The 57,671-nt window shown below is 44.0% G+C and carries 56 protein-coding genes and 2 pseudogenes; 43 read left to right on the plus strand and 15 right to left on the minus strand.

What is annotated here, in order from left to right; all coding sequences use genetic code 11:
• From ACFQ1X_RS03890 to citZ, 3 genes and pseudogenes are all read right to left on the minus strand, one after another.
• Positions 1–234: pseudogene (locus ACFQ1X_RS03890) on the minus strand (IS3-like element ISErh1 family transposase); the annotation flags it as partial.
• Between the two features lie 8 nt (positions 235–242).
• Positions 243–431 carry a hypothetical protein gene (locus tag ACFQ1X_RS03895; protein ID WP_379081440.1) on the minus strand — a complete coding sequence of 63 codons (189 nt, stop codon included), beginning with the start codon at positions 429–431 and terminating at the stop codon, positions 243–245.
• An 81-nt stretch (positions 432–512) separates the two neighbouring features.
• Positions 513–1,628 (minus strand): citrate synthase, encoded by a 1,116-nt coding sequence (citZ, locus tag ACFQ1X_RS03900; protein ID WP_144840328.1) that lies wholly within the window; start codon positions 1,626–1,628, stop codon positions 513–515.
• A gap of 518 nt (positions 1,629–2,146) precedes the next feature.
• On the opposite strand from citZ, the gene ACFQ1X_RS03905 reads away from it, so the two are divergent.
• Both ACFQ1X_RS03905 and ACFQ1X_RS03910 read left to right on the plus strand, forming a co-directional pair.
• Complete coding sequence (locus tag ACFQ1X_RS03905; RefSeq protein WP_144840327.1) at positions 2,147–3,442, plus strand: L-lactate MFS transporter; 1,296 nt, start codon at positions 2,147–2,149, stop codon at positions 3,440–3,442.
• A gap of 694 nt (positions 3,443–4,136) precedes the next feature.
• On the plus strand, positions 4,137–4,655 hold the full coding sequence (locus ACFQ1X_RS03910) for a DUF421 domain-containing protein (RefSeq protein WP_144840326.1): 519 nt from the start codon (positions 4,137–4,139) through the stop codon (positions 4,653–4,655).
• A 131-nt stretch (positions 4,656–4,786) separates the two neighbouring features.
• Here the strand turns inward: ACFQ1X_RS03910 and ACFQ1X_RS03915 are convergent, their stop codons facing one another.
• Positions 4,787–5,521 carry a Bax inhibitor-1/YccA family protein gene (locus tag ACFQ1X_RS03915; protein ID WP_144840325.1) on the minus strand — a complete coding sequence of 245 codons (735 nt, stop codon included), beginning with the start codon at positions 5,519–5,521 and terminating at the stop codon, positions 4,787–4,789.
• 199 nt (positions 5,522–5,720) lie between these two features.
• On the opposite strand from ACFQ1X_RS03915, the gene ACFQ1X_RS03920 reads away from it, so the two are divergent.
• Positions 5,721–6,920 carry a cation:proton antiporter gene (locus tag ACFQ1X_RS03920; RefSeq protein WP_144840324.1) on the plus strand — a complete coding sequence of 400 codons (1,200 nt, stop codon included), beginning with the start codon at positions 5,721–5,723 and terminating at the stop codon, positions 6,918–6,920.
• A gap of 82 nt (positions 6,921–7,002) precedes the next feature.
• On the opposite strand, the gene ACFQ1X_RS03925 is transcribed toward ACFQ1X_RS03920, so the two are convergent.
• Positions 7,003–7,503 (minus strand): COG4315 family predicted lipoprotein, encoded by a 501-nt coding sequence (locus ACFQ1X_RS03925; protein ID WP_144840323.1) that lies wholly within the window; start codon positions 7,501–7,503, stop codon positions 7,003–7,005.
• A gap of 334 nt (positions 7,504–7,837) precedes the next feature.
• Here ACFQ1X_RS03925 and ACFQ1X_RS03930 point away from each other — a divergent pair, with 334 nt between their 5' ends.
• The 7 genes from ACFQ1X_RS03930 to ACFQ1X_RS03960 all read left to right on the plus strand — a co-directional run bounded on the left by ACFQ1X_RS03930 (position 7,838) and on the right by ACFQ1X_RS03960 (position 13,420).
• A complete protein-coding gene (locus ACFQ1X_RS03930; protein WP_144840322.1) occupies positions 7,838–8,740 on the plus strand; it encodes an HD domain-containing protein in 903 nt (300 codons plus the stop codon).
• A 100-nt stretch (positions 8,741–8,840) separates the two neighbouring features.
• Complete coding sequence (locus ACFQ1X_RS03935; RefSeq protein ID WP_144840321.1) at positions 8,841–9,491, plus strand: vWA domain-containing protein; 651 nt, start codon at positions 8,841–8,843, stop codon at positions 9,489–9,491.
• Positions 9,492–9,632: 141 nt separating this feature from the next.
• The gene (locus ACFQ1X_RS03940; RefSeq protein ID WP_144840320.1) at positions 9,633–10,553 is read left to right on the plus strand and encodes a YsnF/AvaK domain-containing protein; all 921 of its coding nucleotides are present in this window, start codon (positions 9,633–9,635) and stop codon (positions 10,551–10,553) included.
• 120 nt (positions 10,554–10,673) lie between these two features.
• Complete coding sequence (locus ACFQ1X_RS03945; RefSeq protein WP_144840319.1) at positions 10,674–11,561, plus strand: YsnF/AvaK domain-containing protein; 888 nt, start codon at positions 10,674–10,676, stop codon at positions 11,559–11,561.
• 153 nt (positions 11,562–11,714) lie between these two features.
• A complete protein-coding gene (locus ACFQ1X_RS03950) occupies positions 11,715–12,206 on the plus strand; it encodes a DUF1648 domain-containing protein (RefSeq protein WP_144840318.1) in 492 nt (163 codons plus the stop codon).
• Between the two features lie 188 nt (positions 12,207–12,394).
• The gene (locus ACFQ1X_RS03955; protein ID WP_144840317.1) at positions 12,395–12,994 is read left to right on the plus strand and encodes a TetR/AcrR family transcriptional regulator; all 600 of its coding nucleotides are present in this window, start codon (positions 12,395–12,397) and stop codon (positions 12,992–12,994) included.
• 228 nt (positions 12,995–13,222) lie between these two features.
• Positions 13,223–13,420 carry a hypothetical protein gene (locus tag ACFQ1X_RS03960; RefSeq protein WP_144840316.1) on the plus strand — a complete coding sequence of 66 codons (198 nt, stop codon included), beginning with the start codon at positions 13,223–13,225 and terminating at the stop codon, positions 13,418–13,420.
• A gap of 61 nt (positions 13,421–13,481) precedes the next feature.
• On the opposite strand, the gene nadA is transcribed toward ACFQ1X_RS03960, so the two are convergent.
• From nadA to nadB, 3 genes are read right to left on the minus strand one after another with little or no spacing between them, the layout of a single operon-like run.
• Complete coding sequence (gene nadA / locus ACFQ1X_RS03965) at positions 13,482–14,576, minus strand: quinolinate synthase NadA (protein ID WP_144840315.1); 1,095 nt, start codon at positions 14,574–14,576, stop codon at positions 13,482–13,484.
• Positions 14,573–15,427 carry a carboxylating nicotinate-nucleotide diphosphorylase gene (gene nadC, locus ACFQ1X_RS03970; RefSeq protein ID WP_144840314.1) on the minus strand — a complete coding sequence of 285 codons (855 nt, stop codon included), beginning with the start codon at positions 15,425–15,427 and terminating at the stop codon, positions 14,573–14,575. The genes nadA and nadC overlap by 4 nt, the downstream gene beginning before the upstream one ends.
• The gene (nadB, locus tag ACFQ1X_RS03975) at positions 15,427–16,989 is read right to left on the minus strand and encodes an L-aspartate oxidase (protein ID WP_144840313.1); all 1,563 of its coding nucleotides are present in this window, start codon (positions 16,987–16,989) and stop codon (positions 15,427–15,429) included. Before nadB ends, nadC begins: the two co-directional genes overlap by 1 nt.
• A 99-nt stretch (positions 16,990–17,088) precedes the next feature.
• Here nadB and ACFQ1X_RS03980 point away from each other — a divergent pair, with 99 nt between their 5' ends.
• The 5 genes from ACFQ1X_RS03980 to ACFQ1X_RS04000 all read left to right on the plus strand — a co-directional run bounded on the left by ACFQ1X_RS03980 (position 17,089) and on the right by ACFQ1X_RS04000 (position 22,039).
• Positions 17,089–18,222, plus strand: a complete 1,134-nt coding sequence (locus tag ACFQ1X_RS03980) for an IscS subfamily cysteine desulfurase (protein ID WP_144840312.1) — start codon at positions 17,089–17,091, stop codon at positions 18,220–18,222.
• A gap of 61 nt (positions 18,223–18,283) precedes the next feature.
• The gene (locus ACFQ1X_RS03985) at positions 18,284–19,423 is read left to right on the plus strand and encodes a glycerate kinase (protein ID WP_144840311.1); all 1,140 of its coding nucleotides are present in this window, start codon (positions 18,284–18,286) and stop codon (positions 19,421–19,423) included.
• A 327-nt stretch (positions 19,424–19,750) separates the two neighbouring features.
• Positions 19,751–20,320: a hypothetical protein gene (locus ACFQ1X_RS03990; RefSeq protein ID WP_144840310.1), complete on the plus strand. Its 570-nt coding sequence runs from the start codon at positions 19,751–19,753 to the stop codon at positions 20,318–20,320.
• On the plus strand, positions 20,317–21,438 hold the full coding sequence (locus ACFQ1X_RS03995; protein ID WP_144840309.1) for an MGDG synthase family glycosyltransferase: 1,122 nt from the start codon (positions 20,317–20,319) through the stop codon (positions 21,436–21,438). The genes ACFQ1X_RS03990 and ACFQ1X_RS03995 overlap by 4 nt, the downstream gene beginning before the upstream one ends.
• A 4-nt stretch (positions 21,439–21,442) precedes the next feature.
• Positions 21,443–22,039 carry a DedA family protein gene (locus tag ACFQ1X_RS04000; protein ID WP_144840308.1) on the plus strand — a complete coding sequence of 199 codons (597 nt, stop codon included), beginning with the start codon at positions 21,443–21,445 and terminating at the stop codon, positions 22,037–22,039.
• Positions 22,040–22,121: 82 nt separating this feature from the next.
• On the opposite strand, the gene ACFQ1X_RS04005 is transcribed toward ACFQ1X_RS04000, so the two are convergent.
• On the minus strand, positions 22,122–22,889 hold the full coding sequence (locus ACFQ1X_RS04005; protein ID WP_144840307.1) for an arylamine N-acetyltransferase family protein: 768 nt from the start codon (positions 22,887–22,889) through the stop codon (positions 22,122–22,124).
• A 370-nt stretch (positions 22,890–23,259) separates the two neighbouring features.
• On the opposite strand from ACFQ1X_RS04005, the gene ACFQ1X_RS04010 reads away from it, so the two are divergent.
• On the plus strand, positions 23,260–26,772 hold the full coding sequence (locus ACFQ1X_RS04010; protein WP_379081456.1) for a DUF6359 domain-containing protein: 3,513 nt from the start codon (positions 23,260–23,262) through the stop codon (positions 26,770–26,772).
• A gap of 85 nt (positions 26,773–26,857) precedes the next feature.
• On the opposite strand, the gene ACFQ1X_RS04015 is transcribed toward ACFQ1X_RS04010, so the two are convergent.
• Positions 26,858–27,847 (minus strand): two pore domain potassium channel family protein, encoded by a 990-nt coding sequence (locus ACFQ1X_RS04015; RefSeq protein ID WP_144840305.1) that lies wholly within the window; start codon positions 27,845–27,847, stop codon positions 26,858–26,860.
• Between the two features lie 163 nt (positions 27,848–28,010).
• Between ACFQ1X_RS04015 and ACFQ1X_RS04020 the strand changes: the two genes are divergently transcribed.
• The 5 genes from ACFQ1X_RS04020 to asnB all read left to right on the plus strand — a co-directional run bounded on the left by ACFQ1X_RS04020 (position 28,011) and on the right by asnB (position 34,179).
• Positions 28,011–28,706 carry an SGNH/GDSL hydrolase family protein gene (locus ACFQ1X_RS04020; RefSeq protein WP_144840304.1) on the plus strand — a complete coding sequence of 232 codons (696 nt, stop codon included), beginning with the start codon at positions 28,011–28,013 and terminating at the stop codon, positions 28,704–28,706.
• A gap of 615 nt (positions 28,707–29,321) precedes the next feature.
• Complete coding sequence (locus tag ACFQ1X_RS04025) at positions 29,322–29,840, plus strand: divergent PAP2 family protein (protein ID WP_144840303.1); 519 nt, start codon at positions 29,322–29,324, stop codon at positions 29,838–29,840.
• A 108-nt stretch (positions 29,841–29,948) separates the two neighbouring features.
• Entirely contained in the window at positions 29,949–30,929 is a 981-nt protein-coding gene (locus tag ACFQ1X_RS04030) for a LacI family DNA-binding transcriptional regulator (RefSeq protein WP_144840302.1), read from the plus strand.
• Between the two features lie 98 nt (positions 30,930–31,027).
• On the plus strand, positions 31,028–31,972 hold the full coding sequence (locus ACFQ1X_RS04035) for an MBL fold metallo-hydrolase (RefSeq protein ID WP_144840301.1): 945 nt from the start codon (positions 31,028–31,030) through the stop codon (positions 31,970–31,972).
• A 329-nt stretch (positions 31,973–32,301) separates the two neighbouring features.
• Entirely contained in the window at positions 32,302–34,179 is a 1,878-nt protein-coding gene (gene asnB, locus ACFQ1X_RS04040) for an asparagine synthase (glutamine-hydrolyzing) (protein WP_144840300.1), read from the plus strand.
• A 47-nt stretch (positions 34,180–34,226) separates the two neighbouring features.
• Here asnB and ACFQ1X_RS04045 read toward each other — a convergent pair whose 3' ends face one another.
• Positions 34,227–35,066 carry an NAD(P)H-hydrate dehydratase gene (locus tag ACFQ1X_RS04045; protein ID WP_144840299.1) on the minus strand — a complete coding sequence of 280 codons (840 nt, stop codon included), beginning with the start codon at positions 35,064–35,066 and terminating at the stop codon, positions 34,227–34,229.
• 188 nt (positions 35,067–35,254) lie between these two features.
• Between ACFQ1X_RS04045 and ACFQ1X_RS04050 the strand changes: the two genes are divergently transcribed.
• The gene (locus ACFQ1X_RS04050; RefSeq protein WP_379081466.1) at positions 35,255–35,413 is read left to right on the plus strand and encodes a hypothetical protein; all 159 of its coding nucleotides are present in this window, start codon (positions 35,255–35,257) and stop codon (positions 35,411–35,413) included.
• A gap of 243 nt (positions 35,414–35,656) precedes the next feature.
• Positions 35,657–35,935 (plus strand): hypothetical protein, encoded by a 279-nt coding sequence (locus ACFQ1X_RS04055; RefSeq protein WP_379081468.1) that lies wholly within the window; start codon positions 35,657–35,659, stop codon positions 35,933–35,935.
• Between the two features lie 130 nt (positions 35,936–36,065).
• Here ACFQ1X_RS04055 and ptsP read toward each other — a convergent pair whose 3' ends face one another.
• Complete coding sequence (ptsP, locus tag ACFQ1X_RS04060; RefSeq protein ID WP_144840297.1) at positions 36,066–37,784, minus strand: phosphoenolpyruvate--protein phosphotransferase; 1,719 nt, start codon at positions 37,782–37,784, stop codon at positions 36,066–36,068.
• The gene (locus ACFQ1X_RS04065; protein WP_144840296.1) at positions 37,781–38,050 is read right to left on the minus strand and encodes a phosphocarrier protein HPr; all 270 of its coding nucleotides are present in this window, start codon (positions 38,048–38,050) and stop codon (positions 37,781–37,783) included. The genes ptsP and ACFQ1X_RS04065 overlap by 4 nt, the downstream gene beginning before the upstream one ends.
• Before the next feature lie 174 nt (positions 38,051–38,224).
• Between ACFQ1X_RS04065 and ACFQ1X_RS04070 the strand changes: the two genes are divergently transcribed.
• From ACFQ1X_RS04070 to ACFQ1X_RS04085, 4 genes are all read left to right on the plus strand, one after another.
• Complete coding sequence (locus tag ACFQ1X_RS04070) at positions 38,225–38,977, plus strand: DeoR/GlpR family DNA-binding transcription regulator (RefSeq protein WP_144840295.1); 753 nt, start codon at positions 38,225–38,227, stop codon at positions 38,975–38,977.
• Positions 38,974–39,906 carry a 1-phosphofructokinase gene (pfkB, locus tag ACFQ1X_RS04075; protein ID WP_144840294.1) on the plus strand — a complete coding sequence of 311 codons (933 nt, stop codon included), beginning with the start codon at positions 38,974–38,976 and terminating at the stop codon, positions 39,904–39,906. Before ACFQ1X_RS04070 ends, pfkB begins: the two co-directional genes overlap by 4 nt.
• Positions 39,903–41,819: a PTS fructose transporter subunit IIABC gene (locus tag ACFQ1X_RS04080; RefSeq protein WP_144840293.1), complete on the plus strand. Its 1,917-nt coding sequence runs from the start codon at positions 39,903–39,905 to the stop codon at positions 41,817–41,819. Before pfkB ends, ACFQ1X_RS04080 begins: the two co-directional genes overlap by 4 nt.
• 399 nt (positions 41,820–42,218) lie before the next feature.
• On the plus strand, positions 42,219–42,878 hold the full coding sequence (locus ACFQ1X_RS04085; protein WP_144840292.1) for a tubby C-terminal domain-like protein: 660 nt from the start codon (positions 42,219–42,221) through the stop codon (positions 42,876–42,878).
• A 135-nt stretch (positions 42,879–43,013) separates the two neighbouring features.
• Here the strand turns inward: ACFQ1X_RS04085 and ACFQ1X_RS04090 are convergent, their stop codons facing one another.
• Both ACFQ1X_RS04090 and ACFQ1X_RS04095 read right to left on the minus strand, forming a co-directional pair.
• A complete protein-coding gene (locus ACFQ1X_RS04090) occupies positions 43,014–43,613 on the minus strand; it encodes a DUF1129 family protein (RefSeq protein ID WP_379081473.1) in 600 nt (199 codons plus the stop codon).
• The gene (locus ACFQ1X_RS04095) at positions 43,588–43,956 is read right to left on the minus strand and encodes a PadR family transcriptional regulator (protein ID WP_379081476.1); all 369 of its coding nucleotides are present in this window, start codon (positions 43,954–43,956) and stop codon (positions 43,588–43,590) included. The genes ACFQ1X_RS04090 and ACFQ1X_RS04095 overlap by 26 nt, the downstream gene beginning before the upstream one ends.
• A gap of 525 nt (positions 43,957–44,481) precedes the next feature.
• On the opposite strand from ACFQ1X_RS04095, the gene ACFQ1X_RS04100 reads away from it, so the two are divergent.
• The 16 genes and pseudogenes from ACFQ1X_RS04100 to ACFQ1X_RS04175 all read left to right on the plus strand — a co-directional run bounded on the left by ACFQ1X_RS04100 (position 44,482) and on the right by ACFQ1X_RS04175 (position 57,383).
• Positions 44,482–45,033, plus strand: coding sequence for a sigma-70 family RNA polymerase sigma factor (locus ACFQ1X_RS04100; protein ID WP_144840289.1), 552 nt, complete (start codon positions 44,482–44,484; stop codon positions 45,031–45,033).
• Positions 45,023–45,838, plus strand: a complete 816-nt coding sequence (locus tag ACFQ1X_RS04105) for a hypothetical protein (RefSeq protein ID WP_144840288.1) — start codon at positions 45,023–45,025, stop codon at positions 45,836–45,838. Before ACFQ1X_RS04100 ends, ACFQ1X_RS04105 begins: the two co-directional genes overlap by 11 nt.
• 5 nt (positions 45,839–45,843) lie before the next feature.
• The gene (locus ACFQ1X_RS04110; RefSeq protein WP_144840287.1) at positions 45,844–46,167 is read left to right on the plus strand and encodes a hypothetical protein; all 324 of its coding nucleotides are present in this window, start codon (positions 45,844–45,846) and stop codon (positions 46,165–46,167) included.
• Positions 46,168–47,290: 1,123 nt separating this feature from the next.
• Positions 47,291–47,509 carry a hypothetical protein gene (locus ACFQ1X_RS04115; RefSeq protein WP_144840286.1) on the plus strand — a complete coding sequence of 73 codons (219 nt, stop codon included), beginning with the start codon at positions 47,291–47,293 and terminating at the stop codon, positions 47,507–47,509.
• A 26-nt stretch (positions 47,510–47,535) separates the two neighbouring features.
• A pseudogene (locus tag ACFQ1X_RS04120) lies at positions 47,536–48,030 on the plus strand (DUF5694 domain-containing protein); the annotation flags it as partial.
• Positions 48,031–48,170: 140 nt separating this feature from the next.
• Entirely contained in the window at positions 48,171–48,371 is a 201-nt protein-coding gene (locus tag ACFQ1X_RS04125; RefSeq protein ID WP_144840284.1) for a hypothetical protein, read from the plus strand.
• Positions 48,372–48,641, plus strand: coding sequence for an OsmC family protein (locus ACFQ1X_RS04130; protein ID WP_144840334.1), 270 nt, complete (start codon positions 48,372–48,374; stop codon positions 48,639–48,641).
• 106 nt (positions 48,642–48,747) lie between these two features.
• Positions 48,748–49,320 carry a histidine phosphatase family protein gene (locus ACFQ1X_RS04135; protein ID WP_144840283.1) on the plus strand — a complete coding sequence of 191 codons (573 nt, stop codon included), beginning with the start codon at positions 48,748–48,750 and terminating at the stop codon, positions 49,318–49,320.
• Between the two features lie 217 nt (positions 49,321–49,537).
• Positions 49,538–49,882 carry a general stress protein gene (locus tag ACFQ1X_RS04140; RefSeq protein WP_379081482.1) on the plus strand — a complete coding sequence of 115 codons (345 nt, stop codon included), beginning with the start codon at positions 49,538–49,540 and terminating at the stop codon, positions 49,880–49,882.
• A gap of 204 nt (positions 49,883–50,086) precedes the next feature.
• Complete coding sequence (locus ACFQ1X_RS04145) at positions 50,087–50,827, plus strand: AAA family ATPase (protein WP_144840281.1); 741 nt, start codon at positions 50,087–50,089, stop codon at positions 50,825–50,827.
• Positions 50,828–50,899: 72 nt separating this feature from the next.
• On the plus strand, positions 50,900–51,622 hold the full coding sequence (locus ACFQ1X_RS04150) for a 3-ketoacyl-ACP reductase (protein ID WP_144840280.1): 723 nt from the start codon (positions 50,900–50,902) through the stop codon (positions 51,620–51,622).
• 31 nt (positions 51,623–51,653) lie between these two features.
• Positions 51,654–52,115: an SRPBCC family protein gene (locus tag ACFQ1X_RS04155; RefSeq protein ID WP_144840279.1), complete on the plus strand. Its 462-nt coding sequence runs from the start codon at positions 51,654–51,656 to the stop codon at positions 52,113–52,115.
• A gap of 169 nt (positions 52,116–52,284) precedes the next feature.
• Positions 52,285–52,737: an SRPBCC family protein gene (locus ACFQ1X_RS04160; protein WP_144840278.1), complete on the plus strand. Its 453-nt coding sequence runs from the start codon at positions 52,285–52,287 to the stop codon at positions 52,735–52,737.
• A gap of 619 nt (positions 52,738–53,356) precedes the next feature.
• A complete protein-coding gene (locus tag ACFQ1X_RS04165) occupies positions 53,357–54,163 on the plus strand; it encodes an MBL fold metallo-hydrolase (protein WP_144840277.1) in 807 nt (268 codons plus the stop codon).
• A gap of 553 nt (positions 54,164–54,716) precedes the next feature.
• A complete protein-coding gene (locus ACFQ1X_RS04170) occupies positions 54,717–56,723 on the plus strand; it encodes an ABC1 kinase family protein (protein ID WP_144840276.1) in 2,007 nt (668 codons plus the stop codon).
• Positions 56,724–56,774: 51 nt separating this feature from the next.
• Positions 56,775–57,383, plus strand: a complete 609-nt coding sequence (locus ACFQ1X_RS04175) for a 3'-5' exonuclease (protein ID WP_144840275.1) — start codon at positions 56,775–56,777, stop codon at positions 57,381–57,383.
• The last annotated feature ends 288 nt before the right edge of the window (positions 57,384–57,671 follow it).

Genomic DNA, 57,671 nt, shown 5'->3' on the forward strand with positions numbered 1-57,671 from the left:
TTGAACCGTATTGCGATGCCGATCCAGCTTGTAATCGTCCTTCAATAATTTCTTGATTTTCCGATGCCCAAAACGATACTTCGTTTTCCTGCACAACGTGATAATTGCTTCTTCCACTTTGTTCAACACGCTTGTGACGCCATCGGCGAGCCACCGGTAATAAGTAGAACGCGGGACACTCAACGCAGACAAAATGGCCGTCACCGTATACTTTTTTCGGTAGTTTTCGACCAATTGAAGAATTACTTCTTTTTCAACTCCTCTTGCAGTTCCAAATACTTTTTTAAGATCTCATTCTCCATTTTCAAATGCGCATTTTGGCGATCTTTCTTCTCGTCTTCACTCGCGAATTCCGGCCCATGCCCAAACGAATATTGCTTGCCGGCCGGTTGGTCGAACCGGTGGATTTCATTTGCCCGGTACCATCTCATCCACGTCTCAATCTGTGATTTATTTTTGATGCCATGCTTCTCCNTCCTGTGTTTACAGGAACCGCCTTTTTTGTTTTATCTTTATCTCTCTTCAACAGGAACGTATGTCTGCATTCCTGGTCCGATATATTCTGCACGAGGGCGGATCAGGCGGTTGTTTGAATACTGCTCAAGAATGTGAGCCAGCCAGCCGGATGTGCGTGATACTGCGAAAATCGGTGTGAACAGGTCATGTTCGATGTTCAATGAATGGTAGACAGAAGCGGAATAGAAATCAACGTTTGGAGGAAGAACTTTCTGGCCAGTGACGATTTCATCGATTTTTACCGACATGTCATACCATTTCTCTTCGCCGCGGATCTTCGTCAACTTTTGGGACATATCGCGCAAATGTTTTGCTCGCGGATCGCCTTTGCGGTAGACGCGATGGCCGAAGCCCATAATTTTTTCTTTGTTTGCCAGTTTTTTGTTGATGACAGATTCCACATTATCGACCGAGCCGATTTCAGTCAGCATTTTCATGACTTGTTCGTTCGCGCCGCCGTGAAGGGGGCCTTTCAATGCGCCGATTGCGGCCGTTACGCCGGAATAGACGTCTGATAGAGTCGCGACTGCAACCCGTGCAGTGAATGTCGAAGCGTTCAATTCGTGGTCGGCGTGAAGAACCAGCGCTTTATTGAATGCTTCTTCCTCGATAGCTGCGGGTAAGTTTCCGGAAAGCATATAAAGGAAGTTAGCTGCAAAACTCAAATCGCTTTTTGGTGCAATCGGTTCCTGGCCGCTGCGGACGCGGGCAAATGCAGTCACCAAAGCTGCAATTTTCGCCTGGATGCGGATCGCTTTACGATAATTCGCTTCCGGGTTCATCTCTTCAGCTTCATCATCGAACAAGCCAAGCATCGAAACAGCTGAACGCAGTGCAGCCATGGGATGAACAGTTTTGATATCGTAGGTTTTATAATGATCCAATACTGCTTGGGGCAGGGACATATTGTCAGCTAATTGCTGCTCAAGTTCAGCCAATTCCTCCTTTTTAGGCAGGCGTTGATGCCATAAAAGATAAATCACTTCTTCAAAGCTGGCGTTGTCGGCCAAATCGTCGATATCATAACCCACGTATGTAAGTGTGTCATCGATAATTGAGCTGATGGCGGATTGTGTAGCTACTACACCTTCTAAACCTTTTGTAGTTGTCATTTGAATCTCTCCTTTAAATTTGTTTAAGTCCTTAGTTGTGCGAAAGTACTCAGCATTAATGATTTGTGCAGGCGACCGGTAAGCGTTTACATTCCGGTGATTTCCTTCTGTCCAAATTGTCAATATGGCAGTTTTAGTAAATGTGGCTAATTTGTGCTGTTTATTCACTGTAACTTAATTTAAAGAAAATTCCGGACAGAATGATTGTGATTGCCTAAATGGCGATTGAAGCAGCGTAATCAAGTACTGAAGCAGGAAATTATGGATTTTTAACAAGGATATACACATAAAAAATAGCCGTGAGAAGAAAAAAACATTATTTCCTTATAACTTATTTCGTTCAATTAAAATTATTAGGAGAGGTTTTCCCAAGTGTTCACTGGTTTTGACTGCTCATTTTGGTCTCTTGAAACTATTAATTTTAAAATAGTTATTGTTTTATCTTGAATAAGCCTGTATTGTCAGAATCATTGCTTCTAAAGTAATGAGGCGGATTCTACAAAACTGGAGGTTGTTCGATGGGAAAAACAAAAAACAGATGGTTGATCGCGTTAGCGGCAATTGCGATACAGCTATCAATCGGGGCAGCTTATGCCTATAGTGTTTATACAACACCAATCAGCAGTGAGATGGGCTGGGAAGCAAAAGAAGTTACCTATGCCTTCACGATCATGATGGCTCTTGGGGGAATCTCGGCAGCATTCTTCGGCGGATTTGTCGAGAAAAGAGGACCACGAAAGTCTGCTATACTGGCAGCATTCTTATTCGGTCTGGGACAAGCGGGTGCAGGCTTAGCTATTCAGATCGAATCGCTTGGACTATTCCTTCTTACATACGGTTTGTTGAGTGGACTTGGATTGGGAGTCGGCTATATCGCGCCTATTTCAACTCTTGTCAAATGGTTCCCGGACCGCAGAGGATTGGCCACCGGAATGGCGGTTATGGGCTTTGGAGCTGGTGCGCTGATTACTGCACCTGTTGCAGCTAATCTGATCGGCACATTCGGTGTCAGCACGACTTTCTATATACTCGGAATCAGTTATTTTATCCTGATCGTATTGGGAGCGTCTTATATTGCGCCGCCGCCATCCGGCTGGATGCCGCAAGGAATGCAGGCGGCCATCGATTCCGGAAAGAAAGTAATGAAAAAGGATCTGGAACAATTGACTGCCAAAGAAGCGGTGAAAACACGGCGCTTCTGGATGGTCTGGTCAATGATGCTGGTCAATGTCAGTGCCGGCATCATGATTATTTCTGTTGCGTCACCAATGTCACAGGAGCTGATTGGCTTGTCAGCAGCAGGCGCAGCTACCTTAGTCGGTATCATGGGAATTTTCAATGGCGGAGGCAGACTCGGCTGGGCTGCGATTTCTGATTACATCGGACGTCCAACCGTCTTTACGATTTTCTTCGGGCTGCAGATCGTTGCGTTCATAATGCTTCCGAACATTACCAATGTACTGGTATTTCAGGCATTGATACTGGTTATTGTCAGCTGCTATGGCGGCGGGTTTTCGAATCTTCCGGCATTTATCGGAGATCTTTTCGGTACCAAACAATTGGGTGCAATCCACGGTTATCTATTGACGACCTGGTCGCTCGGCGGCATCATCGGCCCGGCAATCGTTTCACAGATCAGAGACCGGACTGACAGTTATGTTCCGGTGTTTTACGTATTCATTGTCCTGGTTTCCATCGCATTCCTGATTTCCCTGTTGATCCGTTGGGACATCAAGCGGATTGAAGGAAAAGGGCAAGCGGAAAAAGTGACAGCCGCTTCAGAAGAACTCCGTCCGCAAGAGGGGAACAGCTAAACTTTGAATAGGCAGCAGCAGAAACATTAATCTCCATAAATTGAACTAGTAATGTATTGGATCCGATATTCCGCAAAACAGCTTCGCTTGCCTGGGGGCTCGCGCTGAGCTAACTCGGTCTCGTTTCACTTCGCCCGAGTGGATCTCAGCACTTCGCTTGGTCCCCTGGGCGTCTGCGCTGTTTTGCTCCATATCTAAGATACTCTCTCAATCAAAGTTACTTTCCTAGCGAAGGTGCGCCTTCATTTTCGACAAGCTTGCGCAGGAGCATAATCTTTGCATTGGTCCTTCTGCGACGAGCTGTGCGCAGGAGCATAATCTTTGCCCTTGTCCATAGCGCCGAAGCAATATACAATTATTAATTCTTCAATTCAACTGACATATAAATAAAATAAAAGCTGATCCCGAAAACCACAACGGTTTCGGGATCAGCTTTTTAGGTTTGAAGGCAGTTCGTATGAAAAGCGGGCTGCTATTTTTATGCTGTTAAAAATTACGTGAAATAGTTCAACTATTTCTTGGGGGTAAGAAGTTTTCAAAAGTTCTATGTGGGGTAATCGCTTTATGAGTGGGTTTGTAGTTCAAAACAGAGGGATATGAAAAATTTTATGTAAACGAAGCCCGAAATTAACCCACTTCATTTTAAATCCGAATCATACTTGATAAGATGCATTAATACAGAGGAGGGGAAACTTTGCTTGAAACTTTACTGTTTGATGGATGGAAAAGTCTTGTCCGGATTGTCATAATGGCGATACTCATATACGGATACCTCATTCTCATAATGAGACTCTCCGGAAAGAGGACCATGTTACAGTACAACATGTTCGATGTAATTATTTCTGTTGCTTATGGTTCGACTATTGCGACCATTCTGGTTACCGATAAGATTTCTTTTGCCGATGGCGCAGTTGTTCTAGGCATGCTCACACTCATCCAGTTGTTCATAGCTGTAATGGAAATGAAATCAAAAAAGTTTGGAGCAATCATAAATCCCACTCCAACGTTCCTGTACGTTAACGGTGAATATTGTGAAGAAGTTATGGACAAAGAACGGGTTCTGAAGAGCGAAATCAGAAATGCTGTTCGACAGCAGGGCATTGGTTCAATGGAAAAAATCGAAGTTATAGTTTTGGAAGGGAATGGGAAACTGTCCATCATAACCAAAAGCGAGGCAGGAGCCAAAGATACCCTCATAGATGTACACCATTAAACATGAAATATGCCCGCCACTTCTCCGCCTGGCAGCGAGGAAATGACGGGCATTTGAAATTTTTACATAATTTGCTTGAACACAGATGGCAGTAGCTTAAGCATGCGATCCTGCCTGTTGGAGTAGTTTTGTTACCGGCTCCGTATCTTGGACAGCAGGCGAAGAATTTCTAGATAGAGCCATACTAACGTGACGAGCAATCCGAAAGCCCCGTACCATTCAAAATATTTCGGAACACGGTTATTGGCGGCATTTTCGATATAATCAAAATCAAGCACGAGATTCAATGCGGCGACGATGACGATGACAACACTGATGGCAATGCCGATCGGAGATGAGTCATGCAAATAAGGGACGTTGAATCCGAAAAATCCCCCGACGAACGATACGATATAGACGAGGAAAATGGCGCCTGTGGCAGCGATCACACCAAGTCTGAAGTTCTGTGTCACTTTGATGAAACCGGATTTATAGGCAAATAACAGACTGAACAGCACACCCATTGTCAGAAGAACAGCCTGGAATACGATTCCTCCGTATTGAGCTTCGTATTGTGCAGATATGGCCCCTAGAAATAATCCTTCCAGCAGCGCGTAAAGCGGTGCGGTAAAAGGTGCGATTTTCGGGACGAAAATAGTTATGATGGCAACGATCAAGCCTCCGATTGCACCGATAAGTATAAGCGGCAGGACGCTTCCGGGGTTGGTGACAAATTGGTTCCAGGAATAGACAAATGTAGCCAATACAAGGAGCAGAAGGATCAATGTCTTATTCACCGTTCCCCGGATGGTCATTGTCTGGTTAGTATCCACATGGTCGAATTTTTCAAATGCTTCTTTTTTCAAACTTGGATTTCCGCTTCTCAAAAATTTCACCTCTTTATTTTAGCGAGCAGAATCATTATATCCTGTATGTTCTGATTGACCAAATTATAATTTCATAACAACAGGACCGGATCATCAATGTACACCGCGGTGATCCGGTTTTATTTTACCGGTAAGTTTGATTGCTGGTTTTTAGGTAATTAGAGAAATAGTACATTAAAAACGAGAGGGGGACATTGTCTTGATTACCCATCAATTACTGATACTTTTATTTATCGGCTACATCATCTACACAATCGATATCAAAAAGAACTATTTCCCGGTACCTGTCGTACTGGTCATCATAGGCTTGGGCTTGTCCTTCGTACCTTATTTTGATGGTTTTAATATATCTAAAGATATTATCTTTCATGTATTTCTGCCGGCAATCCTGTTCACTTCCGCTTATCAGTTTCCTTTGGAGCAATTAAGGAAAAATATAGGGATCATCACAACTTTGAGTACACTGGGATTAATTGCAACAGTCGGATTGCTGGGTCTGTCGATTTATTTTGCCGGGGCGTTGTTCACCGGTGTAACTTTTACAGCAGCTTTTCTGCTCGCTGCCATTCTGGCACCGACTGATCCGGTTTCAGTGACGACAATTTTGAAAGAAAGCAGCGGCGCCGAGCAGATAGCCGATGTGGTGGAAGGGGAGTCGATGATCAATGACGGCACCAGCATCGTCTTTTTCACCATCTTCCTGACAATGTTACAGACGGGTAATGGCTTTTCCGTCGGAAAATTCATTTTGGAACTTCTGCTGGTATCCATCGGTGGAATCCTGCTGGGCATGCTGGCAGGCTGGCTGATGAGCAGCACAATCCGTTTTACGAAAGATAAAAAGTATCAGGTCATATTAAGTGTCGTCGGTGCATACGGGGCTTTTTATATCGGCGAAGCGATTGGTGTATCCGGCGTGCTGGCAACAGTAGCTGCCGGTATATTTATCGCTTATGAGTTGAGCAAGGAAATCAAAGAAGATAATTTACAAAAGTCACTCGATGGGTTTTGGGACATTGTTACACCTGTTTTACTGGCGGTATTGTTCCTGTTGATCGGCATACGAGGTGCTGATTACCTGGTATTTTCTGGATGGGGCTTTGCGGTCGTTATTTTCATCCTGTCGCTCATTGTGCGATATTTGGTCATCGGGGGCTTCATCTACGGCGTACCCCGGTGGAGGCATGAATTCAAAAACGATTTTTCCACCATCACTTTGACTACGTGGTCGGGCATAAAAGGGGCCATGTCGGTGGCTTTGCTGCTATGGTTGGAAGAAACAGCTTCAGGAAAAGATCAGATATTGGTATCTTTGGCATTTGCCGTTATTCTATTGTCGCTGGTGATCCAAAGCGTTGGCATCTATCCATTGTCCAAAGTGCTGAAAAATCTCCAATGATCATTTAGTTGTGGATCTGCAAATGCATAAGAAAGGCCACTGCTAATTTTTAGCGGCGGCCTTTTGGAGATGAGTATTCGATTTATTCGGGAAACTCGGTTTCATCGTTTACAACATACCAGGCATCATTCACTCCCTGGCCGGTCACATCACCTTCTGCCATATCGTTGATGAAGTAATAGAGGGGATAACCTTTATAAGTTACTTGCATTTCCCCATTGTCTTCCCGCGTAATCGTGCTGAAATCACTTTCTGCATAACCCTCCGGAACTTCTACTTCAGACGCAGTGAATGCCGGCCAATTGACCAGGCAGTCGCCGGTGCAATTGCTTGTATCCATTTCGTCATTGGTGAAATAATACAGCGTCATCCCATCTGAATCGGCCAGATAGGGACCAGTATCTTCGTTTTCCATCAATTGCAGCGTCTGGGCGGATTGTTCACCTTCTTCGGAAACTATGGGTTCATCAGGTTTATCATCTGGACCTGAATATCCACCAGTAGTATCTCCCTCGCCGTTGCCGCAGGCCGTCAATACTGCAACCATGAATATGACAATGAAAAGTAACAACCGCTTTTCCATTTTCAACACCCCTTTTCAAATTTTACCAGTGAAGGCAGGCAGTCGATGGAAACTTAAAGCAAGAAAGGTTAATTCATAACAATTACCCCTTTGCCAGTCAAGGATTTCAATTTCGGATGAGCGCTGCAGCTCAAAAATTTCTTCGTTTCTGAAATGAATTATCTTTAGTTTAACTGAATATTCAGTTCTTTTCCATTCAATTGCATTAGGGCAGCAGACATTGCGTGTGGGTTCATCCATCCGGCAGAGAAAAACAGGGCATTGATCGCTGTCTGCATATGATAAGATAAATAAAAAGAAAATTTCGATATCTGATCGGGAACGGAGGAATCCAATGAGTCAGCTAATCGATAATGCAATCTGTTTTGCAGCGGTGAAACATCATGGCCAATATCGGAAAGGGACGAATACCCCTTATTTTACTCATCCATTTGCTGTTGCAATGATTCTGGTGGAAGAAGCGCAGACAGAAGAGATTGTAGTTGCGGCACTGTTGCATGATACGCTTGAAGATACGGATGCAACAGAGGAGGAGCTTTTCAAAAATTTCGGGGAGGACATTCTGATGCTGGTAAAAGCCGCTTCTGAACCGGATAAGTCTCTATCCTGGGAATTGCGGAAACAGCATACCATCGAGGGATTGCCGCTTCATTCCATTGAAGAATTGCACTTAATCCTGGCGGATAAATTGCATAACCTGCGCTCTATTCATGCAGATGTACAAAAACAAGGAGAAAGAATATGGCAAAGGTTCAATAGAGGAAAACGTGATCAATGCTGGTATTACATGGGTATCATCGGAGCGTTAAAAAATAGGAAAAAAGAAATCCCGCTGCTCAGAAAGTTGGAAGAAGAAGCGATGGAGCTTTTCATCGGTAAAAAGCGGCTGAAACTGCATGATATTCAACTCCTGTTTAATACCTTCCATTCACACATTGATAAAGAGCGGGAAGAATTGATGGAATCAGGATTGGACGATTTCATAGCAGAATTGCAGAATGCGGCATCTGAATTTGCGTCGGCACAGGATGAAACATTACTGCCAGTTCAACTTCTGTTAAAGGACGCCAACCTGGAACTCACCCTCGCGGAGGGGAACGGAATTCAGGCATACGCCTATCTTCAGGAACTTAAGCACCGCCTTGCCTGGAGTGACGAACTTTTTCTGAAATATTTCAGGCAATTTATTGCACCGGATGCTTTTCGCCGAATAGCAAAACAGACAAACGGGGATTAGAGCTATTAAGGGTGCTCCAAATGTCGCTTCCGAAGCGACCAAATCCCCAGCTGAAAATCGTATCCTTAAGTTGTAAAGAAAACTTGAGGAGGAACGCAAAATGAAAAATGAATTGACAGAATTGGTATTCATACTCGACAAGAGCGGTTCAATGGCCGGATTGGAGAAGGACACGATCGGCGGTTTTAATGCGCTGGTCGAAAAGCAGCGGAACCTGCCCGGCGAAGTGCGGGTTACCACTGTTCTTTTCAACCAGTCCTATGAACTGCTGCATGACCGGATTGCGCTGACAGGAATTTCACCTCTTACAGAAAAGGATTACGAAGTTGGCGGCACTACCGCTCTATTGGACGCCATCGGCTCGGCAATCCAAAAAATAAACAATGCCCAACAGCGAACGATGGAACGGGAACGAGCGGACAAGGTGATGTTCGTCATCACGACGGATGGCATGGAAAATTCGAGCTGCGAGTATAATTACCGGAAAATCCATGAAATGATTGCAACGCAGAAACAGGAAGGCAATTGGGAATTCATCTTTCTCGGGGCGAACATCGATGCTGTCGCTACAGCGAAGCAATTCGGTGTGGCAGAGGACTTTGCTGTCGAGTACCACGCAGACGCTGAAGGCACCCAGCTGAATTATAAAGTCCTGAGCGAAGCGGTGACCTCGTTCCGTACCGGCCAATCAATCGACCGCAACTGGAAAAAGGAAATTGAAAAAGATTTTAAATCCCGTCCGAAAAAATAATTCAGAACTTATAAAGCCTCTCCTCAGTGAGAAGGCTTTTTTGATTGCCTTAATATCCTGTAGTTTTGATTGAAAAGGCAAAGGGTAGTGAATCTATACGGAGAAATTTATTTCAAATCGATTGTTGGAGGTATGTAAACAATGGATCAAAAGGGTAATAAACGATTCGGTTTTTTCGGCGGGCAAATGGAAGTGCAGGAAAATATTGAGCAATTGAAAAGCGACGGCTACCCAACTGATAATATGTACGTTATTGCCAAGGATAATGAGCAGATCAATGCCTTGCGTTCTTATTCGGATGTGCATTTCAGTACGGAACAGGATGGGGAATGGATCGAAAAATTCAAAGAGATGTTTTCCGGTAACCACACGTTAAAGAATGTGTTTGAAGAAATGGGGTTCAGCCGGGAGGAAGCGGAAGATTATAATCGGCGTATTGAAAACGGAGAAATTTTCCTTTTTGCGGATGATGAAGTCTATACGGAGTCCGATAGGAAAGGAACGGCTTTATCGACTGATGAGACATACAGAGAAGACGAAAAATACACAGATACCCATAATGTTTCTGACTCTGCAGGAGTGGGCAGTTCATTTAACCGGGACAACGACTTTCAGGAACCGGCCAAAATGAGCAGGAAAGAGCGGCGAAAGAAACTTTCCGGAACTGAAGAGGAAAGCCTGTTACTGCACGAAGAACAGCTGGCAGTCAACAAAGAGCGTGTCCAGACCGGTGAAGTGAACGTCAGCAAACGAATTGTTGAAGAGCAGGAACAGATGGATGTGCCGGTAGAACGGGATGACGTGGTGGTTGAAAGAAGGCCGATGATGGACAATGGCAACGGAGATGCAGAAATTAAAAAAGAGCCGTACCAGGTGGGTGATGAACTTCACATACCTGTTGTCGAAGAAAGGCTCGTGGTGACGAAAAAAGAAGTGGTCACAGAAGAGATTGTAGTCACCAAAAGGAAAATCAGCGATACGGAACATATTTCAGAAACTCTTCGCCGTGAAGAAGTGGATATCGATGAAAACAATTTACCTGCGAATGATCGAAAGAAATAAGCGGCAAAATTCATCGTCGGGATTTTCCATTAAATTCGGCAATGTTTAATATAGGCCGTGCAGGGTAGACAATTTATAGTTTCATCTACAAAAAAATCACAATTTATTGGAGGTTTTATGATGAAGAACAACAATAACAATGACAAATTAGTAGGTACTTTTGAATTGCAGGCTCAGGTTTATAATAAAATTGAAGAATTGAAAGAGCAGGGATACCGCGAAGAAGATATGTACGTAGTTGCCAAAAATGGAGCCGACATCGATACATTGCAGGACAAAACCAGAACAAACATTACGTCTTCAGACCAAGACAGTGATTGGAAAGATAAATTCACAAATCTGTTCTCCAGCGACGATACGGAACGCAGTTCTTATCGCAATGTAAGTGATGACAGAAACCAAAGTTCCGATTACAACAGCCATGTGGAAAATGGCCGCATCCTATTATATGTGGACCGGGATTTTGGCAGCAGATCAGGAACTTTTGGAACCGGAAGCACGACAGGTGCAGGCGGAGACCTAAGCCGCAGCAATACATCCGACTTGGGCAGAGACAATACTTCTGACTTGGACAGAGGCAATGAAGAAAGCATGAAACTCCATGAAGAACGATTGAACGTCGATAAAGAGCGGGTACAAACTGGTGAAGTGAATGTCGGCAAGCATGTTGTGGAAGAAGAACAGTCAGTCGACGTGCCGGTACAGCGTGAAGAAGTATATGTGGAACGGCGGCCTGTCAATGATGAAACAGGAACCGGCACTACAGACCGCGATGGCCTTGGCGAAAAAGATTCGATTCATGTGGATGTCAATGAAGAGCGTTTAAATGTATCGAAAGATGAAGTCGTCGGTGAGGAAATCGTCGTGGGCAAACGCAAAGTCAAAGACACGGAGCATGTCAGTGAAACCGTTCGCCGTGAAGAAGCAGATGTTGATGAAGGCACAAACAAAAGCAGAAACAAAGACAATGATTTGTTCGATGATGACGACCGCAAACGCGGATTATAAACGACTCTGTTTGTGATTCAAATAATAGCGAAGCCGTTCCGGAATTTCCGGTACGGCTTTTATTTATGTGGAAATCCTTCAGGTGTTTTCTGCCCGTTATTGAAACTTACTCACCATTTTTCCGTATTTATAGAGGGAGGGGAGGAGAACCCGATGATAAAACAGCCTGCAATTAATGTACCTAAATCCTTGTTTGCAATATTTTTGGACTGGGTGACTTTGCTGCTCTTTTTAGCGGTCATCATTTACCTGGTCGTACAATATCCATCATTGCCGGATCAAGTGCCGGGACATTATGACTCATCAGGGATGGTTGATCGATGGGGAAGCAAAATTGAGATGTGGATCTTGCCGCTGGTCGGTGCCGGTCTTTGGGTGCTGATGACAATAGTGGAAAAATACCCGCATACCTTCAACTACATAAATCTCAGACAGGACAATCTAGAAGCACAATACCGCAATGCAAAGCTCATGATTAATGTCTTGAAAAACGAATCTGTCTTATTGTTCAGCTTCCTGATATTCCAGGACATTCGTGTGGCGAACGGAGCGGCAGAAGGATTGGGCTATTTTTTCATGCCCGTATTCCTGTTCGTGATTTTCGGCAGCATGATCATATTTCTAATAAGAATGCTCCGCATGTGAAGAGCAGAAAAAGCCTGTGGAAAGCAGTCAGCCAGTAACCCACAGGAAAACATGGTTATCCACAGAGCAGCAAAGTTATTAACTATTTGATAGTACAAGTGTATTAAATTGAAGTTGGCAGCGATATTTATTTGATACAACCGTATTGTATTTATTGAATTATAAAAGTATTCTGATAAAATGGATATATGCCAAAACTTATCGATCACCAAACCAAAAAATTGGATATAGCACATGCCGCGTGGAAAATAATTTTAAAGGAGGGCGTGGGAGGGGCATCTGTACGGAATATAGCAAAGGAGGCAAGTATTACTCTTGGAGCATTGCGTTATTATTTCGCATCGCAGGAAGAGCTTCTGGCATTTACGGAAGACCTTGTTCATGCAGAGCTGGCTGAGCGGACTTCCGAACTTCTCATGATGGATCTGCCGCCTCAGGAAAAAATCCTCAATGTATTGAATGGTTTGTTGCCTGCAGCTGGAAGGGAGGAAGCAGCGACGGAAGCCAGGTTAATATTCAAATTGCAGACAAAATACGCGAATAAATCATATGATTCAAGCCGCGACAGCATTTATCAGGCAGTAAAATCCATCATGTCGAACCTCGTGATGCTCAATCTGCTGAAGAAGGACGTGGATCTGAGCCTTGAAACTGACAGGCTTTATTCTTTAATGGATGGTCTGGCAATGGATCTGATGCTTCGGGGGAGCGACATTAAACCGGATAAAGCCCGGAACATATTGGAAACACATATCAAATCCCTATGCAAAGAGGGGAGTGGGGGTTAATTTTTACTCCTGCTTTAAATTTGACGCATTTTAATTTAAAAGTAAAATAGTTATACAAAGTTTATATAGAGAATAGAGAATGAAGTAAGTTTACATAATATAAATATTTGTTTAAAAAATAGAGGTTTAGAAAATGAAAAAAGAAGGTATAAAACAATAAACTTTTAATTACTTTGAATTTGAAATAAACTATAAAAGCAATTCATCCCAAAAGAGGAGTTGAGACCGATGAGTTTAGAAACGATCAAAGGTTCAAGCATGGTTGTCAAAATGACGCGTACTCTAATGAATGAAGGCTGGTTATTCACTCCAAATGAATTTGATGTCATTGTCAAAGCGGAAAATAAAACAACTGGAGAATCCATTCATTTTCCTTCCATCGGAAATTTGAAAACCTGGCTGTATCAGAAAGCATTAGGAGTTTAAAAACATAAAAAATCCCGGATCTCATTAAAATTGAGATCCGGGATTTTTCATTTATACATACTCACATCATCTTCTTGAGCGCCATTACAGCTTCATCCGCTGTCTTTTGATCAACCGTAATCCGGTTGATCACTCGTCCTTCCACCAATTCTTCCAAAGACCAGGTTAAATGGGGAAGATCAATTCGGTTCATGGTCAGACATGGACACATATAAGGATTAAGCGACACGATATCACGGTCAGGATAATCGCTGATCAGACGGTTTACAAGATTCATTTCTGTGCCGATTGCCCATTTTGATCCCGGTTCAGATGCTTCAATCATGTCGATGATGTATTTGGTCGAACCGGCATAATCTGAAATGCTCACCACTTCATATGTGCATTCCGGATGGACCAGGATATTGCGGTCGAGTTCTTTCTCACGCAGAATTTCAACATGCTTCGGCAGGAAATTCATATGTACCGAACAATGGCCTTTCCAAAGGATGACTTTGACATCGTCCAGTTCACATTGCAGTTCCAGCTTCTGCCTGATGGGATCCCAAACAGCCATCTGTTCAAGCGGGATCCCGAGTTTTACTGCGGTATTCCTGCCAAGATGCTGATCTGGCAGGAATAGCATGCGCTCTTTTTGCCCGAGTGCCCACTGCACCATTTCCACCGCATTAGAGGAAGTCACAGTTGCGCCGCCGTTTCTGCCGACAAAAGCTTTGATGGCAGCTGTAGAATTGACATAAGTCAGCGGGGTGATGGAGTCTCCGAATAGCCCCTGCAGCTTGAGCCATGCGCGTTCTGTCTGATCGATATTCGCCATATCCGCCATTGAGCAGCCCGCACGCATATCGGGAAGCAGAACGGCCTGCTCGGGAGTCGTCAGTATGTCTGCCGTCTCAGCCATAAAATGGACACCGCAGAAAATGATGAAATCAGCGGTTTGGTCACCGGCTATTTGCGACAGCTGCAATGAGTCTCCTGTTACATCCGCATAGCGGATCACTTCATCTTTCTGATAATGATGGCCCAGTATATAAAGGCGATTGCCTAATAATTTCCGTGCCAATGCCGCACGTGCATGCAATTCCTCGGTTGATGCAGACAAATAATGGGCGGGCATTGCATCCGCCGGTTGAAGTTCTTCGAGTAATGAAGTCATTGGGTAATTGCCTCCTTATGTGAAACGCTTAAGTTCATGGTCATATCGAGGTTGCTGACGCTGTGTGTCAATGCGCCGATGGAAATGACGTCGACGCCGGTATCCCGGTAATCCGCAAGGTGAGCCAAATCGATGCCGCCGGAAGCTTCTGTCCGGATGTTGCCGGGCACGCGTTTCACCCAGCGGCTGACTTGATCCGGCGACTGGTTGTCGAACATGATGACGTCCGGTGCTGCGGCGATCGCTTCCAGCAATTGCTGTTCTGTTTCCACTTCCACTTCGACCATCATCATGTGGCCGTGTGCTGCCCGGACTTTTCTGACGGCTGCCGTGATCGAACCGGCAGCGGCGATGTGATTGTCTTTCAGCATGACCGCGTCATAAAGTCCGTTCCGGTGATTGAAGCCTCCTCCTGTCCGTACTGCATATTTTTCAAACATGCGCAGACCCGGCGTAGTTTTTCTTGTGTCAACGATACGGGTGTGGGAGGACCCTAGCGCCGCCACACAATGATGGGTCAAAGTGGCAATCGCACTCATCCGCTGGACAAGATTGAGGAAGACGCGTTCACCGGCCAAAATTCCTGCCACATTGCCGCTGATTTTCACAATCGCCTCACCGGTAAATGCGGCGTCGCCCTCGTTTTTGAACTTATGCACGGTTATAGTAGGGTCCAGCAACTGATAGCCCCATTCGAAAATCGGCAAACCGGCAATGATGCCATCCGCTTTCATCCGCACGATTGCCTCGCCCTGATTGCTGTCTTCAAAGATGACGGAGGAGGCATCCCGATCTCCCATATCTTCTATTAAAAAGTTTTTTAACGCATCTTGTGCTTTCAATTTGTTCATCATACAGTCTCCTTGCTTTGTATTTTACGTTCATTGATACTAATTCCACTTTTGGATAATTCAATGACTTTCCCTTGCCAATCAACTGATAGGGCAGGGAAGTCGATTCGGAAATGCGCACCGCGGCTCTCTTCCCGCAAATAAGCCGCAGTCGCGATTAATGTGCTGGATGTTAATCGGTGGAAAAGGCTGATATCTTCATTGCTCAGATTGAGTAAATCTTCAACTGGCGGCAATTTATATTCATCAATAAAATCTTTCAACCGTTGATTTTCCCGGAGAATGCCGACTGAATGGGTCATGTCTGTCCGCAATGACTCGTGAAGGGGATACGCCCCAATTTGTTTAAAGGCTGTAAAATTCCAGCTTTGTTCAAGGAAATGGGAGTTTTCAAATTCATCCTGGACTGATTTTGAAAGAGTTTCTGCCAAGCGTTTCGCAAAAACAATCGCTTCAAGGAGCGAATTGCTGGCCAGCCGATTGGCGCCGTGAACTCCGGTGCAAGCAATTTCTCCAATGGCATATAGGCGGGCGATGTTTGTTCTGCCTCTGTCGTCCGTTTTTACGCCTCCCATATGAAAATGTGCGCCAGGTCGTACCGGCAATAGATCGGTTAAGGGATCAATTCCGTGATACTGGCAATTTTTCAGGATCGAAGGGAACTTATCACCGAAATCGGTTATATGGCGCGCGTCCAAAAAGACGGGGCCCTGCTCCTGCCAATGACATTCGATTGCGCGTGCAACGATGTCCCGGGAGGCAAGTTCTTTTAATGGATGAATTCCTTCCATAATATTGTGTCCATGTTGATTGACCAACAATGCTCCTTCTCCACGAACAGCTTCGGAAATTAAGCCTTCGGATTTTCCGTCTATTGTCAAAATGGTGGGGTGGAACTGGACGAATTCAAGGTCTTCCAAAATCGCTCCAGCGCGATAGGCGAGCGATAAGCCATCGCCTTCTGCAACATTTGGATTGGAAGTATGGCTGTATAGGGCACCGATACCGCCTGTTGCGAGAACAGTATGGCGGGCGTAGATGGATTTTCTGAATCCGTCTTTATCACTCGCTATGACTCCCAGGCAACCTGTATCGGCGACAACGAGCTCAAGGGCCTGATGATGGGGGAAACGTTGGATCCGGTTCTCTGTTTTCTTCATTAAATAACTCATCAATCCTCTGCCCGTCTGATCACCTCCGGCATGAAGGATGCGGCGGGTGTTGTGGGCGCCTTCCATTCCGAGAATGGGGCTGCCGGAAACATCTTTATCGTAAGGCAGCCCGTCTGCCATTAATTGGCGGATGATGGATTCACCTTCATCTGTCAGAATTGCCACGCGTTCTGGTGCTGAATGACCGGCGGTCGCCTGTAACGTATCTTCGGCGTGAGCTTCAGGGGAATCAGTGGAATGAAGGCTCGCCGCGATTCCTCCCTGTGCCAGCATTGTATTTGTGTTGACCGGTGTGTCTTTCGTCAATACGGCAATCTTCCAATCACGGGGCAGCGAATGGGCCAGCATCAGGCCGGCAGCACCTCCGCCAATAATAAGAACATCAAACAAACTTTACACCTTCTTTACAAGTGTCTTGACACTATTAATGACATAAAGATACAGTGATTACAAGGTTAAAATGTATTTTGAAGGGATATTGGTGGACTCATGAAAATTTATTTGGACGCAGCGGCAACTTTGCCGATGAGGGAAGAAGCATTGCAGGCATATTTGGAAACAGCCAAAAGCACATTCGGCAATACACAAAGCCTTCATGATGCCGGAACGGAAGCAGCGAATTGGGTGGATTCGTGCCGCAGGGTCTGGGGGCAATTATTGTATGGAAGAAAGGATGGATTCTATTTCACCGGCAGTGCGTCAGAAGCTAATCAATTGGCGATACGTTCGTTATTGAACGGCAGGCCGGTTCATTGCAAAACGATTGTTACAACACAATTGGAACATGCCTCCGTGCTGGCAGTTTTGGCGGAACTCGAAAAGGAAGGCTATGAAATTATCTATTTGCCTGTAGATGAATCGGGAATATTGGATATGGGGATGTATGAAGAAACAGTGACTGAAGAAACGGCGCTGGTCGTCATGCAGCTCGTCAATTCAGAAATGGGTGCCATACAAGACATCGCCCGATGCGCGCAATACGCACATCGTTTCGGTGTGCCGCTGCATACCGATATGGTGCAGGGGCTCGGGAAAGTGCCTATCGATCTGTCAGGGAGCGGCGTCGCCTCAGCTGTTTTTTCGGCTCATAAAATCGCAGGTCCGAAAAGTGTTGGTATCGTTTATCTGGACCCCGGCATTCATTGGCAGCCGGTTTATGAAGGGACTGTACATCAAAATGGCTTTCGTGCAGGGACCGTCGATGTTCCGGGTATCGTCTCGGCAACGATTACGGCCAAATATGCGGTAGGTGAACAACCTGAAAACCATAGGAACGCAGAGCAACTTCAAAGTTTTCTGCTGCAGAATTTGCCGTTTGGCATCGTATCAGCCGGTAAATCAGCCACGAAGTCTCCCTTTATCCAGGGACTCCTGTTGCCGCATGTTGAAGGGCAGTGGATGATGCTCCAGTGCAACCGCCATGAAATCGCAATTTCAACTGGCACCGCCTGCAAAATCGGCGCGGGTGAAGCGATGTCCGCCATGCTGGCCATGGGTGTGGCAAGCGATGCTGCGAGAAAATTCATCCGGATTTCGTTTTACAGAGATACAACTATAGAAGATATAAAGAAATTTTTAGCTGTAATGGAATCATCGTTGCTTGAAAGCCGGACAAAAAAATAATTTGCAGCAGGGCTCTATGACTGCTACGATTTTAGTAATTTAAAGCTGAGGGAGGTTCACTATGAAAATTGTAATTGCACCTGATTCGTTCAAAGGATCTCTCACCAGTGTGGAAGCCTCAAAAATAATTGATAAGGCACTTAAGGATTTCGACCCGCATATTGAAACTGTTCAAATTCCCATGGCTGACGGAGGAGAGGGGACCGTCGATGCTGTGCTGTGGAACCGGGGCGGAGATATGGTCAGCTGCCGTGTTTGCGATCCTTTTGGAAGAATTATAGTTGCGCAATATGGCTGGCTGGAAGAAAAAAAGACAGCCATTATCGAAACAGCTGCTGCCTCGGGACTTCCCTTGTTGGACAAAGCAGAATTGGATCCGGAGCGGGCATCGAGCTTTGGCACGGGGGAACTGATAAAAGAAGCACTTGATAAAGGGGCGGAAAAGATCATTCTGGGCCTTGGTGGGAGTGCCACCATCGATGGTGGAACCGGTTTATTTCAGGCGCTCGGCGTAAAGTTTTTTGATGAAAACCTGAATGAACTTTCGTGGCTTGGAGGAAGGCTCGATCGTATTTCTGCAATGGACCCCACCGGACTGGATCCGCGGCTGCCCTCAGTCAAGATAACAATTGCAAGTGATGTCACCAATCCGCTTCTGGGAAGCGACGGGGCAGTCACGGTATTCGGACCCCAAAAAGGTCTGTCAGCAAGCCAGTTGGAAATTTTTGAGAAAGGCATGCGCAGTTTTGCAGAATTGGTTGCGCGCCAAACAGGGAAATCGATGGTCAATGAACCGGGAAGCGGTGCTGCTGGAGGCATCGGTTTTTTGATGCGGACTCTTTTGGTTGTCGAATTTCGGAGCGGCCTGGAAATGATCGCTGAAATGGCCGGCCTTGCAAAACAGTTGGAAGATGCAGATCTTGTTTTGACGGGGGAAGGGCGGATCGATGGCCAGTCCTTATTCGGAAAAGTACCGGTCGGCATTGGCCGTCTGGCGAAAGGAGCGGGTGTTCCAGTGATCGCTTTTGCAGGTTCCATTGGTCCGGGAACCGAGCACCTCGAATATGAAGGTGTGAACGTTGTGATGCCGATGTCCGAAGGACCCACAAGCCTTTCTGAAGCCATGCTGCACAGTGAAAAGCTTCTATATAACGCAAGCATGCGGCTTATGAAAATCGTGCGAATCGGAAGCATGGCATAAAGTAGAACCAAACATCCGGGGACAGCGCTGCTGACTTCCGGATTTTTTGTTTTCATATTAATAAAATCTTAATAAAATTATTGACCCTTTTTTAGCGGATTAGGACTATAATAATAAGTAATTCTAACAGAAAATTACATATCTTTATGAAACTTTACGCGGTTTCATACGTTAAATTAATAAAAGAGAAAGAGTCCTGAAATGTCCTAAGCCTCTGGTCGCATATAAAAAAGGCCTGGCGCCTGATGTGTGTGTTTAAACAGAAATATAAACTTTGGTTAAGGAAATAACTTGATAAATTCGGACTGTAAGCAAGGGGATGCTTAAATGGAACTGTATATTGTGTTCACAGACACCAAAACAAACTTGGCAAAAATGATTAAGAATTGTACTGGCTATCCTTTCAGCCACGTATCGTTGTCGTTTACGAAAGATTTAAGCCATATGTACAGCTTTGGCCGAAAAGAGGCCGATAATGCGTTTATCGGGGGGTTCGTAAAAGAAGATGTCCGGGATCATCTTTTTCAGCGCGCGGACTGCGCTGTCTGCAAATTGGAATTGAATGAGGAAAGTTACCGCCGCATTTGGGAATATGTGCAAAGGATGGAGCGGGAACAGGATTTGTTCAAATACAATTTCACCGGTTTATTTGCAATTGCTCTTAATTATAACTTCAACCGGAAAAACGCCTATTTCTGTTCACAATTCGTTGCCGAGGCATTAGCGGCAGGCGGGATTCGGCCGGTGGAAAAACCCCATGCACTCATCACTCCACGCGATTTATTTTCTGCAAACGATTTGACTTTGATTTACCGCGGAGTTATGAGGGAATATCCATATCTCAATCCCTCAATTGAATTCGTCACAGCCGATGCTTTTCTGGAGGCGGTGCAATGAAGAAAGTATTGATTTTCCCTCTCCTGAAAAGTATGCCTTCAGGTCATCACCAGGTGGCTGATGCGATCTGCGAAAGTATTTCCGCAAATTCAGGGGAAATCGAATGCAAGAAAATGGACATCCTCAGTGAATGGAATTCCCTCGTTGAAGGAGGTTTAACAAAAGGATATCTGCAATGGATTCGGCATTTTCCTGAAAGCTATTCGTGGACTTATCGGAAACTTGCTTACCGCAGCAAAAGTGAACGTCCCCATAAGGCATATGAAATACTGTTCCTGAAAAAAGTCAAAGAAATCCTTGCTAAAGAGGAGCCGGATCTCATCATCTGCACCCATGGATTTCCATCCTTTTTCATCAATCGCTTAAAAGAAACCGGCCATTGTGATGTGCCGGCCCTAAATATTTACACCGACTTTTTCATAAACGATGTATGGGGCTGCAGCCATATCGAATATCATTTTGTGCCAAGCCGCCAAATCAAGAATGATTTGTCGTCCAAATACAACATCGATAAAACCAGGATCTATCTTTCAGGTATACCGGTCAGTCGCAAATTTGAATCCATAAATGATGAAATCAAATCAACGGCAAAGCCACTTCATCACATTTTGATGTCGGGGGGAAGCGTTGGCCTCGGCAACATATCAGAAGTGCTTGAAAACAGGCATAAGGATTTGGCTTGCAAAGTCAGCATTCTTTGTGGATCCAATAAGAAACTTTACGATCAAGTAAAAGGACTGGATGGACAATTTGCCGATGCCTATCCTTATATTTCTTCCAAAGATGAGATGAACCGATTATACAACACTTCGGATGCAATCATCACAAAACCGGGCGGTGTCACGATTTCAGAAGCGCTCCGGAAAGGGCTGCCTATTTTCATTTCATCTGCCTTGCCTGGTCAGGAACAGATCAACCTTGGACTTTTGGAGGAAATGGGGCTTGTCTTTATTGTGCCTGAGGGGACCGATGCAATTGAATTCACCTGCAGGACGCTGGACGATAAAGAAAAGAGTCATCAATACAAAAAAACAGTTGAACAATATCAGGATGATCTTGAATTAAAGGGTTCGAACGAACAGTATAAGGCAATTGAATCCATGCTGAAACGGGGTTGACTGGATGGATATCCAGGAGGTCATCCAACAGTTTTTGGGGTTTTTAGAGGATTTAGGTCTTTTCGGTTTGTTCACAGCGATATTTCTGGAGGGATCTTCTCTGCCGTTTCCCGGCATTATCGTCGTGTTGGCTTACGGGGGAATATTGAATCTGTCAATTGCCGGTTTAGCTGGCTTCGCGGCATTGATGGCAATTGCCTATAGCCTGGCCAGCCTGATTCCTTATTTTATCGGCAATAAAATGGAACATCTATTATGGGACAGAATCCGAAAGGGCCTCGGTAAAGCAAGCCGGCTGTTCAGTCGTTACGGGATTTGGAGCATCGCGTTATCGCGGCCATTCGGTATCGGGAATTACATTTCCTATCTCGCGGGTATCAGCGAAGTTGGGCTGATAAAATACCTTGTCCTGACTTTTTTCGGTATTTTACCGTGGTGTTTTGCGGTTTTGTATCTCGGTGATTATCTCAATGGCAATTACGATCGCTTTGTGGCGCTGTTCAATGACTACAGATTTGAGTTCTATGGAACCGGTGTGGTGCTGGCCATCCTTTGCATCTGTTATTCCATCTGGAGACGCAGAAAGAAGAAAGTGGCGTAAAACCAGTCACCATTCCATCACTGGTTAATCTCATGATAATTGTTCGCCTGAAGCTAAATAATCCATATACAGAAAAGCCTCTTCATTTTTGAAGAGGCTTTTCTTCATCGAGCACAATACCAAATTCGTCCTTCAGCAATTTCACTTTTTCCGCTTGCGTCAAGTGCTGTTTTTCTTTTTTGCCGTTAATTGTCCGGGTCAACGTGGTGTCGGTAAGTGTGATGCGTCCATCGGGGGTCGCTCTGGTGACAATGTCCTGATGTGTAAAGGGCGACTCTTCCGAGACTTGATTGAAAACACAGCCTTCATGAAAATCCTCCAGACGCTTTTCCTCGAGCGTGAAGCGGTAAAGAATTTTTTCCTCGCCGTTATTTTCCCTCGACAATTGAAAAACACCTTCTTCGATTTCTTCGATACGATAGGTGCCGCTATTATCAGTGTGACGTTCTCCGCCAAGCGGAATCGGGCTGATCGTTGAATCCCCGAAACCGGCATCGACCAGATAGGGGGTGTCCAAGTGCACTGCTATGGCCGCATGGGTGCCCGGTTTAGTAAAGCTGCCATCCGGTTTTAGGACAGTCGCAGAAATCATTTTGGCGTCGAAACCAAGCTGCTGCAACAGCCAGCAAAATAAGCCGTTCAACTCGTAACAATAGCCGCCGCGTCCCTGATTGACCACTTTGTCATAGATGCTTTCGAGATTCAGGTAGATGGGAACTTTCCGGATAACATCCAGGTTTTCAAACGGGATATGCTGCATATGGAGTGATTGCAGCCTTGCCAGATCCTGTAAATAATTTTCTTCGATGGGGTAAGCATCGAAACGCTGCAAATATTTTATAGGGTCCATATATTATTTCATTCCTTTCAGGCAAAAGCGTACTGGCTTAGTTATTCCCGTTTGGTATTTAATGAAAACTTCATTCCCGGTTATAAATTTCAATAAGCACAGCGCAGGCAGGAAAGACGGAAAACGGCTGCTCAACTATTCATTGGCGTGACCATTAAAAATTTTTACGGTATCTGACAATATATAATTACAGATGGAGCTAAATATATTAAATGATTAACAGATAACTAGGGAAATTAAATCAATACCTCTGTATACATCTTTATTAAATCAGGACCATCGGGTATTTTTATTGAAAACTTACAATAATTTAACAAAACATTAATTTTCTTCTTGTATAATTGTGCTTTACGCAAATTAAAAAGAGGGAGTGACTAGTTTGACAAAAAGCTCAATTAGCAAGATTTTCCTCAGCCTTATCCTGGTGCTGTCTGCAGCTTTGCCTTATATGGCAACTGCCGATGCAGCCGAACCGATTACGGTGACGGAAGCAATCGCCAATAACTCGGGAACAGCCACGGTGAATGGTTATATCGTTGGTACGGCCAACAGTGGAACCAGTTACGACCAGGCTGCACCTTTTACCAAAGCCACTAATTTAGGATTGGCGGATTCACCGGATGAAACTGATCCGGCAAAAATATTGCCGGTGCAATTGCCTACCGGTTCGGTCCGTTCGGCTTTGAACCTGGTTGATAATCCTGCCAATTTTAAAGCAGAAGTTAACATTACCGGATCATTGGAAGCGTATTTCAGTGTTCCTGGCTTGAAATCACCAACTTCTTTCGAAATCCTTTCTGAAGGCGAAGTGCCACCGGAACCTGCGACCGTTGATTCATTGGCTGAAGCACGCACGATGCCTGGTGAATTGATCCAGGTCGAGGCGACAGTTACAACAGCAACAGGTTTCTGGGGCGGCAATGCATTTTACGTCCAGGATGACACTGCAGGAATTTACGTCTATACTTCCAGTGCAACTGTGTCACCAGGAGACAATGTCCGTTTAACGGGTTCTGTTTCTGAATACAGCGGTGAATTGCAATTGCAGCCGGATACGGTCGAAGTCGTGACTTCAGGCAATGAACTTCCTGAATTGCAGACGATTACACCTGCAGGAGTGAATGACGAAACGCAGGGTGAGCGAATCGAATTGCAGAACGTGACAATCACAGACCTTGAGTCAGTGAACGAGTACGGCACATTCCAATTTTCGGCAGTTTCTGAAAACGGCGAAACGGCCATAGTCCGCAACGATAACCGCAATGGGTTGACGTATGAGCGTTTTCTTCAACAATATAAAGAAGGCGATTTGATCCATGTTTCTGGAATCGCTTCCAAATTCTACGATGACTATCAAGTGAAAACACTCGGTCTTGAAAGTTTCGATTTAGTCAACAAACCAGCAGTTTATACGGATGTTTTCCCGGGTGTTGTTTCTGAAGGAATGGAAATCGCTCTTCAGTCCGGCTGGGAGAACGCAGAAATCTATTACACGCTGGACGGTTCAGAACCGACTGCGTCAAGTACTCTATACACATCTCCTGTTACATTGACAGAAGACACTGTAATCAAAGCGATTGCAATAGGGGAAGAAACATCTGAAATTTTTACTTTTGAATACACCGTTTTAAAAGTGACAGACCTTAAAATCCGTGACATCCAAAGCGGAGAACACTATTCGTTGTATGAAGATGCAAGCGTGAATGAAGTAACCGGCGTCATCACACATTTTTACAACGGTGCCAACTTCGTCATCCAGGACCCTAATGACGATGGCGACTGGACGACTTCTGAAGCAATTATTGTCAACAGAACAAGTGCAAACAGCTCTTTCCAGGTCGGTGACTTGGTAACAGTAGCGGGCACAGTAGAAGAATGGTTCTATAAAGGTTATTCCGATATGAGAGCCAACGACTTGCCGCTTACTCGCATCCGTTCGACGGACGTTGTAAAAGATGGTACAGCGGAACTGCCGGATCCAATTGTTATCGGTGAAGATGTTTTCCCGCCGACTCAAAATATTGATAATGACGGATTAACATCATTCGACCCGGAAGAAGACGGAATTGACTTCTTTGAAGCGCTTGAATTGATGCGCGTTGAGGTAGCAGATGCACAAATCGTCGGTCCACAAAATTATGGGGAAGTATTTGTTGTATCAAAAAATGCCACAAACAATGACTTCCATAAACAGGATGGCATTCTGTTGGCTGAAGATGATTTCAACCCGGAGCGCATTACTGTGACAACGGGTGAAGATGTCATCGCCAAAGCAGGAGATACATTTGGTGAAAATCCGGTGGGTGTCCTCGGATACGGCTTCGGCAACTACCAGATTTGGACAGCTGAAGATGAAGTTCCGGCAATTGTGGATGGCGGCATCGAACCGGAAGAAACCTGGATTGAAAATGCTGATGACAAATTAACCGTTTCAACTTATAATGTTGAAAATTATTCAGCAGATCCAAACCACACGTCAGATGCAAAAGCTCAGCGTATCGCTGAATCGTTTGTGGAAGACCTGAACTCGCCGGACATCATCGTTATGGTGGAAGTACAGGACAGCGATGGCCCGATTGCATCCGGCAACAGTGATGCAACGGCAAGCTATGAGCGTTTAATTGAAGATATCGAAGAAGCAGGCGGTCCGACTTATGCATGGACCGATATCGCCCCTGAATACAATCAGGACGGCGGACAGCCTGGCGGAAATATCCGAGTCGGCTATCTGTATAATCCGGATCGCGTAACACTTTCTGAAGGCACAAAAGGAACGGCAACGCAGGATACAGAATGGGTCGACGGCGAATTGTCATTGAATCCCGGCCGCATCCAGCCGATCCCGATGCCGAATACACGCAAGCCGATTGCAGCACAATTCGAGTTTCAGGGTGAGCAGGTTGTAGTCGTCGGCGCTCATTTGAACTCAAAAGGAGGAGACCAGGGATTATTTGGCCAACACCAGCCGCCATTCTTTGGTTCAGTTGAAGAACGCATCGAATTGGCTACAGCGATCAATGAATTTATTGCAGAAGGACTGGAGCAAGACCCGGATCTGAATGTAATTGTTGCGGGAGATATGAATGACTTTGAATTCACTCCTTCTATTGAAGCACTGAAAGGCGATATCCTGACGAACAAAGTCGGAGATGTACCTTTGGAAGATCGCTTCTCTTATTATTACCAGGGCAATTCACAGGTTCTTGATCATCTGTTGGTGACGAACAATCTGGCGGACCGTACGGAACTCGATATGGTCCATATCAATGCAATGTTCATGGAAGAGCATGGACGTGCATCCGATCACGATCCATTGCTCGCGCAAATCAGCTTCACTGAACCGGAAGTTCCGGCAATACCTGGTGAACAGGAAGCAGATCCCGATTACACAGGCGACACAGCGGTCGTTACTGCAGGTGACTTCAATGATGAAGGTGAATTGACGCTGACATTCACTGAAGGAACAATCGATGAACTGATTGGCAGCGGCAAAGACCTGCTGATCGATATGCCGGAAGTGGATCTTACCTTAACAGTTCAAAATCTTCAGCAATTGGCACAGGCTGCAGGCCAAGGCTTCAATCTTGAACTGGCTGTCGATGACGCGGAACTTGTGGACAAACGTCCAACATTGACGCAGCAGCTAGACATCGCAGTTACTGATCTGGAAGGAAACGAACTCGAAATCGATTTCAGTTCAGATTTCACTTTAGCTTTTGCGACAGACAGCAAAGTGAAAATCCAGTTTGGCGCACGCGAAGATAAAAAAGGCAAATGGAAAATTATCCAGGGCGAACTGAATGGTGCGACATTTACTTTAAGCGTCAACGAGTTCGGCAACTACACAGTTGTCACGAATAAAGGACAGGCTAAAAAACGTTAATAAATGAATGAAAAAGAGCGGCCCGGCAAGGCTTGAATTAAGCCTTGCTGGGCCGCTCTTTCTATTGATGATACTCTGTTTCAATTCATCCAGGCCATTTCTGTCTATTGTCACGAAGGCTGCCGAGCAGAGCTCGACGGCGTTCGGATAATTTCTCCAGGGAATCCAAAAATTCTTCGGTCGGGACAACCGGTAATCCCTGTTCTCTCATTGTATCCAAATCGGGAACGGGGGGAGGGAATTCCGCTGAAGTGACATAGCCTTTGCGGAGAGTTTCGATATAGCTTTCGATGGATGAACGGGCTTCCTGGACAAGCAATTGATTCGGGCCATGGCCATCCTGTATTCCATATTTAAAAACGGTTAAGGCTTCATCCAGTGTGGCCACTGAAACTGATAATTCTTCATCCCGCTTACTGGAATGATAAAAATGAAGGATCGGATAAGCGTTATGCTGTGATGTTAATGTGCTTAATTGGGATGAGAATGTATTGAGCAAAAGGTCGATATCATGAAAATCCTTGCCATTCCAGGAGTTGCGTATAAATTCTGTGACACTGTCGCCAATGCCACGGACGCTTTCTGCAAAAGCGCGTTTTTGGGTAACGGCATCCAGGACCGATAAAATATAAGTTACACCCAAAGTGATGAAAACGAGTCCGCTCCCCGTAGTCAATATGGCGAGAATCTGCCAGATTCCTTCTTTCATGATGTAATCTCCGACACCGAGCGTAAATAGCAGATAGCCAGTTACATACCATCTTTCCCACCAGCTGATGGGGATACTGTCATTGGTATCGATGAGCGAACTCGGATCTGCCGCGAAAAGCAGCGTCCAGCCTGTCCAGAACAATAGAATCCAAGTAAGGAGGGTGAAAATTAAAATAATCGGACCACCCATGCTTATGATGAAACTGTTGCCTCTGCTGACCCACCTGATTCCGATCCAGATCATGAGGGATAATCTTTTAGTAACCGGACCGGCGCCGCCATCGGGCCACAGAGTTGTCCAGGCAAAATCAATAATTCCAAGCAACAGGAGTAAAATACCTAAAATTGCATAGATTTCTGTCATCGTTTGCCTCCTTTATTTGATATTGTCAAAGCTCTTATGCAAATAATAATTGAAAAAGGGCAGACTGCAAAATATTATGTATTTCCTGAAGCTGTCTTTTTGATGTAAAAATACTATGATGATATAATTGTGATAAATTAAACAGAAAAAGGATGTGCTTTGATTGAATAAAAGACTTCTTTCGGGCGTCCTTATTAATAAGACGCCATTACGGAAATTAAAAAAACATCGGAATGAAATAAACATCCATACCATACTGATCCTTGGTGATTCTGTTGCCTACGGCTATGGCACAAAAGAAGGCATTGCAAAATATCTGCGGGAAAGCTTTCCTGAAAGCAGGGTTATTAATCTGGGGATCAATGGACTGACGAGCGACGGACTGGCTGAGCGGATCCATACCGGGAAATGGGATAACCACATTAAGGCAGCAGATCTGGTGCTGATTAATATAGGGGGCAATGACCTGCTTCAAAGTTTCCGGAAACTGGGCACAACCGGTTTAATACGCAGTTTTAAAACGATCCGTGGCAACTATAGAAGAAATTTGCTCACTATTTACAGCAAGGTCCGGGAAGTGAACCCGGACACATTGATCGTGCAAAATGATCTTTATAATTCAATGAAAAAAGAGCATCAATACATGGGACTGACGAAGCTTCTGTATCGCCGGTGGAACCGGGCAATCGGGGAACAGGGTGTTATTATTTCCAAAACGAATAAGATGGGTAAAAATCCGGCTATCTGGCTCGACGGCGTCCATCCGAATGATGAAGGCTATAAGTTGATGCATGAATTATTGATCAATACCTTGCGGACAACCGGCATCGCCCTCCCGCAGCATTCCAATGAAAAATAACTGTAGAAAAAAAGGTGAACCGATATTCCGCAAAACAGCTTGCTTGCCTGGGGGCTCGCACTGAGCTAACTCGGACTCGTTTCACTTCGTCCGAGTGGATCTCAGCACTTCGCTTGGTCCCCTGGGCGTCTGCGCTGTTTTGCTCCATATCTCAGATCTTTTTTAATAAAGGAATAGGCATTTAAGTGTATTGCACGTGAGAAAGTGGACACCACCATTCTGCGCACAGAACAGAATGAAGTGGCAGGCGGCGAAGAGCAAAGATGTGCTCCTATCTCTGCATCGCTTCGCTAGCTTCAGCCAATGTCCAAGTTGCTTGGCGTGCAGGTGTGCGACTCCCGCGGAAAGCGCGCACCGGAACAGAAAGCAACTGTTCCCAAATTTACTTCACTTTTTTTGATAAGCTATGATAAAAGAGGCTTGGTTATAGATATGTAGGCATGCACATAGAGCGCAATGATTGGAAAAGTTATTGGTTTCTAGTCAGCTTGGAAAAAAGAAGCGCCTTGAGCTTCTTTTTTTTGAGATAAATTTTCCGGTTATGAGCCGCTGAATTAGGGTATTGCAATTTATACAGCAGATTTGCTGAAGAATCGTAAGCAGGAGGCGACTTGCATGAACTACGGCGTGATAACATCCTTATCGGCGATTGGAATCGCACAGGCTTTGAAAATTGTAACAAATAAAAAACTGACAGGTAAATGGCACTGGAAACATGCGTTTACAACAGGAGGGATGCCTAGCTCCCATTCGGCAGGAGTATCAGCTCTCGCTACATATGTGGCCGCCCACAAAGGGACGCGCCATACAGAAACCGCATTGGCAATCGTATTCGGAACGATCGTCATGTATGACGCACAGGGAATCAGGCGTCATACAGGTGAAATCGCTCAATTAGTGAATGACCTTGAAGACAGCCTCATTTCAATGAAGGGAGATTTTCCGAGTCTGGAATTGATCAAGCGGGAACAGGAATTAAAGGAGTTGCTCGGGCACCAGCCAGTTGAAGTATTTGCTGGCGCAATGTTCGGTGTACTTCTTGGCCTGATTTCAGCCAAACTTGAGAACAATGCAATTGACCGCAAACTCGAACGTTTGCCGGCTCCCGGTGATATGAACCGGTACCAGTATTAAAGCAAGAAATCAGAGCCCTCCTAAAATACAGGACGGGCTTTTTTATTTGCATAAAAGCTGTTAATGTATACGTATACATAAAACAAAAAACTGAAAAGAGGCGCTAATATGGTTTCTTCCAATGATGTGGCAAAACTTGCCGGGGTCTCACAGGCGACGGTTTCCAGAGTTCTGAATAATTCAGAAAAAGTGAATGCGGCCACAACTAAAAAAGTGAATGATGCGATTCAGGAATTGAATTACCGTCCGAATGCTGCGGCACGTTCTTTGATCAGCCGCAAGAGCGGCATCATCGCTTTAATGTGTGGTCCGTTGGATGACCCGGAAAATGCAGAGTTTTCCGGAAAAACGATTGCTTACGCTCGAGAAAAAGGTTTTATCACGGAACTTCATATCCAGGATCCGAATGAGCCTGCTGCAGTGTTTGAGTCGATTGGCAGATCCCAAGCGGAAGGAATCCTCGCCGGTCCCATCATGCTGGTCGGGGCAGGTGTGGAGTTGCTTGAAAAATCCGGCATCCCCTATGCTTTTTGCGGTATGGAATATCAAGGGAACGGCAGTTTTATTTCCATGGACAATCGTGCTGCAGGAAGTATGGCAGCGGATTATATCTACAGCCTCAATCACCGGGTAGTGGGATGGTTGGGGGGGAATAGTGATGAACCGCGTCTCCATGATCGTTATACCGGCTTTCTGGAAAGAATGAAGCAACAGGAAATTGAGATATTAAGCGCCACGGATGCTATTTCTGATTGGGATCCGATCCTTTCAGCAATGATGGCGAGAAAGGATCGCCCGACTGCAATCGTGGCTGCTACTGATGCCATCGGCGCATATGCCATCGATTTCCTGATTGCCTACGGTTATTCAATTCCGGAAGATATCAGCATAGTGGGAATAGGTAATTCAAAACAAGCTGCAATGAATTATCTGGGACTCACCAGTGTGGGACTTCCTGGTGAAACGGATATTTTTAAAGCGGGTGTGGACCAGTTAATTGCCCGGATTAATGGCGACTCCATAGTGCCAGTGCCGAAAGGCGGGTTAATGCCGGAGCTTTTTGAAAGAAAAAGTGCGGTTGCTATCTGATTAAGTTTAATGAATACGTATACATCACTGTTTTTTTAACTATCCAAAGCTACTGGAATCTTTGTTATAATTCTTGTAATTAGAAGGAGGAGTTTTGAATGGATAGAGTTTACCCGGTCCAATTGACCGAACGAATTTCATTGATTGATGGTTATGATATGGGCATTGCTGAAAGAACCGGTACATATGTCATCAACGAAGAGTATTTGACGCTTATCGAGACCGGCCCCAGCCCTTCGGTGCCCTATATCAGAGAAGGCCTGTCCAAATTGGGGCATAACCTTAATGATGTTAAATATGTGATTGTGACCCATATCCATCTCGACCACGCTGGCGGTGCCGGCTTATTGCTTCAGGAATGCCCGAACGCGAAACTGATAGTGCATGAAAAAGGCGCAAGGCATCTGAGCGACCCTTCACGGCTCATTGCAGGAGCGAAAATGGTTTACGGTGAACGTTTTTCCACCCTGTTTGACCCTATCGTACCCGTGCCTGAAGAGCGGATTCTCATCAAAAGGGAAGGCGACCGCTTGGCAATCAGCACTGAATGTAATTTAGTGTTCTGGAACTCGCCTGGCCACGCCAATCATCATCTGGCCATAATTGATCCGGTGAGCAATGGAATTTTTACCGGTGATACGGCCGGTATCCATTACGAACAATTGGCAAAGGAAGGGATTGAATTTCATCTTCCTTCCACCTCTCCGAATCAATTTGATCCGGAAATTATGCGGGATTCCATTATCCGGATGAAGAATGAAGGATTTGCGCGCGCTTTTTATGGCCATTTCGGTATGACAGAAAATCCGGATGCGGCTTTTGAACAGTCGCTCAAGTGGCTTAATATTTTCATGGAGGAAGCAAAGTCGGCAGCAAAAGCAAATGAAAACCACAGCCAGTTGGCCAAGCGATTGAAAGGTCAGGTCAATCCCTATTTAGCCGCAAAGGGAATATCCGAACAGCACGAAGTTCATATGCTCGTCGAACTCGACCTGATGGTAAGCTCTATGGGATTGTTAGACTATCTGGGCAAACAATCATGAAAATTATTCTAGAACACAGTCGGTTGTTTGTTCTGTTTCCGGAATTCCAGCAGTAGAAAACAACCATCCAGCGAAAAAAATTTTCGCTGGATTTTTTTGTTGTGTTATTTTCTTATAATTAAGAAAGTTCAAAAAAGACTTTAAACTCAGAAAGAAATTGAAAAAAGTGTAACTAGTAAAATATATCGATATAACAATTAACTGTATAATAAAATAAATATATTATTTGTTCCATATTTTATCAAAAAAATATACCAAATAAACCTTTCATGTACTACAATGAGTGAGTAAAGACTTGCGTAAATTTAACTATGAAAGGGTTGGGAGACATGTGCGGATTTACAGGATTTATCGGTAAGACTGAAAATGCTGGCTCAACGCTGGAAAAGATGATGGATCGCATCATACATAGAGGACCGGATTCTTCCGGGCAATTCCTCGACGAAGAAGCGGCTCTAGGGTTTCGGAGATTGAGTATAATCGACCTTGAAAACGGCAGTCAGCCTTTCTACAACGAAGATGAAACGCTTGTTTCGGTGGTTAACGGGGAAATCTATAATTTCCAGGAGCTTCGGGAGGAATTGATGGGCAAAGGCCATACTTTTTCAACGCATTCCGATTGTGAAGTCATCATCCATGGCTATGAAGAATACGGCACGGCGATTTTCAGCCGGCTCCGCGGTATGTTTGCAACTGCCATTTGGGATTGCAATGACAATAAACTGGTTGTCGCGAGAGATATGTTCGGCATAAAACCCATGTATTACGCCAATATGAATGGCGTTCTGCTGTTCGGCTCTGAAATCAAAAGCTTTTTGCCGCATCCGGCGTTCAAGAAAGAAATGAACCGCGATGCACTGAAGCCTTATCTGACATTCCAGTATTCCGTTTTGGACGAAACTTTCTTCAAAGGGGTATTTAAATTGCCCGCAGCGCATTTCATGGTTTATAAAGGTGGCGAGATTTCCCTGGAAAGGTATCTGGACCCGACATTTGATGTGAATGAAAAGCCCCTGGAAGAAACAATCGATCAAATAGATGAAGTTATCCAGGAGTCCATTCTGGCTCACAGGATCAGTGATGTAAAAGTCGGTTCGTTCCTGTCCAGCGGTGTTGATTCGAGTTATGTTGCAGCCGTTCTGAAACCTGACAAGACATTTACAGTTGGTTTTAGCGACAAAAATTTCTCGGAAATCGACAACGCCAAGTTGTTATCGGATGAATTGGATATCCAGAATATCCATGAAGTTTTGGATTCAGATGAATGTTTTAATGAACTGGAACAAATTCAGTATCTGATGGATGAACCGCATTCAAATCCTTCGATCGTGCCATTGTATTTCCTTTCCAAACTGGCAAAGAAAGATGTCACTGTGGTGTTGTCGGGAGAAGGAGCGGATGAATTGTTCGGCGGATACGAAGGATATGACCATCGTCCAAACCTGAAGAAATACAGGAAACTTCCAGCCGTTCTTCGTTCAGCAGTCGGAGGGGCGGCAGCCAAACTTCCCGAAATGCGAGGCAGGCAATTCCTTATACAAGGCGGGCTGCCAGTTGAAAACTGGTTTATCGGCCAGGCCAATGTTTTTCCTGAAAAGCAAGCTGAAAGTATACTGAAAGCGGATTATCAAAGCGGTCCGTCGGTTGCTGACATCGTCCGCCCGATTTACGACAAGGTCAAAGACAAAGATAATTTGACGAAAATGCAATATCTCGATATGAACCTCTGGCTTGTTGGAGATATCTTATTGAAAGCGGACAAAATGAGCATGGCGCATTCATTGGAGCTGCGGGTTCCGTTCCTCGATAAGAAGGTGATGGCAACTGCTTCAGAATTGCCGGCGAAATACCGTATCGGGTTGAAAGACACGAAATATGCAATGCGACTGGCCGCCCGCCGGAATCTTCCGGAAGCATCGGCAAATCGCAAAAAAATTGGCTTCCCGGTTCCAATACGCCATTGGATCCGCGAAGAGAAATTCCATCAGCAGATCAAATCGTATTTCATCAGCGATGAAGCAGCTGAATTTTTCAATCAGGACGAATTGCTCGTTCTCCTTGATGAACATTACACGAATAAAGCAAATAACGGCCGTAAAATTTGGACCATTTTTATGTTCCTTGTTTGGCATAGACGCTATTTTGTGATGGAACAGCCAGATGCCGTGGTTGTCGATGTAAATCAGGAAACAGCAGAAATTCAATAATCAAAAGAGCAGCTGCTCAGGGTTTCTTCCTGGACAGCTGCTCTTTTTCATTTTTCAAAGCTATTCATTACCACCGGCAGCAATTCCGTCAGGTCATGTGCGAGCAGTGAGTGGGGAGAGCGGGTCCGGATCCATTCATCGGCGCACGCTCCGTGAATATGGACTGCATTCAAGACAGCATGACGCCAATTGTCGTGGCAGCAAAGCATGCCGAGGATCATGCCGGTCAAGGTATCACCTGTTCCTCCTTTTGCCAAGGAACTATTGCCTGTAGGATTGATGAATGTCTCGCCGTCCGGAAAAGCAATGACTGTGCCCGGGCCTTTCAAGACGATGGTGACGCCCAATCTGTTGGCCCAATCGGCGGCGTATGCGGCCTGGCCTTTCTGGAGTTCTTCTACTGAAACGCCAGTAATTCTTGAAAATTCTCCCATATGAGGTGTCAAAATGACGGGAGCTGCAGCGGAATCATAGCTTCTGGGTGACAGGGCACCGGCATCAAGCACCATTGGCTTGCCTTCCGGCAGCAGCCGATCGATTGCAGCTTCCGTTTTGTAATCCGGCAGCAGGCCTGGTCCGACTGCAACCGCGCTATATTGGTTGAAATCCAGCTGCGAATCATTTATCCGGTCCAATAAATCCGTTTCGAAAGTAGCTTCAGGCACAAAAGAGCTGATGGCCACAATTGATTCGCTGGAAGTGGCAACCGTCAATTTTCCGAGACCGCTTCTCATTGCGGCGTATGTCGCCAGTACAGCGGCCCCTGGCATACCCGCACTGCCTGCAATGAGCAGTGCAGTGCCAAAGCTCCCTTTATGGCCTTCCTGATTTCTGTGGGGCAAAGTTCTGGTAACGTCTTTTTCTGACCACCGAGGAATTTCCTTCATCGCTTTCCCGTCCTTCCTATACTTATGGAATAGCCTGGAAGAAGGTTTGCTAAACAGATGAGAAGTTTTTACTCAATTATTCTTGAAAATAGAACGGAGTCATATTGGTCGGGAATATTTTCCTTGTTTGATTGAAGCAAGCAGGAGCGGGTAAAGAACTATAAGTTTATTATAAGGGAGTGTTGAAGATGACCGATAAAAAAGAACCGAATAGGGAAGAGGAAGAAAAGGAAGACAGCTTCACCGGTTCCCCCGAGGAGCAATTCCCTGATCTTGAAGCGGAAGACACTCATGATCCAAAAAAGATTGCAGAAGAAAAGGATTCGGATAAAGACAAGGAAAACTAAAGGGAACCATCATTTTACGGGATGATGGTTTTTACTGTTAAAGCAGGTACATCGGTCTAATAAAATTCCGTTTAAGATGAGGCTTTACGGATTTATTTCTTGGTAATTTTACTGTAAAATGAAATCATATTAAGTTACCAGAAAAAACAGAATTAAGAGGAAGTGATGATACCTGCGGTAAACCATAATGCTTCGGATGCACAAATGTCGATCCGTCCCATCATAGATTCGGAGGGTCATATAATGGACGAGCTGGACAGAACGGAATTCTTTCGAAGATTTAATGCGGCTTTTGGCATTATGGATTTCAGCGATATGCAATATGAGATCGAGTCGGTTATCTGCGGCAATGGTGAAGCGGCGGTGAAAGGAGTTAACAAGCGGACAGATGAAGACGGCAATGTCCGCAATTTTTGCTATTGTGACGTCTATACTTTGGACAGGGAACTGCCGGAGAAAGTTAAAAGCATTACGACGTTTGTCATTGAGCTGCAAAAAGAAAAGCACACGAACAGTTATTGATGAATGTCCAGAGTACACTGCTGCTTTCAGGCTCGTCTTCAAAAATAATAGACGTATTCAATGAACAATAAAAGCCATCGAAAAAGAACCTTTTTCGATGGCTTTTTGAATTGGGTATCATACAAGAATTTTACTTCTTCAGCATTTGGGTAATGTAGTTCTTCACATCTTCAGCAGTGGACAAAGATAAAATGTGGTCGGTATGTTTTTCCATTTCGGTTTTGGACAAGCCGCTGATCATTGAGCGGGTTTTTAAAATCGAAGAAGCGCTCATTGAAAACTCATCCAGTCCGAGGCCGAGCAAAACAGGAACAGCCAATTCTTCACCAGCCATCTCACCACACATGCCAGCCCATTTGCCTTCTTTATGGGCAGCATCGATTACCATCTTCACCATCCGCAGGATTGCCGGGTTGAAAGGCTGATAGAGGTGTGCGACATTTTCGTTCATGCGGTCGGCTGCAAGGGTGTATTGAATCAGATCATTTGTTCCAATCGAGAAAAAATCGACTTCTTTTGCAAATACATCCGCCATGACGGCAGTGGATGGAATTTCGACCATGATGCCGACTTCAATTTTTTCACTGAAAGGAATGCCTTCTGTTGCCATTTTTTCCTGCTCTTCCAAGAACAGCTGCTTGGCCTGTCTGAATTCTTCCAGTGTTGCGATCATTGGAAACATGATTTTCAGATTACCATGGACGCTTGAACGGATCAAAGCCCGTAACTGTGTCCGGAACAGGTCAGGCATTTCGAGGCACAATCTGATGGCGCGCAGTCCGAGGAAGGGATTAAGTTCTTTCGGCAGATCCAAATAGGATAATTCCTTGTCCCCGCCGATATCCAGGGTGCGGACCACTGTCGGCTTGCTGCCCATCCGTTTCAGGACTTCCGAGTAAATCTCGAATTGCTGCTCTTCAGTAGGGAAGCTGTCTCTGCCCATATATAAAAATTCTGTGCGGAACAGGCCGATTGCTTCTGCTCCGTTTTCGAGAGCGGAAACTGCGTCTTTCGGCGAACCGATGTTGGCTCCAAGTTCAACTTCAAAACCGTCTGATGACACAGTCGGAGCATCTTTCAGTGAAACAAGCTCCTTCTTTTGGGCGGCAAATTCAGCTTGCCGTTTTTTATACTTTTCGATTTCTTCAGGCGATGGATCAGCAATGATTTTACCTTCTATCCCATCAATGATCACTAAAGTTCCGTCTGCCAATGTTTCCATCAGCTTCTTAACTCCAACTACTGCAGGAATTTCAAGCGTTCTGGCGAGAATGGCGGAATGTGAAGTCCGTCCGCCTATTTCCGTTACGAAGCCCTGGATGAATTTCGGGTTGAACTGGACTGTATCAGAAGGGGTGAGATCTTCTGCCAACAAGATCACTTTTTCGGAAATCAGTCCGGGGTTTGGAAATTTAACCCCCAACAGATGGGCCAGAACACGATTTCTTACGTCTTTAATGTCAGCCGCACGTTCCTGCATATACTCATTGTCCATAGCAGCGAACATCTCCATAAACATATTGGAAACTTCCTGCAGCGCGAATTCAGCGTTGACCTTTTCTGTATTGATTTTCTCTGAGATGGGCCCGATGAGTTCAGGATCGCTCAAAACCATCAGGTGTGCGCCAAAAATAGCCGCTTCTTTCGGGCCAATCTGTTTTTCCGCTTGTTCTTTGATCAGTTCCAGTTCCTCGGTGGATACTGCGAGAGCGGCATGAAGACGTTCGATTTCCAATTCCGGGTCGTCTATCGTTTTCTTATCAAATAGAAGGGAAGGACTTTCCAAACGGTAGGTCTTCGCTATGGCAATTCCGTCAGAAGCCGCAATGCCATGAAGTTCCATGGTCATTGGTCTGAAATCCCTTCTGCTTTCATCGCTTGTTCAATTGCGGCCATAGCTTCCGTTTCGTCTTCACCGTCTGCTGAAATGGTGACGATGGAGCCTGAAGAAATTCCAAGCGACATGACACCTAAAATTGATTTCAAGTTGACTTTTTTGCCGTTGAATTCCAATTGAATATCTGATTTGAATTTACTGACTGTACCGACCAGTGCAGAGGCAGGTCTTGCGTGCATTCCGGCTTCATCTGTAATTGTGAATTGTTTTTCTGTCATAATATTTCCTCCTCAGTGTTTGTATACGTTCCTTTTCTGTTAGGCGCAAACTCTTTTGGTTAAAGGTTTTCTGCCAATGAAGTGAACGTTTTTGATTGCTTATGAATGATTATGATTGATTTTGGAAGCGATTTCAAGTAATATCTACTTAAAATTACTAAAGCGGGTGATTATTTGCTAACCAACGAACGGCATGACTTCATTTTAAAGTTAATCGAAAAAAAGCGGACCGTAAAATTGCAGGAATTAGTCGACAGGACGGATGCTTCGGAATCGACGTTGCGCCGCGATCTGACAGAGCTCGAAAGCATGGGTAAACTGGAGCGGGTCTTTGGCGGTGCAGTTTTACCCACGGGCAACTTGCAGGAACCGAGCGTCGAGGACAAATCGACGCGGAATTTGGAAGAGAAAAAATCAATTGCCGAGTATGCCGCGACATTCGTGCAGGAAGGGGACAGTGTGTTCCTCGATGCAGGCACAACCACTTTGCAAATGATTCCTTTCCTGAAGGAAAAGAATCCAGTGGTCGTCACAAACGGTTTGCCTTTGGCGGAAGCTTTGAATGTTGCCGGCATCACCACTTATCTGACGGGAGGATTATTAAAACTGAGAACGGGTGCTTTTGTCGGCTCGGGTACTTTAATGGCGCTTGACAATTATCATTTTGATGTCTGCTTTCTCGGTGTGAATGGCTTCCATACTGAATATGGCTACACGACACCTGATCCCGAAGAAGCAGCCATCAAGCGGAAAGCCAGTTCCCATTCAAGAACCACTTATATGCTGGCAGACCACAGCAAGCAAAATAAAGTCAGTTTCGCGAAAATCATGGAATTGCAGGAAGCTTCACTGATTGTTGATCAAATGACAGCAGAAGCTTTACCGGAATTTGAAAAATTAACATCAGTGAAGGTGGTGGAAAGATGATATACACATGCACGGTGGCACCGTCGATCGATTGCACGAATTATTTGCCGGATTTCAAAGTCGGCAAACTAAACAGAAGTGAAAGGGTTCATTATTATCCGGGCGGCAAAGGCATCAATGTCTCCCGTGTACTTAAACGCCTGGGAGTGGACAGCGTAGCCCTCGGTTTTGTAGGCGGTTTCACTGGTCAATTTATCGAAGATTTTTTGGCTGAAGAAAATGTGAAAACGGATTTTATTGATTCAGGCCAGATTTCCCGTATCAACATTAAGATTAAATCGGATGACGAGACCGAATTAAATGGTCCAGGGCCTGAACTGACTGATGGTCATTTAGAAAAACTGAAAGATAAAGTGAAAAACATCAAATCAGGTGACTGGTTTGTTTTGTCCGGTAGCATACCGCAAGAATTGCCTATAGCCTTTTTCCAGGAACTGGTTGAAAACTGCCGGGCTGCAGGTGGACGTTTTGTCCTCGATACTTCCGGCAACGCGCTCCCGGCCCTCATCAAAAGCCAGCCGTTTCTGATCAAACCGAATAAGGAAGAGCTTGGGGATTTATTCCACGCGAAGATTTCCGATAAGCAACTTGCTGCGGAGTATGCTTTCGAACTGACGGCGCAGGGAGTGGAAAATGTCATCGTCTCGATGGGTGCAGAAGGGGCGATTCTTGTAGATAAGGAACGAGCTTACTGGGCAGAAGCTCCGAAAGGGAAAATGATCAACACTGTCGGAGCCGGCGACTCTATGGTTTCCGGTTTCATCGCAGCTCTGTCGCAAGGCATGACCAAAGTGGAAGCATTCCGTTACAGTGTCTCAAGTGGAAGTGCCACCGCATTCCGTTCAGACCTGTGTGATAAAGAAGATACGGAAAAATTGCTGGAACAAGTTAGCGTTCACCCAATGAATAGACTGGATGTGAAAAAATGAGAATTACAGACTTATTGACAAAAGACACCATTGCCATGGATTTGCATGCAGGCTCCAAGGCGGAGGTCATCGATGAATTGATTGCCCAGCTGGATGCAGCGGGGAAACTGGCTGACCCGGAAACATTCAAACAAAATATTTTAACGAGAGAAGCACAAAGCACGACTGGTATCGGAAAAGGTATTGCCATTCCCCATGCAAAATCCGCAGCAGTGAGTTCCCCTGCAATTGCATTCGGCCGTTCCCTGGAAGGCATTGATTTTGAATCGATGGACGGACAGCCGGCAAACTTATTCTTCATGATTGCGGCAAGTGAAGGCGCGAATGATGCGCATTTGGAAGCTTTGTCCCGCCTGGCGACATTTTTAATGGATGAAAAGTTCCGGGAGAGAATTCTTGCTGCTGCCACTAAAGAGGAAGTCTTGCTCGCAGTGTCGGATAAGGAAACCGAAGTGGAAGGACCTGAAGAAACACCAGCAGCATCGGCTGAAACAGGATCAACGGGTAAAAAAATCCTGGCAGTTACTGCGTGTCCAACCGGAATTGCGCACACCTATATGGCCGCTGAAAAGCTGAATGAACGGGCGAAAGAACTCGGGATTTCCCTGAAAGTCGAAACAAACGGTTCGAGCGGTGTAAAAAACAGATTGACTGATGCGGATATTGCAGAAGCGGATGCCATCATTGTGGCTGCCGATACCAAAGTTGAAATGGGCCGTTTTGACGGGAAACCAGTGATTCAGACTGCAGTCGGTAAAGCGATCTACGAAACGGATAACCTGCTGAACCGCGCGGTGGCAAATGACGCACCGGTTTATAGACACGATAAGTCTAAAGACGAGGCTTCTGACTCAGGTGGCAAAAGCGGATTTTATAAGCATTTGATGAACGGTGTTTCGAATATGCTGCCATTCGTTGTTGGTGGCGGAATTCTGATCGCAATGTCATTCTTCTGGGGAATAGAAGCAACAGATCCAACCAGTCCGGATTATAATGAATTTGCGGCCCTGCTGAATGCCATTGGCGCCGAAAATGCATTCTTCCTGATGGTTCCTGTACTTGCCGGCTTTATTGCGATGAGTATCGCGGACCGTCCCGGATTTGCGCCGGGTATGATCGGCGGTTTGATTGCGATCACGGTATCGGGAGTTGAGGATATCGACGGCGGCTCCGGTTTCCTTGGCGGTTTGATCGCCGGTTTCCTGGCTGGTTATGTGACCCTATTGGTCAAAAAAGTGTTTTCCGGTTTGCCGAATTCGCTTGAAGGTTTGAAACCTGTCCTGTTCTATCCTGTGTTCAGCATTGCGATTACCGGCATTATCATAATGCTCGTCAATCCACAATTGACCAGCGTTTACACAACAATCTCTGCATTCTTGGAAAGTCTTGGCGGAACGAACCTGATTCTCGTCGGCTTGCTTCTCGGAGGCATGATGGCAGTCGATATGGGCGGACCGGTCAATAAAGCCGCTTACACATTCGGCATTGCCATGCTTGATGCAGGTAATTTCAATTTCATGGCGACAGTCATGGCTGCGGGTATGGTTCCGCCGCTTGGCATGGCCATTGCAACAACTTTCTTTAAAAAGAAATTCACCAAACCGGAACGTGAAGCAGGCAAAACAGCCTACGTGCTCGGGGCATGCTTTATCACAGAAGGCGTCATCCCGTTTGCTGCGGCTGACCCGGCACGCGTCATTCCGGCATCTGTCGCAGGTGCCGCAACAACAGGGGCGCTTGTCATGCTCTTTGACATCGGTCTTCGCGCTCCTCACGGCGGCGTGTTCGTCATGGGATTCGTCGAAGGCAGTGCATTTAATATTCTGCTTTACGCTTTGGCCATCATCGTCGGAGCGGTTGTCGCTGCTATAACTGTAGGTCTTCTGAAAAAGAATACAGTTGCTACTGCATAATATAATAAAAGTAAGGCCGTTTCCGGGACTGAACTCAGTCCCGGAAACGGCCTTTTATTTTTGAAAAACGCACTGAACCATGTTGAATGGAAGTAACGTTCGTAAAGGTATATAGAAAGATGAGGACGTTCGTAATAGGGTTGTCCACGTTTACGAACGTTTTTCCTATCCTATTTACTTGTTTTTAATGCGTTCGTAAAGGTGTACTTTTACGAACGGTTTTACTTTAAGAAAAATTGCTCAAGTCATTTTTGAAATAGTGGAAATTAATGTTAACATCAATATAGTAGCTGTAGAAGGTAATAATTCCTTCATCAGTTGAGTCGTGTGGATTTTATGCCAATACTACCTTACTTGAGCATAGCTGCAAAATAATCATAACCTTGAAGGGTTGTAAACATGAACTATGTGAGAAGAATCGAGGAGTTCGATGAAGCAAGTTATCATGTAATCGGAAAAACCTTCAAGATTCCAATTTCAAAAAATTATAAAACCAGTAATTTCAACATTGGGGGATTCAAAATGAGGTCTTATACTTATCAAGCACCATATGTGAAATCTAGTACTGCTCGGATTAATATTTCTGATTCAGAAGGGATTAATTCTGGTTATACAGAAAGATATTTTAAAACTATATTTCACAGGCTATTCGATATGTGGGTTGGCGAAAATAAATTCCTTTCCGATCATCGAGCTTTTAATGAAAATGGAGAGAAAATTATAGAAGCACATAAGAAAAACTATACAATGAAGCGTTCAGAATACCAATATTCATTTCTAGGTGGTCAATATAAGGGGTTAGATCTAGTTGCAAGACAAAAAGGAATCGATATTATTAGTCCTATCTACGAAATAAATGGAGGTGATATAAACATAACAACCAAGAAAGAAATACTTGACTGGACAAAGTTTTATGAGAATGGCAAGGAGATAGGTCGTTGGAAGATTTCCCTTCAAAAAAATTTAAAAGCTCATATTTTAATAGAGGAAGAAGCGACAATACAAGACCCACTTTTTTATGCTATTGCTGGTCAAATGTTATATTTTATAGGGGATTAATATTCAAACTGTCCATATTTACTTTGAAGAATTGAAGATTAAAAACCGTGAAATTTTACGCTCTCTTTAAAAGTGAATGTAACTTACATTCAATAGTTTGTCTCTATCTAACAATCAATATTGGATTGTTAAAATTTATTTTGTTGCCCAAATGATGAGTCCTATTAAAAATATTATTATAGGAACAGCAACAATCAAACTGCCTATAGTGCCAAGGTGAATAATAGGGCTATCAATAACTCTATCCAGGTAAATCAAACTAAAAGTTAAAATAGACATCAACACTACTATTGCAAATAGAACTAACGCTTGCTTTGAGGCCGATTGTTCCATTGTTGAAGTATATTTGAATCCCATAAAAGCAAGAAAAATAAATACGGCACTGACTACAATATAGCTACCGATTTCTAAAACAGAGAAGGATAGATTTAAGTCCATCAAATCCGGTAAAATAGCAAAGGTTAAAGAACCAAAAAGAATTACCAAAAAGTATTTGAACCAATTTTTATTATCCGTGGGTAATTCACTAGAAACTATGTTCATGTATTCCTTCGGTGATTTCCCAATAATTTTTTCAATGGATTTCCCGTTTCGTTCAGCTTCCAATAAGTGTTCTTGCAAATCATTTGTAATTTCATCAACGTCATTCAAGTTTTTTCTTTGGGTAAATAAATATGTACGTAAATCGTCTAAAAACCTTTGGCTCTTTTTAGAAAGCTCCATTTGACTTTTCAACTGTGTCATCTCCTTTTTTATCTGATCCAATACTCAAAACACCAGTCACATTTTTCTGCAACATGTTCCAACGTGCAACGAATTCTTCTAATTCTATGTCACCCTTGTGAGTTAAAGAGTAATATTTTCTTTTTGGGCCTGCTGTGGATTTTTTTAAAGTTGATGTAACAAGTTCTTCTTTTTGCATACGCATCAACAATGGGTATATTGTCCCTTCGCTAAATGAATCAAACCCATAACTTTCTAGTTTTTCCGCCAATTCATAGCCGTATACTTCTCCATCTTTAATAATCGCCAGTAAGCATCCATCAATTATCCCCTTTAGCATTTGTGTCGTCGACAAGCGAATACCTCCTCTCATTACCTTGTAATACAATATATACAATAGTATAACTTGTTATGCAAGGTATTCATAAAAATGTAGTTCATTTTTATATCGTCCACTTGGAGGAAATAAGAGAAAGATGCTTTATCTAAATTTTGCATGTAACTTAATCTAAATTTTGTTCCATACAAATTCCTCACCACATTGATCTTTTCAGAAAGCTGTATTAAATTTCAAAAGGCTACAAGTATCAGGTTTTAAAGCATAAATCTCAAAAGTATGTAAGTTTACATATCAGCACGTTATCGGAGGTTGCATATATACGATGGGAGAGAAGAGGCTGATCAAATCACCTCTTCTTTTTTCTGTATAGTAAAATTACTGAACAGAGCATGCCTTTATAACATGTTATTAGAAAAGTCTTCGAAGATAAAATATCTTTAAATATTTTAAAAATATGAAACCGATATCCATTTAGCCTCGTCTTAGGGGTACTCAAATATGGAGGGGATAAAATAAAAAGCCTAGAAAGGAGTAAGCGTGGTGACTGAACCCGAACAAATCGACTATTCAAGAAAAAATCAGGAACAGGGGCTGTCCGATCTGATGGATGAATACGGCGATCGTTTGACGAAAATGGCCTATAGTTACCTTAGGGACTGGGGGAAAGCACAGGAAGTTGTCCAAGATGTTTTTTTAACTTGCTACCATCAGTACGATACATATGATGAAGTTCAATCCTATAAAGCGTGGATATACCGAATAACGATCAACCGCTGCAAAGATGTTCTGAGGAGTGCATGGGCCAGGCGCGTTATGGTCAATAACAGCTTGTTCCAGTTCCTTCGATCGAAAGAGCCGTCGCCTGAAACCGCTTCGCTGCAAAAAGACGCGGACATTCTGTTGGCTGAAAAGGTCATGGAGCTGCCGGTCAAGTACAGGGAAATCATCCATCTACATTATTACGAAGAGTTGTCCGTCCAGGAAATCTCATTGTTGCTGAAAACCAACGAAAATACCGTGAAGACCCGCTTGAAAAGAGGGCGCGGCCTTCTGGGAGAAACGATAGAAAGAGGTGAATGGAATGAAGGATAGATTTTCGGGTTACCGTGATGCTATGGACAGAAGTGTTTTTAAAGGTAAAAAATTTACATCGAGTCATAAACGGGAAGTTTTTGCTGAAATAAAAAAAAGTAGAAAAAAAAGCGGTGACTGGTTTCCCCGGACAATGAGTGTTGCATTCGGAATCCTAATCCTTCTTATTGGAGGTTACTTTCTGTTTGAAGAAATTTCCGGTCCTGCCAATCAAGCTGAATCACCTCCACAATCGGAACCGGCATCTAATGGAAGTGAAATTACTCCTACGCCAATAGATGAAGAGTCGGAAAACAAAGATGATGAAATAGCAGCAACCGATGAAGAATGGATTCAGGAATATCCCTATAAAGAAATCAAGGAACATTTCGACAGCTATGAACTTCCGGAAGAAGGGAGAGTGGAAGGCGGATATACTAATAGAGTGACATACGAAAATGGCTATACGTTCGACAGTAAGACGAAATCCATGATGAGCCGGAAACATTCGGATGAAGGTCCGGCTGAACCGACTGAAGGTCAGAAGATTGGTGTCATCATGGGCTTTCTTTCCGATGCTTCTGGCATTCCAGAGCCAGAGAACAGGACGATTTCGAATGCATCAGATCAGATGTACCACCCGCTTTCCAGATTCGAAGAAATAAAGCATCTGAATGACTTTGCGCCGTTGGAAGAGTGGCTGGCAGAAACTGAAGAAATTCTGAAGAAGTTCGAAAACAGCCAAACAACGGAAGAGAATAAAAAATATTATCTGGAAAGCTATGAAAAACTTCAGAAAATGAATACATTGATAAAAGGAGAGTAGTAGAGATGCTGAAAAAAGTGGTAGTGGGAGTTCCGTTGCTGACATTAGTGGCGTTATTTATATTCGTCATCTTCATTAACCTGAACAGCTTCGATTCGGCCAGTGTAGAAGAAGAGAAAGTGAATGCTGCTAATGCGGTGAGTATTGATCTGTCTGAGACCGTTTTTGCAGATCCCAAAGAATATGGCCAGCCAATTGAGAAAAGCCGATTTGGTGAACCGAAGGACTTTATCATAGCCATTCATAGCGAGTGGAGTGAAATGGATACCGGAGAACAATATGCAATTTCTTTTGGTTCAGAAAGCTATGGACTCATTTCTTCTATTTGAGAACCAATATAGATAGCGCATTGACTGCAGAGTTTGATGCGCTTCAGGAAACAGCCTTTAAACTGACCGATTCTTCAGCGGGGTTAACGGAAAAAGAACAAAACTCTTTAATCCCCCGATTTGAGCATCAGTTGAATGAGCTCTTTGTAGTAATGATGAATCGCTGAGTAATTGGAATGAGTCGATGATATAAAAACACAAAAAAGTTAGCAGCGGCTGCAATTTTTAAGGGTATCTTCATTTGTCACCATACAGTTCACCTCTTAATTGCTGGTAAAGGAATTGCTAATGATGCAATCCTGGTCCTGTATTGTCGAGAAGTATAGCAAGGATTAAGCTTACGATTCCAAGGAAATAAACGAAATATGCTATAGAGCAAATGGCAAAGACTAGCGAAGCAAATAGCTTATATCGATCGTATGGCGAATTTTTTAATAAAACTACCGTGAGAATAAAGATTAATGTACTTGGAACTAAAGCTCCAAACTTATATACGATCATAATCCAGGACATGAAAATTGATAGCATTATAACAGGTATCATATATCCACTTTTAATAGATTGTTCTTCATTTGTCTTCATTTTATTTCACCTTACCTCTTTAAAGATCTGCGCAACATTGTATGCCTAGGAAATTTCTGATATATCTCTTTCAGCTTTATTAATCTTCATACTGGTTTTTAAAATTTCGTTATTGTATTAGACGTTCATTTAAGAAGCAAAGTTGCTAGAGGTGATATGGAAGAGCTCAAGGGGGCATAGGTAATAAAAAGGTACGAGCAACAAATACTCTGAAAATATTTTAATTCATTTACAAATCAGTTTATATATGATGGCTTATCAAATGCTATTAAAATACCAAGGGATAGAAGATGCGATTTGTTCAGCATCTTCTGTCCTTTTTCGTCGATACAAGTTTCGAATCATTAAAATTATATGTAAAATAAAGGGAAATATGTATATACTAAAAAGAGGGACTGCAAAGTGATTTTGTGTAAGATAATATTAGTAATTTAGAATAGTTAATTCAGTCAATTCATTTCCAGTAGAAAAAAGACGAATGATTTTTTTGAAGTTAGTTGGGATGCAGCATAATTAACTTACTTTGGAGGAGGACGATAGTATGAAACCGACTATATTGGTTCTTGGAACTCATCATTTTTCTGCAAAAGATAACGGTGATTTGTTTAAACCTGAGAAAGACAACATGCTATCGAAAATAAGGCAGGAGGAAATACAGGATGTTATTAACTGTCTGAAAAAATTCCAGCCAACCAAAGTGGCGTTAGAAGTTGTAAAAAAGAATGAAAAAAACTCAATGAGCAATATGTTTCTTATGTAAATGGAGAATATACATTAAATGTTAATGAGACCGATCAGGTAGGATACCGTCTAGCGAAGGAATGCCGCTTTGAACAAGTCTATGCAGTAGATTGGAATGGGAATCAAAAGGATGTTCCAGGATTACCAAGCCCAAGCGATTCGGCAGACGACATTTATTATAATGCGGCCATGACAATCGGACAGGAAATGACGTCTCAAATGGAAACCTCTTTACAAAAGCATACCTTTAAGGAGTTCCTGGTATGGCTGAATGATCCGAAACAGATTTCAAGAGGCCATGAACTCTAGATGAAGGTGGTATTGGCAGAAGAGCAGGACAACCCGACCGGTGCAGTATGGACCGCAAAGTATTGGTATTTCCGGAATATGCTTATTTATAAAAATCTGGTTGATTTAATCAACTCAGATGAAGAACGGATTTTTGTTTTATATGGGGCTGGCCATCTTCATTTACTCTTGCAATTTTTAAAAGAAAGCAATCTTTTTAATGTGGAAGTTGCAAGTGATTATTTAATTTAAAGGCATGCTTGGGAGAGTAGGTTTACAAATCTCGAACTATCAGAAGAGACGCAGCTTAGGAATAGGCTTCTTTCCTTTTTGTCTAAAATGATAAAATACGGGTAAACCTGAAGTGGAACAATAAAAAGGAGGATGATTAAGTGAGTGAACCGATCGAGTTGACGAAAATAACCATTATCCAAAAAGACACTGCCAATAAAATACGCGAGGCGTATATTGGGGATTTTAAAGAACCTGTTTTGTATGGTGTACACGGAGGAGTTCGTGCTTTTTACGGTGTTGAGACCGACCCGGAATACCCTTCAACGCTGGACCATATTGTGGCATCTGCCGGTGGTTGACTGGTCGGGACATTATCAGGCGCGCTGGAAGCGCGTAAAATTCCGACTTCCCCAGATAAAGTGTGGGCAGACGTTCAAGGTACAATCGAAGCACCGGATGGTGTATTAAAAGTAACGAAAATTACTGCCCACTACCATGTGAAGGTGCCGGCTGGTAAACAAGAAGCGGCAGAACGTGCCTTGTCTATCTTTGATAGAGGTTGCCCTGTGGCGCAAACCCTCAAAGGGGCGGTAGACATCCAGCATTCATGGGACATTGAAACCTATTAACAAAAGTAAAGTATAGACTGTAGACAAACTCAGTCCAATCGAGATTATCTGCAGTCTTTTTTGATTCCAGTCAATTTGAGGAAAAGAGGGGGGGAGAAAAGTAGAATTGATTTTTATTCGCCACGGGCAAGGCGAACATACATTGAATTTACCGGAAAGTCTTCACTTGAGTCATCCCTCATTGACCATCAAAGGGATGAACCAGGCGAAAAATTTAAGATCTACCCTTCCATTAACCTCTGAAGACGTTTTAATTGTCAGCCCGACTTTAAGAACCCTCCAAACGGCTGCCATCTGGAGTGAGAACATGGAATGCAAAAGAGTGGTGCATCCGTTGGTAAGTCCCCGTATTTTCCCAGCGCGATCGGATGCTGCGACATTGCCATGTGATGAATCGTTGGATCCAGCCAGACTGCAAGATGAATTCACATCCTTTGTTCCGCCACCAAATCTGGCTGCTTCTTTATGGACAACAGGCATCAATGTCCTCTCTGAAGATAAATTTAACCTACTGGCTGAAGAGTTCATTGATTATTGCAGGAACCTTCAAAGCGAGAAAATTCACATTGTCACGCATGACGGCACTATTACTTCTTATCGGCAAAAGATTTCAGGTTGCCGCTTTACCCGGGAAGACTTCCTGCAAGAGACGGAGTCGTTTCGTCTAATGGTAGAGTGATTTACATAAAAGTTGAATAAAATTTATTGTAAGGTATATTCCTCTCTGGCTTCATATAAAACTGCCATAGCCAGCGTCCAAGTGTCGTCAATATATGGGATAAATGGTTCTCCATATAATCCGGATATTGGATAAGGTTACAAAAAATGAGTCATGTTTTAGCGTCCTGGATGTACGGGTAAACAAAAGTAAGACGATATACAGGAGGCTGATTAGCATGAAAACAACAAACCGTGAATTTGAAGTGGTTTATACGGCTCGAGAACTTGAAGAAAAAGTGGAAGAAATGAAATCGTGGGGATATAACAAGAATGAAATTCATGTTTTGGCGAATAATGCGGATGTTCTTAACTCTGTTGAATCGCAAGAAGGAGTTCACACACACGAAATAGAAACCATCACAGACAAATTCAAATCAATGTTCACCGGAAAAGACGCGGTACGGGAAGAGTTAACCAAACTGGATTTAAGCCAATCAGAAATCGATGAATTTCACGATATTCTCGATAATGACGGAATTATACTATATACAGACTATCGAAATGATAAACGGACATTTTAAAATATAAAAATAAGGACTACCATGAACCCAGTGTTCCTGGTAGTTTTTTTATAATGCTGTCGATCTTGTTAAAGGCTGTTTCAGCCGGTATTACTATGTGAAAGATTAGGTGGGGGATGGCTTCTCCAATATGCTAAAATAAGGAAACTGGTTTTTTGCCGAACAGGCAGAAAAATCAAATACTATAACTCAGCAGGTGAAAATATGTTCCTTAAAAGAATAAGCTTGCTCAATGAAACCGAAATCGATGCTAACGAATACCCTTTCACAATTCCGGCTATTAAAAGTTTCAGCCAGTTGGAGCTGACCAGCAATATCACTTTTTTCGTTGGTGAGAACGGCTCCGGAAAATCGACTCTGCTTGAGGCCATTGCCGAGAAATGTGAATTCAACACAGCGGGCGGGGGACGGAATAATACGTATGAGGTTCATGCTTCCGATTCTGTTTTGGGAGATTATCTCCGCTTGTCATGGATGCCCAAAATCACCAATGGCTTTTTCATGAGAGCCGAGTCGTTTTATCATTTTGCCAGTCATATCGACGAATTGCAGAAAGAAGATCCCGATGCTTATCGGAGTTACGGCGGCCGCTCTTTGCATGAGCAATCACACGGGGAATCGTTCTTCTCACTTTTTCAGAATCGCTTTTATGAACGCGCCATCTATCTTCTGGATGAGCCGGAAGCTGCATTGTCCCCTCAGCGCCAACTGGCTTTTTTGCGGATACTGCATGATTTGACGGTGCAAGGGAATTGCCAATTTATCATTGCGACCCATTCACCCATTTTACTGGGCTTTCCCGGCGCTAAGATTCTGAGTTTTGATGAAGGAAAAATTGAAGAAATTGACTATGAGCAAACAGATCATTACCAGATCACCAAATATTTTCTGGACCACCGGGAAAAGTTCCTGAAAGATATATTGGAGGACGAACCGGAAGTGTAGATTTATCAGAAGAGGGAAACCTTAAAAGGAATGTTTAAAGTTTATCTATCCAAAGAAAGGAATGAATGCATGATGGCACAATCATTGAAAGGCAAGACGGCTTATATTACCGGAGCGGGCAAGGGGATCGGAAAAGCAACGGCGATCGCTCTGGCAGAAGAGGGTGTCAATATCGGCTTGATGGCACGGACGGAATCAGATCTGCAGGCGGTGGCGGAAGAATTGAAGAGCAAAGGTGTAAAAGCTTCCTATGCGACCGCAGATGTTTCCTCTATGGAACAGGTCGAAGCGGCAGTGGCGAAACTAACTGAAGAACTCGGCGAAGCTGATATTCTGATCAATAATGCAGGCATCGGCACATTCGGCCCGTTCCTCGAAATTGATCCGGCTGAATGGAAGAAAATGATCGATGTCAACCTGATGGGCATGTATTATGTGACGCGCGCTGTACTGCCACAATTGATCGGAAAAAACGGTGGCGATATCATCAATATTTCCTCGATGTCCGGCGTCAAAGGCACAGAAGGCTCGAGTGCATACAGTGCATCGAAATTCGGCGTGCTCGGCATGACGGAATCATTGTCACAGGAAGTACGCAAGCACAATATCCGTGTGTTCGCGCTGACTCCGAGCCTCGTCATCACGGAGTTCTTCGGCGGGGGGAATAAGCCGGAAAAAAGTGAAGAGAAATTCATGCAGGCAGAAGATCTGGCCGAATATATGGTAGCTCAATTAAAACTCAACCCGCGGATTTTTATTCCGAAGTCGAGCCTGTGGGCGACGAATCCGTTCTAAAATTGACGTGAACAAGCAAGGGGGCATTGATTTGTTGAAATGGAAAGAAGAAATGATGATCGAACAGCCAATAGACAAGGTTTGGCGATTGTTTTCGGATGAAAATGCGAAAACTCTGTACCCGAAACTGGATGAGCATGTGCTCGTAGAAAACGAAAATGATGAAACAGGTGCCAAACATGCCCAAAGCTATATGGAAGGCAAGCAGCTGCAAACTTATATAGTCGAAACCATGCGCTACGACGATAAACCCAATAAAAAAGTCCGCCACACCCGATTTTCCATGAACAGCATGTTCGAAATCAATTATATCTTTACACTGGATAAGAAAGCCGATGATCAGACTCTTTTTACTTATGAAGGCGCGCAAAAAGGGACCACCATCACCGGCAAAGCCATGTTGCTGGCGGGCAGCAAAAAAAGGCGCCAGGAAACCATCCGCGATTTTATGCAGCGCGTAAAAACGAAAGCTGAAAAAAATACAGCCGAATAAGATTGTTAAGGAAGTCTGGTTCTCCAGGCTTTCTTTTGTTTTACAAAAAATCACGCTATACTTTATTGATTGAAGAAAATAACAGGGCAAGATACATAGACCACTAGCTTAAATGAACAAACATATGAGTGTTATTGGGTATTTTGGAATCAGGAAGGAGAGAGGCGTAATGATTGAATGGGAACAAGACAAGGTCATCAATCAACAGATTGACAAAGTGTGGAGTTTGTTTGCGGACGCCAATATCCGGAAGATCATGCCCCAGGTTGAAAAACATGAACTCATCGAGAAGACGGAGCGGGAAACCGGCGCGAAGCATATGCAGAGCTATAAAGAAGGTAAGCGTACCGAGACTTATGTAGTCGAGACATTGGCTTACGAGGATCAGCCTGACAAAAAGCATAAGCAAATTTATTTTGTCATAGGCAATGCTGTTGAAATAGACTTATGTTTCACTTTGATTAAACTCCATGACAATCAGACGAAGTTCATTTACTCCGGCTGCAACCAGGGACGCAATTTCCTCGGCAGGACCATGCTGAAAATGGCCGGCGGAAAGAGCCATATGAAAATTGTCGAAGATTTTATGGCACGGGTTGAAGAAGAGGCCCTGAAAATCTAAAGTTGGACGGGGGCAGGCAATGCTCCTGTTATTTTTTTGCTCACTTTTGATTATCGCACCGATTATGGGGAGTGGTCGGGTATAATTTATGAAGCAGTGAAAATCGAAGAGTACTATAAGAAGTTGCTCCAAAAAGTATAGGCAAGTCTTTGATAAGCAGAAACGGTTGGATTTATCATGAAAAAACAAGTATATGTAGTAAATTACATAAGGATAAAAGAATAAAAAATAAAAACAAGCAATCAAGAAGCCGAAAGAACCAGCAGAATCCCTTAATTCAACGGTACCAAACACCGGACTGCAAATCGATAGTGAATAATCCGGAGATTTTGGCAAGTTTCAATCACAATTAACAGTTCCTTGGAAGATAATCAGGTGCTGTAAGCTTAATAAGCAAACGGACATCCAATTCGTTTATTATGCTGATAGGGGAAAGGGGAGGGCAACTGGTGATTCACTCATACCCATTAGACAGCATACATTATTTAAATTAATTACAAATTCTTCAAATAAAATGTAGAATAGTAGAAAAGAGCAGCAAGAAAACATATACCTTGTAGAATTTCCACTCAAGACGGTGTTACATCAATTAATTCAAGAAGAAAGGTCTGATCTTTTCATGCTTACCATTTACGAACGCGGAGGCGTGCTGTGCGCTGAAGGACTGATAGAAACAATCGGGCAGAAGGTGTTTGTTTATCTCATTGATGGAATGCTGATAGACAGCGGTCCGGAAAAATTGCAGAACGAATTGCTGCCGTTCTTCCGGGACAATAGCTTTGATCAGCTTGTGCTGACGCATAACCACGAAGACCATACTGGCAATGCTGCGTGGATTCAAGAGCATCTGGCCAAGCCGATTTCAATCCATCCTGTGGGACTTGCCGGCTGCCTGGACGATGGTGATTACCCCGATTACCGCAGATACACCTGGGGAGGAAGAAAAGCTTTTTCACCGGAGGTTATAAATACTGTAATGCATTCCAGGAATCTTACCTGGCAAGTCATCCATACGCCGGGACACGCTGACGATCACATTGCTTTATACAATAAAGAGAGAAGGATCCTTTTCACCGGTGATTTATTTGTCGCAGCAAGGACGAAGGTCAGCATGGAAGCCGAATCGGTACCACAAATCATGCGATCCACTCGGCTTCTGCTCGAATTCGATTTTGAAGCCATCTATTGCAGCCATGCCGGATACCTTGAAAACGGCAGGGAGCTTTTGAATCAGAAGCTTCGTTATCTGGACGAGGTTTCGATTAAAGTAAAAGAACTGGCTGCAAGAGGGGAATCTCCGAGGGCAATAGCACAGCTGTTGTTCCCGGGTAACTACCCCATTATCCAGTTCTCCAATAACGAATGGGATACAATCCATCTGGTCAACTCGATTCTGGATGAGTGTCAGGCGGAATCACCAAGATAAAGTTTCATATTATTTAAGTTGAATTAAAGAATTATCTTTTGTATATCGGTTCGTTGCTTTGGACATTGCAAAGATTATGCTCCTGCTTACGCTCATTGCGAAGAAGTGACGCCTAGATATGGAGCAAAACAGCGAAGACGCCCAGGGGAGCAGAAGCGGCGTTGGCTTTCCAACGTCGTTTCGACGAAGGGCAAGATCCACTCGGGCGAAGTGAAACGAGACCGAGTTAGCTCAGCGCGAGCCAAGAGTTGGCCGAAGGGAGTTCGGCCGACGCTTTGCGACGAAGCTAGCGCAGCGATGCAGGAGCAGCCTTAAAATCGTGCTCCTGCAGTGCTGCGCACTTCGTCGCAAAGACAGTATCCGTGCAGGACACGCCTACTGTCTTCGAAGCTGTTTTGCGGAATATCGATTCTTAGTTACACTTGTACCGTTTACCTAAAATCTCCTTTCGAGGGGATTTTTTTCTTTATTCGAATTTAAAATCGGATTTTTGATATACTGAGTTATAAGAATTTTTCAATTTATTCTGATAATTCGGGAGGGTGTGGCTGGAATGGGTTATATCAAGTTCATTCTGGAATTATTGGTCATTGCTTTCATCATTTATTATTTAAGCGGGCGATTGATGGGGCCGAAGATTAACTTTCAGAAGCGCATCCTGTCAGTGTCTATGGGCGTTGCACTGACAACTTTTCTCTATTGGTATTCCTATCTCCGGTTTACCGATTTCACGGATTTCGATACCATCCAGATCGTCCAGGATGAAACAGCCATCCTGTGGATTGGCAGCATGCTGCTGATTTCGATGCTGCTGTATCTGTTCTTCGAGTTGTTTGATCCAGTTGAATTGGGTGAACTGGGTGAACGGAAGGTAGGGGGAGGGCTTAAGTTTATCCGGTGGAGAAGCCGGCTGAGAGAACAAAAACGTCTCAGCAGACTACTCGAAATTTCATTCCGGAATGGATTTTCACAGGCGCTGGAATATGCACGGCATCGCGGCGGAAATGACCGCGAATTGGCGCGAGCCTTTCGGGAAACTTTGGAGGAAAGCGGCGGAATCTTCGTCAAGTTCGGCCAGATGCTGTCGACACACAGTGAATTATTTCCGCCTGCATTCATCAAGGAACTCGGGTCGCTGCAGCAAAATGTTAAACCGCTGACGAGCCAGCAGGTGGAAGCTTTATTGAATGAGAAACTGCCTTATCGCATTGAAGATGTTTTTGCTGAAGTGGATATGGATCCTATTGCAGCCGGTTCCATCGGGCAAGTGCATAAAGCGTTGCTGAAAAATGGTGATGATGTTGTGGTAAAGCTATTGAGGCCGGATATTCAGCGGATTATGCGCGACGACTTGAATTTGCTGGTGGCTTTTACCGAATGGCTGTCAACAAAGTCTGCATGGATCAATAATATCGGCATACGGGACCTGGCCATCGGTTTTGCCAGAAACATGCGCGAGGAAGTGGATTTTACAATAGAAATTCGCAACACGGTCCAGTTGGCGAATATTATCGAGCAGAGTGACCAGGACATCAGGATTCCGAAAGTCTACACCGAATTCAGCAATGATAAATTGATAGTGCTTGAATATCTGGAAGGCCAAAGCATTGCCAACGGACAGAAGCTATTTGAAAACTTCCAGGTGGATCGCAGTGAGTTTGCACGGACGATCCTGTTTTCCTATTTGGAACAGATGTTTTTCTATGGTATTTTCCACTCTGATCCACACCCTGGAAATATCTTTATTGATAAGATGGACGGGAAACCGATAATCCTTGATTTTGGTGCAGTAGGCCGACTTTCCGAGGAACAGCAAAAAGCGTTGAATCTTTTTGTCATCGGCATTCAGCAGAATGATGCTGATGTTATTACTGATTCCATTTTGGTTATGGTGCAGGAGACAAAATCCATTGACCGGAAAAAGTTTGAATATGCAATTGGACAGGTTTTACAGCGCATCACCTATATTGATAAAATACCAACAAGGGAATTAATTCATTCCATGTTCGATATTGTCCGTGATTTTGACCTGAAATTCTATTCGCCGGTCAGTACGGCACTTCGTGCACTTATCGTCCTGGACAGCACCATCCATACAATGGATCCCCAATTTGATATGTTCAAGGAATCAAAGACGTTTGCCAAAAAATACAAGGCGTCTTATTTGTTCAAACCATTCATGCAACCCTCAGCAACAAAAGAGAGACTCGAGGAGGAACTTGCTGTCTGGCTGCCGGAGCTTGCAAAAGTGCCCAAAAGGCTCGACCGGCTGGTGCGGCGGATTGAATCCGGCAAAGTGATCCTCCATCATGATATATTTTCAGACAAGCATAACTCGATGTTCATCACGCAATTATTCTCCAGGTTCGTTCTGTTGATGACAGGAATCACGTTTGGACTTGTGTCATCCGCGTTATTGGCCATAGCACAGTTTATCGATACGGCCTATGCGGTATATTTAAATATAGCCTCTTACGCAGGTTTGTTCCTGAGTGTAGTCCTATTGGTGAGACTGTCCATTCAGGCTATCCGGGATATGAAACGGACCAGCGGCTTATAGAATGTTTAAAACTTCTTCAGAGAGACTGCAGGAGTAAGAAGGAGTGATTATATGGAACGCCCGAACCCAAGAGAGATTCTGGAACAGAAAATGCGCGAAACCCGCCCGTCCTGGACAAAAAAAGCACCAGCAAAGCCCCGTAAATACAAATCAAGCATGAAACGGGTCGATGATTATGTTGTGTTGGATTTTGAGACGACCGGCTTGCGTGCCGGCAGCGACAAAATCTTACAGATCGGTGCTGTAAAATACATCGGCCATATGCACAAAGATACGATGTATGTAACGATCAATCCGCAACAGCCCATTTCCAGCACAATTACGCGCATTACCGGCATCACGAACAGTGATGTCCGCGATGCACCGATAATTGAAGATGTGGCACACGAGTTAATTGCTTTTATTGGCGGATTGCCGATCATTGCACATAATGCGCCATTTGATATGGGATTTCTGTATGCACTGGAGGAAATCACGCCGATACCGGAGTATACGGTTATTGATACAGTGAAACTGGCGCGTAAAGTGATACCGGAGACGCCGAACCATAAATTGACGACTTTATCAGCATTTCTGGAACTGGAGCATAATGCGCACGATGCGCTTGGCGATTGTCTGGCGACGGCTGCGATCTATCAGTTTTGTATTGACCGGATGTAATGAAATAAAAGAAAGCGTGAAAGCCGAGTAAGAAAACGGTTTTCACGCTTTTAAGATCCATGTTATTCTCGTTAAGTAATAGAAAAGGGTATAAGAGATAGGGTATATGAAAATTAAACCTCTATAAAGCTAAAAAATATTTAAGTAGACATAATATAAATTATAGGAAGTTGAGTATCAAAAACTAAGTATACTCATGATATTGAGACGAAAGCTGTTTTTTCGATAAAATGGACCGAATTTCAGATTATCTCATTTAATAACGTTTTAGTTGATCCGTGTAAGTTT

The sequence above is a fragment of the Metaplanococcus flavidus genome (genome assembly GCF_042675885.1).
Classification (GTDB): domain Bacteria; phylum Bacillota; class Bacilli; order Bacillales_A; family Planococcaceae; genus Planococcus; species Planococcus flavidus.

Excerpts from the sequence above, each read along its gene's own strand:
- ACFQ1X_RS03945 (WP_144840319.1), top strand. The coding sequence starts at position 10,674 with ATGAAGAACAACAATAACAATGACAAATTAGTAGGTACTTTTGAATTG.
- ACFQ1X_RS04065 (WP_144840296.1), bottom strand. The coding sequence starts at position 38,050 with ATGACAGAAAAACAATTCACAATTACAGATGAAGCCGGAATGCACGCA.
- ACFQ1X_RS03980 (WP_144840312.1), top strand. The coding sequence starts at position 17,089 with ATGAAAATTTATTTGGACGCAGCGGCAACTTTGCCGATGAGGGAAGAA.
- ACFQ1X_RS03950 (WP_144840318.1), top strand. The coding sequence starts at position 11,715 with ATGATAAAACAGCCTGCAATTAATGTACCTAAATCCTTGTTTGCAATA.
- ACFQ1X_RS04140 (WP_379081482.1), top strand. The coding sequence starts at position 49,538 with ATGAAAACAACAAACCGTGAATTTGAAGTGGTTTATACGGCTCGAGAA.
- citZ (WP_144840328.1), bottom strand. The coding sequence starts at position 1,628 with ATGACAACTACAAAAGGTTTAGAAGGTGTAGTAGCTACACAATCCGCC.
- ACFQ1X_RS03905 (WP_144840327.1), top strand. The coding sequence starts at position 2,147 with ATGGGAAAAACAAAAAACAGATGGTTGATCGCGTTAGCGGCAATTGCG.
- ACFQ1X_RS04000 (WP_144840308.1), top strand. The coding sequence starts at position 21,443 with ATGGATATCCAGGAGGTCATCCAACAGTTTTTGGGGTTTTTAGAGGAT.
- ACFQ1X_RS04175 (WP_144840275.1), top strand. The coding sequence starts at position 56,775 with ATGGAACGCCCGAACCCAAGAGAGATTCTGGAACAGAAAATGCGCGAA.
- ACFQ1X_RS04115 (WP_144840286.1), top strand. The coding sequence starts at position 47,291 with ATGAAACCGACTATATTGGTTCTTGGAACTCATCATTTTTCTGCAAAA.
- ACFQ1X_RS03895 (WP_379081440.1), bottom strand. The coding sequence starts at position 431 with ATGAGATGGTACCGGGCAAATGAAATCCACCGGTTCGACCAACCGGCC.
- ACFQ1X_RS03925 (WP_144840323.1), bottom strand. The coding sequence starts at position 7,503 with ATGGAAAAGCGGTTGTTACTTTTCATTGTCATATTCATGGTTGCAGTA.
- ACFQ1X_RS04050 (WP_379081466.1), top strand. The coding sequence starts at position 35,255 with ATGACCGATAAAAAAGAACCGAATAGGGAAGAGGAAGAAAAGGAAGAC.
- ACFQ1X_RS03935 (WP_144840321.1), top strand. The coding sequence starts at position 8,841 with ATGAAAAATGAATTGACAGAATTGGTATTCATACTCGACAAGAGCGGT.
- ACFQ1X_RS03995 (WP_144840309.1), top strand. The coding sequence starts at position 20,317 with ATGAAGAAAGTATTGATTTTCCCTCTCCTGAAAAGTATGCCTTCAGGT.
- ACFQ1X_RS04160 (WP_144840278.1), top strand. The coding sequence starts at position 52,285 with ATGATTGAATGGGAACAAGACAAGGTCATCAATCAACAGATTGACAAA.
- ptsP (WP_144840297.1), bottom strand. The coding sequence starts at position 37,784 with ATGACCATGGAACTTCATGGCATTGCGGCTTCTGACGGAATTGCCATA.
- ACFQ1X_RS04055 (WP_379081468.1), top strand. The coding sequence starts at position 35,657 with ATGGACGAGCTGGACAGAACGGAATTCTTTCGAAGATTTAATGCGGCT.
- nadC (WP_144840314.1), bottom strand. The coding sequence starts at position 15,427 with ATGAACAAATTGAAAGCACAAGATGCGTTAAAAAACTTTTTAATAGAA.
- ACFQ1X_RS04105 (WP_144840288.1), top strand. The coding sequence starts at position 45,023 with ATGAAGGATAGATTTTCGGGTTACCGTGATGCTATGGACAGAAGTGTT.
- ACFQ1X_RS04025 (WP_144840303.1), top strand. The coding sequence starts at position 29,322 with ATGAACTACGGCGTGATAACATCCTTATCGGCGATTGGAATCGCACAG.
- ACFQ1X_RS04170 (WP_144840276.1), top strand. The coding sequence starts at position 54,717 with ATGGGTTATATCAAGTTCATTCTGGAATTATTGGTCATTGCTTTCATC.
- ACFQ1X_RS04150 (WP_144840280.1), top strand. The coding sequence starts at position 50,900 with ATGGCACAATCATTGAAAGGCAAGACGGCTTATATTACCGGAGCGGGC.
- nadA (WP_144840315.1), bottom strand. The coding sequence starts at position 14,576 with ATGACTTCATTACTCGAAGAACTTCAACCGGCGGATGCAATGCCCGCC.
- ACFQ1X_RS04080 (WP_144840293.1), top strand. The coding sequence starts at position 39,903 with ATGAGAATTACAGACTTATTGACAAAAGACACCATTGCCATGGATTTG.
- ACFQ1X_RS04045 (WP_144840299.1), bottom strand. The coding sequence starts at position 35,066 with ATGAAGGAAATTCCTCGGTGGTCAGAAAAAGACGTTACCAGAACTTTG.
- ACFQ1X_RS03960 (WP_144840316.1), top strand. The coding sequence starts at position 13,223 with ATGAGTTTAGAAACGATCAAAGGTTCAAGCATGGTTGTCAAAATGACG.
- ACFQ1X_RS03955 (WP_144840317.1), top strand. The coding sequence starts at position 12,395 with ATGCCAAAACTTATCGATCACCAAACCAAAAAATTGGATATAGCACAT.
- ACFQ1X_RS04165 (WP_144840277.1), top strand. The coding sequence starts at position 53,357 with ATGCTTACCATTTACGAACGCGGAGGCGTGCTGTGCGCTGAAGGACTG.
- ACFQ1X_RS04110 (WP_144840287.1), top strand. The coding sequence starts at position 45,844 with ATGCTGAAAAAAGTGGTAGTGGGAGTTCCGTTGCTGACATTAGTGGCG.
- ACFQ1X_RS04015 (WP_144840305.1), bottom strand. The coding sequence starts at position 27,847 with ATGACAGAAATCTATGCAATTTTAGGTATTTTACTCCTGTTGCTTGGA.
- ACFQ1X_RS04085 (WP_144840292.1), top strand. The coding sequence starts at position 42,219 with ATGAACTATGTGAGAAGAATCGAGGAGTTCGATGAAGCAAGTTATCAT.
- ACFQ1X_RS04145 (WP_144840281.1), top strand. The coding sequence starts at position 50,087 with ATGTTCCTTAAAAGAATAAGCTTGCTCAATGAAACCGAAATCGATGCT.
- ACFQ1X_RS04005 (WP_144840307.1), bottom strand. The coding sequence starts at position 22,889 with ATGGACCCTATAAAATATTTGCAGCGTTTCGATGCTTACCCCATCGAA.
- ACFQ1X_RS03985 (WP_144840311.1), top strand. The coding sequence starts at position 18,284 with ATGAAAATTGTAATTGCACCTGATTCGTTCAAAGGATCTCTCACCAGT.
- asnB (WP_144840300.1), top strand. The coding sequence starts at position 32,302 with ATGTGCGGATTTACAGGATTTATCGGTAAGACTGAAAATGCTGGCTCA.
- pfkB (WP_144840294.1), top strand. The coding sequence starts at position 38,974 with ATGATATACACATGCACGGTGGCACCGTCGATCGATTGCACGAATTAT.
- ACFQ1X_RS03940 (WP_144840320.1), top strand. The coding sequence starts at position 9,633 with ATGGATCAAAAGGGTAATAAACGATTCGGTTTTTTCGGCGGGCAAATG.
- ACFQ1X_RS03990 (WP_144840310.1), top strand. The coding sequence starts at position 19,751 with ATGGAACTGTATATTGTGTTCACAGACACCAAAACAAACTTGGCAAAA.
- ACFQ1X_RS04030 (WP_144840302.1), top strand. The coding sequence starts at position 29,949 with ATGGTTTCTTCCAATGATGTGGCAAAACTTGCCGGGGTCTCACAGGCG.
- ACFQ1X_RS03930 (WP_144840322.1), top strand. The coding sequence starts at position 7,838 with ATGAGTCAGCTAATCGATAATGCAATCTGTTTTGCAGCGGTGAAACAT.
- ACFQ1X_RS04035 (WP_144840301.1), top strand. The coding sequence starts at position 31,028 with ATGGATAGAGTTTACCCGGTCCAATTGACCGAACGAATTTCATTGATT.